The sequence below is a fragment of the Desulfosporosinus sp. BICA1-9 genome (assembly GCF_000802135.1).
This window is the reverse complement of record NZ_JUEE01000221.1, coordinates 1-57,671: the sequence shown is the minus strand read 5'-3', so window position 1 is coordinate 57,671 and position 57,671 is coordinate 1. Positions and strand designations below refer to the sequence as shown.

At 42.0% G+C, this 57,671-nt stretch carries 43 protein-coding genes and 2 pseudogenes (1 of these 45 running past the window's edge); 40 read left to right on the top strand and 5 right to left on the bottom strand.

Annotation, left to right across the window (positions count from 1 at the left end; all coding sequences use genetic code 11):
• The 7 genes from JL57_RS27445 to gabT form a co-directional block, all read left to right on the top strand.
• Positions 1–355: the 3' portion of a PadR family transcriptional regulator gene (locus JL57_RS27445; protein WP_034145071.1), read on the top strand. Its footprint begins 179 nt before the window's first position; only the last 355 of its 534 coding nucleotides appear in the window; its start codon lies off the left edge, out of view; it ends in the stop codon at positions 353–355.
• A gap of 298 nt (positions 356–653) precedes the next feature.
• Entirely contained in the window at positions 654–1,061 is a 408-nt protein-coding gene (locus tag JL57_RS27440) for a pyridoxamine 5'-phosphate oxidase family protein (protein WP_034145070.1), read from the top strand.
• Entirely contained in the window at positions 1,052–1,933 is an 882-nt protein-coding gene (locus tag JL57_RS27435) for a xanthine dehydrogenase family protein subunit M (RefSeq protein ID WP_034145069.1), read from the top strand. The genes JL57_RS27440 and JL57_RS27435 overlap by 10 nt, the downstream gene beginning before the upstream one ends.
• Before the next feature lie 3 nt (positions 1,934–1,936).
• The gene (locus JL57_RS27430; RefSeq protein WP_034145068.1) at positions 1,937–2,422 is read left to right on the top strand and encodes a (2Fe-2S)-binding protein; all 486 of its coding nucleotides are present in this window, start codon (positions 1,937–1,939) and stop codon (positions 2,420–2,422) included.
• On the top strand, positions 2,419–4,794 hold the full coding sequence (locus tag JL57_RS27425) for a xanthine dehydrogenase family protein molybdopterin-binding subunit (protein WP_291300658.1): 2,376 nt from the start codon (positions 2,419–2,421) through the stop codon (positions 4,792–4,794). Before JL57_RS27430 ends, JL57_RS27425 begins: the two co-directional genes overlap by 4 nt.
• 93 nt (positions 4,795–4,887) lie before the next feature.
• Positions 4,888–5,430 (top strand): gamma carbonic anhydrase family protein, encoded by a 543-nt coding sequence (locus JL57_RS27420; protein ID WP_045691406.1) that lies wholly within the window; start codon positions 4,888–4,890, stop codon positions 5,428–5,430.
• 390 nt (positions 5,431–5,820) lie between these two features.
• Complete coding sequence (gene gabT, locus JL57_RS27415; protein ID WP_366557118.1) at positions 5,821–7,155, top strand: 4-aminobutyrate--2-oxoglutarate transaminase; 1,335 nt, start codon at positions 5,821–5,823, stop codon at positions 7,153–7,155.
• A gap of 171 nt (positions 7,156–7,326) precedes the next feature.
• Here gabT and JL57_RS27410 read toward each other — a convergent pair whose 3' ends face one another.
• A complete protein-coding gene (locus JL57_RS27410; protein ID WP_034145066.1) occupies positions 7,327–9,435 on the bottom strand; it encodes a sigma-54-dependent Fis family transcriptional regulator in 2,109 nt (702 codons plus the stop codon).
• A 399-nt stretch (positions 9,436–9,834) separates the two neighbouring features.
• On the opposite strand from JL57_RS27410, the gene JL57_RS27405 reads away from it, so the two are divergent.
• The 6 genes from JL57_RS27405 (at position 9,835) to JL57_RS27380 (ending at position 16,845) form a co-directional block, all read left to right on the top strand.
• A complete protein-coding gene (locus JL57_RS27405) occupies positions 9,835–11,187 on the top strand; it encodes an APC family permease (RefSeq protein ID WP_034145065.1) in 1,353 nt (450 codons plus the stop codon).
• A gap of 77 nt (positions 11,188–11,264) precedes the next feature.
• Positions 11,265–12,662 carry a putrescine aminotransferase gene (locus JL57_RS27400; RefSeq protein WP_034145064.1) on the top strand — a complete coding sequence of 466 codons (1,398 nt, stop codon included), beginning with the start codon at positions 11,265–11,267 and terminating at the stop codon, positions 12,660–12,662.
• A gap of 158 nt (positions 12,663–12,820) precedes the next feature.
• The gene (locus JL57_RS27395) at positions 12,821–13,216 is read left to right on the top strand and encodes a 4Fe-4S binding protein (RefSeq protein ID WP_034145079.1); all 396 of its coding nucleotides are present in this window, start codon (positions 12,821–12,823) and stop codon (positions 13,214–13,216) included.
• A 1-nt stretch (position 13,217) separates the two neighbouring features.
• Positions 13,218–14,978: an aldehyde ferredoxin oxidoreductase family protein gene (locus JL57_RS27390; protein WP_034145063.1), complete on the top strand. Its 1,761-nt coding sequence runs from the start codon at positions 13,218–13,220 to the stop codon at positions 14,976–14,978.
• 39 nt (positions 14,979–15,017) lie between these two features.
• Positions 15,018–15,248, top strand: a complete 231-nt coding sequence (locus tag JL57_RS27385; protein WP_034145062.1) for a MoaD/ThiS family protein — start codon at positions 15,018–15,020, stop codon at positions 15,246–15,248.
• A gap of 334 nt (positions 15,249–15,582) precedes the next feature.
• Complete coding sequence (locus tag JL57_RS27380) at positions 15,583–16,845, top strand: Glu/Leu/Phe/Val dehydrogenase (RefSeq protein ID WP_034145061.1); 1,263 nt, start codon at positions 15,583–15,585, stop codon at positions 16,843–16,845.
• A gap of 456 nt (positions 16,846–17,301) precedes the next feature.
• On the opposite strand, the gene JL57_RS27375 is transcribed toward JL57_RS27380, so the two are convergent.
• Positions 17,302–21,462, bottom strand: a complete 4,161-nt coding sequence (locus tag JL57_RS27375) for a hydantoinase B/oxoprolinase family protein (RefSeq protein ID WP_034145060.1) — start codon at positions 21,460–21,462, stop codon at positions 17,302–17,304.
• A gap of 15 nt (positions 21,463–21,477) precedes the next feature.
• On the bottom strand, positions 21,478–23,283 hold the full coding sequence (locus JL57_RS27370; RefSeq protein WP_291300656.1) for a sigma 54-interacting transcriptional regulator: 1,806 nt from the start codon (positions 23,281–23,283) through the stop codon (positions 21,478–21,480).
• A 413-nt stretch (positions 23,284–23,696) separates the two neighbouring features.
• Here JL57_RS27370 and JL57_RS27365 point away from each other — a divergent pair, with 413 nt between their 5' ends.
• The 7 genes from JL57_RS27365 to JL57_RS27340 all read left to right on the top strand — a co-directional run bounded on the left by JL57_RS27365 (position 23,697) and on the right by JL57_RS27340 (position 32,252).
• Positions 23,697–25,751, top strand: a complete 2,055-nt coding sequence (locus JL57_RS27365; protein ID WP_034145059.1) for a hydantoinase/oxoprolinase family protein — start codon at positions 23,697–23,699, stop codon at positions 25,749–25,751.
• Positions 25,752–27,707 carry a hydantoinase B/oxoprolinase family protein gene (locus tag JL57_RS27360; protein ID WP_034145058.1) on the top strand — a complete coding sequence of 652 codons (1,956 nt, stop codon included), beginning with the start codon at positions 25,752–25,754 and terminating at the stop codon, positions 27,705–27,707. It begins immediately after the preceding gene.
• 416 nt (positions 27,708–28,123) lie between these two features.
• A complete protein-coding gene (locus JL57_RS27355) occupies positions 28,124–29,698 on the top strand; it encodes a cytosine permease (RefSeq protein WP_291300655.1) in 1,575 nt (524 codons plus the stop codon).
• Between the two features lie 164 nt (positions 29,699–29,862).
• Positions 29,863–30,477 (top strand): carboxyltransferase domain-containing protein, encoded by a 615-nt coding sequence (locus JL57_RS35740; protein WP_291300654.1) that lies wholly within the window; start codon positions 29,863–29,865, stop codon positions 30,475–30,477.
• Between the two features lie 28 nt (positions 30,478–30,505).
• The gene (locus JL57_RS35735) at positions 30,506–30,844 is read left to right on the top strand and encodes a hypothetical protein (RefSeq protein WP_291300653.1); all 339 of its coding nucleotides are present in this window, start codon (positions 30,506–30,508) and stop codon (positions 30,842–30,844) included.
• A gap of 576 nt (positions 30,845–31,420) precedes the next feature.
• Positions 31,421–31,762, top strand: a complete 342-nt coding sequence (locus tag JL57_RS27345; protein WP_034145057.1) for a PadR family transcriptional regulator — start codon at positions 31,421–31,423, stop codon at positions 31,760–31,762.
• A 10-nt stretch (positions 31,763–31,772) separates the two neighbouring features.
• Positions 31,773–32,252, top strand: a complete 480-nt coding sequence (locus tag JL57_RS27340) for a permease (RefSeq protein ID WP_034145056.1) — start codon at positions 31,773–31,775, stop codon at positions 32,250–32,252.
• A gap of 266 nt (positions 32,253–32,518) precedes the next feature.
• On the opposite strand, the gene JL57_RS27335 is transcribed toward JL57_RS27340, so the two are convergent.
• Positions 32,519–32,734 carry a hypothetical protein gene (locus tag JL57_RS27335; RefSeq protein ID WP_291300652.1) on the bottom strand — a complete coding sequence of 72 codons (216 nt, stop codon included), beginning with the start codon at positions 32,732–32,734 and terminating at the stop codon, positions 32,519–32,521.
• On the opposite strand from JL57_RS27335, the gene JL57_RS27330 reads away from it, so the two are divergent.
• Entirely contained in the window at positions 32,683–33,216 is a 534-nt protein-coding gene (locus JL57_RS27330; protein WP_366557120.1) for a tyrosine-type recombinase/integrase, read from the top strand. The two genes, JL57_RS27335 and JL57_RS27330, sit on opposite strands and share 52 nt — an antisense overlap.
• Before the next feature lie 220 nt (positions 33,217–33,436).
• Here the strand turns inward: JL57_RS27330 and JL57_RS27325 are convergent, their stop codons facing one another.
• A complete protein-coding gene (locus JL57_RS27325) occupies positions 33,437–34,819 on the bottom strand; it encodes an aspartate aminotransferase family protein (protein WP_291300651.1) in 1,383 nt (460 codons plus the stop codon).
• 644 nt (positions 34,820–35,463) lie between these two features.
• Here JL57_RS27325 and JL57_RS27320 point away from each other — a divergent pair.
• The 19 genes and pseudogenes from JL57_RS27320 to JL57_RS27225 all read left to right on the top strand — a co-directional run bounded on the left by JL57_RS27320 (position 35,464) and on the right by JL57_RS27225 (position 57,496).
• On the top strand, positions 35,464–37,191 hold the full coding sequence (locus JL57_RS27320) for a sigma 54-interacting transcriptional regulator (RefSeq protein WP_034145075.1): 1,728 nt from the start codon (positions 35,464–35,466) through the stop codon (positions 37,189–37,191).
• A gap of 207 nt (positions 37,192–37,398) precedes the next feature.
• Positions 37,399–38,682, top strand: a complete 1,284-nt coding sequence (locus JL57_RS27315) for an amino acid ABC transporter substrate-binding protein (protein WP_034145053.1) — start codon at positions 37,399–37,401, stop codon at positions 38,680–38,682.
• 73 nt (positions 38,683–38,755) lie between these two features.
• Complete coding sequence (locus JL57_RS27310) at positions 38,756–39,628, top strand: branched-chain amino acid ABC transporter permease (protein ID WP_034145052.1); 873 nt, start codon at positions 38,756–38,758, stop codon at positions 39,626–39,628.
• 15 nt (positions 39,629–39,643) lie between these two features.
• Positions 39,644–40,627 (top strand): branched-chain amino acid ABC transporter permease, encoded by a 984-nt coding sequence (locus JL57_RS27305; protein WP_291300650.1) that lies wholly within the window; start codon positions 39,644–39,646, stop codon positions 40,625–40,627.
• Positions 40,628–40,667: 40 nt separating this feature from the next.
• The gene (locus tag JL57_RS27300) at positions 40,668–41,408 is read left to right on the top strand and encodes an ABC transporter ATP-binding protein (protein ID WP_034145051.1); all 741 of its coding nucleotides are present in this window, start codon (positions 40,668–40,670) and stop codon (positions 41,406–41,408) included.
• Positions 41,408–42,124: an ABC transporter ATP-binding protein gene (locus JL57_RS27295; RefSeq protein WP_034145050.1), complete on the top strand. Its 717-nt coding sequence runs from the start codon at positions 41,408–41,410 to the stop codon at positions 42,122–42,124. The genes JL57_RS27300 and JL57_RS27295 overlap by 1 nt, the downstream gene beginning before the upstream one ends.
• 29 nt (positions 42,125–42,153) lie before the next feature.
• On the top strand, positions 42,154–42,432 hold the full coding sequence (locus JL57_RS27290; protein ID WP_034145049.1) for a TIGR04076 family protein: 279 nt from the start codon (positions 42,154–42,156) through the stop codon (positions 42,430–42,432).
• Positions 42,433–42,513: 81 nt separating this feature from the next.
• Positions 42,514–44,274 carry an aldehyde ferredoxin oxidoreductase family protein gene (locus JL57_RS27285; RefSeq protein WP_034145048.1) on the top strand — a complete coding sequence of 587 codons (1,761 nt, stop codon included), beginning with the start codon at positions 42,514–42,516 and terminating at the stop codon, positions 44,272–44,274.
• 283 nt (positions 44,275–44,557) lie between these two features.
• The gene (locus JL57_RS27280; protein ID WP_034145047.1) at positions 44,558–46,327 is read left to right on the top strand and encodes a sigma-54-dependent Fis family transcriptional regulator; all 1,770 of its coding nucleotides are present in this window, start codon (positions 44,558–44,560) and stop codon (positions 46,325–46,327) included.
• A 465-nt stretch (positions 46,328–46,792) separates the two neighbouring features.
• Positions 46,793–48,184 (top strand): annotated as a pseudogene (gene mtbB, locus JL57_RS27275) ([dimethylamine--corrinoid protein] Co-methyltransferase).
• A gap of 33 nt (positions 48,185–48,217) precedes the next feature.
• The gene (locus JL57_RS27265; protein WP_034145044.1) at positions 48,218–48,868 is read left to right on the top strand and encodes a B12-binding domain-containing protein; all 651 of its coding nucleotides are present in this window, start codon (positions 48,218–48,220) and stop codon (positions 48,866–48,868) included.
• A 25-nt stretch (positions 48,869–48,893) separates the two neighbouring features.
• A pseudogene (locus JL57_RS27260) lies at positions 48,894–50,384 on the top strand (trimethylamine methyltransferase family protein).
• Between the two features lie 81 nt (positions 50,385–50,465).
• A complete protein-coding gene (locus tag JL57_RS27250) occupies positions 50,466–51,110 on the top strand; it encodes a corrinoid protein (RefSeq protein WP_034145042.1) in 645 nt (214 codons plus the stop codon).
• A 20-nt stretch (positions 51,111–51,130) separates the two neighbouring features.
• Complete coding sequence (locus JL57_RS35730) at positions 51,131–51,682, top strand: trimethylamine methyltransferase family protein (RefSeq protein WP_291300649.1); 552 nt, start codon at positions 51,131–51,133, stop codon at positions 51,680–51,682.
• Positions 51,658–52,581 (top strand): trimethylamine methyltransferase family protein, encoded by a 924-nt coding sequence (locus JL57_RS35725; protein ID WP_366557119.1) that lies wholly within the window; start codon positions 51,658–51,660, stop codon positions 52,579–52,581. Before JL57_RS35730 ends, JL57_RS35725 begins: the two co-directional genes overlap by 25 nt.
• Before the next feature lie 23 nt (positions 52,582–52,604).
• Complete coding sequence (locus JL57_RS27240) at positions 52,605–54,044, top strand: trimethylamine--corrinoid methyltransferase (RefSeq protein WP_034145041.1); 1,440 nt, start codon at positions 52,605–52,607, stop codon at positions 54,042–54,044.
• Between the two features lie 27 nt (positions 54,045–54,071).
• Positions 54,072–54,704 (top strand): B12-binding domain-containing protein, encoded by a 633-nt coding sequence (locus tag JL57_RS27235; protein ID WP_034145040.1) that lies wholly within the window; start codon positions 54,072–54,074, stop codon positions 54,702–54,704.
• 23 nt (positions 54,705–54,727) lie between these two features.
• Positions 54,728–55,525: a methyltetrahydrofolate cobalamin methyltransferase gene (locus tag JL57_RS27230; RefSeq protein ID WP_034145039.1), complete on the top strand. Its 798-nt coding sequence runs from the start codon at positions 54,728–54,730 to the stop codon at positions 55,523–55,525.
• A 402-nt stretch (positions 55,526–55,927) separates the two neighbouring features.
• On the top strand, positions 55,928–57,496 hold the full coding sequence (locus JL57_RS27225; RefSeq protein WP_034145038.1) for a BCCT family transporter: 1,569 nt from the start codon (positions 55,928–55,930) through the stop codon (positions 57,494–57,496).
• The last annotated feature ends 175 nt before the right edge of the window (positions 57,497–57,671 follow it).

Genomic DNA, 57,671 nt, shown 5'->3' with positions numbered 1-57,671 from the left:
TGAGCGTGAAGGGAAGGCTCCCGAGCGAAAACGGTATTGTATTACTGAGAGCGGGCAAGAGATCTTAAAGTCCTCAATTAAGGATGCCTTAGGTAAACTAGAATGGTATTATTTGGACTTAAATCTAGCGATTGACGGCAGTGATATTCTCAGTTCCGAGGAAATAAGAGATTGTTTGAAACACAGACTAGACACTGTAAGGTACAGTTTAGAGAAACTTCGTCTGGACATTTCAGAACTTCCTCATAAGTCGAAAGAATCCATGATTAAGAGAAATGTTCTGGCTCTGCGATTGACCGAAGAAAAAATAGTAGAAAATTTGCTTGAGGAATTTGAAACTTATAGATCAGAGTGAACTCGTTTTAGTGACGATGGTGTCCCATAAAACCCCCACTAATCAAAGTAGGGGTTTAAAATTGTTTTTCGCAGGCCATTAAATTTTAATCGAAAACGCAAAATTTAATATTTTCAAATAATTTATAATATGATACTATGTATAATAATACTATATAGTGAAATAGGCCCTAAAAGTTGCTCGTTCTAATCCTCTCATAGAAAGGGAACAAGAAAGCCAGAACTGATTTCTGGCAACCAAACTCTATAAAACTAGGCTAGTGGTAGATATAACCATGATTAGTTATGGGGGAATAAGGATGAAAGCAATCATTGATTTTTTATACGCTAACCCAATTGGCTGCTTGGCATCTATTGATGAGGATGGCAGACCCCATGTAAGACCTTGGAGATTCTTGCTTGAACAAGATGGTAAGCTCTGGTTTTGTACATCGAATACGAAGGATGTTTTTTGTCAAATACAAGCTAACCCGGCGGTTGAATTTTGCTCAACCTCTCAAGATTTCGTCACTGTAAGAGTAAGTGGAGATGTAATTTTCGGAATAGACATGAATATTAAGAGAAAAATGCTCGCCATGAATGACTTAGTAAAATCCATTTATAAAACCCCTGATAACCCTGAGTTTGAAATATTTTACTTAAAGCATGGTCAAGCTGCAATGGTTGATTTTAAAAAAGAAGAGGAGGTTGCTTTAAGATGTTTTTGAATAACTTTGAGTATTTTGCACCAAAAACGCCAGCAGAAGCCTTGGAATTAGTGGCTCGCTTGGGGAGTAAGGCCAAAATACTCGCGGGCGGCACTGATTTATTGGTGGTAATGAAGGCAAAGGCAATTAGTCCTGATTATTTGATCGATATCAATGGGGTAGAGGAGTTTAAAGGTATCATTTGCGAGCCAGGAAAAGGAGCCGTGATCGGGACCAATACTAAATTGGCTGAGATTCAGTTTTCTGAAGAAATTCAGGCCAAATACCCAGCTCTTGCTTATGCAGCCAGTGAGGTAGGTTCATCTCAGGTAAGGCACATGGCTAGTCTGGGAGGTAATTCGTGCAATGCTTCTCCGGCGGCAGAGACACCGACCCCCCTGGTGGCAATGGGCGCCAAAGTTGTGCTTAGGAGCACTTCCGGGGAGAGAGAACTACCCCTCGAAGGATTTATCCTAGGCGTCCGGCAACTTGATCTTGTAGAGGGCGAAATGTTAACCAAATTTATAATACCTGAGCCTGCCCAGAAGTCAGCTTGTCGCTATGCTTATATGGGGCGCAGAGATGCTATGGAAATCGACTGTGTCAATATGGCAGTAAGTTTAGAATTGGAAAATGATGGCCAGACGATTAAAGAGGTCAGGCTAGTGATGGGATCCGTTTATCCTAGGCCTTTGGTATCTAAGGAAGTTCCGGCTCTCTTACAAGGACAAAAGCTTAGTGATCAACTCATCGAAAAGGCAGCTGAGGCAGCCCAAGGCGAGGCGAAGCCTATTGATGATATTCGGGCATCTGCTGAATACCGGCGTGAAATAGTCAAAGTCCTGGCACGCAGGTTGCTTAAAGAGGCTTATGCCACTGCGAAGGGGGTGTAGTTGATGAAAACACTGATAGAATTAGAGATCAATGACAGGATTTATGAAGTAGCCGTTGATGCTAGGGATTTACTGATTGATGTGATCAGGAAAAAAGTAGGCCTTACTGGCACCAAGAAAGGCTGTGGAGATGGCGACTGCGGAGCTTGCACCGTGATAATTGATGGTAACCCTGAGTTGTCCTGTATTAAGCTGGCTATTGCTTGTCAGGGCAAAAAGATCACTACAATTGAAGGGCTGGTACAAAAAGGTGGCGTGCTACATCCGCTTCAGCAGGCCTATGTGGATCATGGAGCAGTACAGTGCGGTTTTTGCACCCCGGGCATGATCATGTCCTCCAAAGCGTTGCTGGACAGGAATCCTGATCCCACTGAGCAGGATATCAAGCATGAGTTAAGTGGGAACATTTGTCGTTGCACTGGTTATAAAAGAATCATTGAGGCCGTGGAAGCAACTGCCAAGGTTTGGTCTAAAGAGGGGGTGAAATGATGGAAAAATCAAAATGGAACCTGACACCGGAAGGTTGGAATCTCGAAGGGGTACCCGCCTACCAGGATGAAAAACGATATACTCAGGTGGGAAGAAGTGTACCTCGGGTAGATGGCCCTGTTAAGGTTAAGGGTGAAGCGATTTATACAGGGGATATGACCTTACCCGGCATGGTTTATGGGAGAATAAAGCGTAGTACCTATGCCCACGCCATCATTAAAAAGATTGATTGCAGCAAAGCTCTGGAACTGCCGGGTGTTCTGGCAGTGCTTACTGGAGATGAAGCTACTAACAAATGGGGTATCGTTCCTCAGTCAGCCAACGAAACTGTCCTAGCCATCGGCAAAGTTCGTTTCTACGGTGAAGGCGTAGCAGCTGTGGCGGCCTTAGATGAAGAAACTGCCGAAGCCGCCCTAGAATTGATTGAAGTGGAATATGAACCTCTCCCGGTGTTGCTGGATCCGTTAGAATCCATGGAACGCGCCCAAGAAGTGCTAATACATGAAGATAGCAAGGGAAATATAATGCATGCAGGGGAACAGGTCTACGGCGACGTGGATAAGGCCTTTGTTCAGTGTGAATATGTTTTAGAACGAGAATTCCATACAAATTATCCTCAACACGGCTTTCTCGAGCCGCATTCTGCCCTAGCTAGTTATGATACCCAAAGCGGTCAACTCCATTTGTGGGCCAGCAGCCAAGTCCCCCACTACCTGCACCGTCAGATGTCCATCGTTTTAGAAATCCCGATGAACAAAATCCGCGTTACTCTTCCGACCATCGGCGGTGGATTTGGTGGAAAAGGCGAGGCATCACCCTCGGAATTTGTAGCCTGTTTGCTATCCAGGAAGGTCGGCAGACCTGTTCAAGTGGTCTTTGATCGCCAAGAAGTATTCTATACCAATAAAGGTCGGCATCCGTGCCATATGAAGGTGAAAATGGGCCTGGATAAGGATGGTTATCTCCAAGCAGTAGATTTTGACAACACCTTGGATAAAGGCGCCTACGCTGGCTGGGGTATTGTGGTGATGTTCTACACTGCCTCTATGTTACATCTGCCCTACAAGGTGCCTAACGTTCGGTTCCGGGGAAGAAGTGTTTATACTAACAAGCCTAGTACCGGGGCCATGCGCGGTCTCGGCGGAGTTCAGCCAAGATGGGCCTTGGAGTGCATGATGGATGAAATGTCCGAAATGATGGGAATTAGTCCGTACGAATTAAAGCTAAAAAACGCTATCGAATCAGGTCATACCTGTATCAATAATATGTTCGTACCGCATAGCGAGTTTAAGAAATGCCTGGATACAGCGGTCAAAAAATCAGGCTATCTGGAAAAGCATGGTAAGCTGCCTTTTGGCAAAGGGATCGGAATGGCCGGCGGTTATTATATATCCGGGACAGCCTATACTCTTTATCAGAACTACAAGCCACATACTACGGTGATGATCAGGGTAGATACAGAGGGCGGTGTTACGCTGCTTTGTGCAGCCGCTGAGATCGGTCAGGGCTGCAATACCATCATGGCCCAGATGGTTGCCGAGGAGTTGGGCATCCATTTTGAAGATGTGCACATTCAGTCGGGAGATACGGAAATAGGGGCCTTTGACTTGGGTAGTTTTGCCAGCCGTCTAACGTATGCTTCTGGGGCGGCTATTAAGATGGCCAGTGTGGAAATTAATCAAAGACTCAAAGAAACAGCTGCAGGTATGCTGGGAGTCAGGGCTGATCAGTTGGTCATTAAAAATCATGAGATCTATTCCATGTACGAAAGTAAAAAACGCATCTCGTGGGGAAAAGTCGTTGAAGCTTATACTAGTATCAATGGGACCTTGGTCGGGATGGGGAACTATTCTCCACCACGGCGCAAGGGGATTGATATTGTGAGCGGCAATAGGGTTCAGGGCGCAAATATCGGTCACTCCCCTACCTTTGGTTTTAGTGCACAAGTACACGAAGTAGAAGTGGATGTAGAAACTGGCCGGATCTATGTCAAGAAGGTAACCGAAGCCGGTGACTGTGGTACGCCTGTCAACCCCATGAGTGTTGATGGACAGGTAGAAGGCTCCATCTTGTTTAATATAGGGGCCTGCCTTTATGAAGATCAAAAGTTGGATGCCAACGGCAAACATTTAAATCCTAACTTCCACGATTACAAGACGCCGACGACTATGGAAATGCCGGAAATGGATACCAACATAGTTGAGAGTTATGACCATTCAGCTCCGTTTGGGGTTAAGGAAACAGGCGAAGGAGCCGTTCAGCCTACCTTCCCAGCGATCACCAACGCGATATACGATGCGATCGGGGTAAGATTTTATAACCTGCCCATTACTCCAGAAATGGTACTCAAGGCGTTAAGAGATAAAAAATAAAGAGAGCATAACACCTTTAGCGGCAACGGAAAACAAAACCGTTGCCGCTAAAACCGCTTTACACAGGTAGTTAAAGGGGGCGCTGAACGAATCATGATTTACGAATTTGAAGGTAAACGACCTAGAATCGGAAAAGGGACTTATGTCGCACCAGAAGCGACAATTATCGGTGATGTGACCATAGGTGAGGGCTGTTACATTGCTGCTGGAGCACGAATAAGAGGAGATTGGGGTAAGATTACGATTGGAGCAGGTTCCAATATCCAAGAGAACTGCATTATCCATGCTTATCCAGGGTGTGAAGCTGTTCTAGGGCCACGAAGTCACATTGGTCATGGAGCCATTCTGCATACCCCTAAGCTTGCTGAACATGTTTTGGTCGGCATGGGTGCGATCATCATGGATCATGCAAGTATAGGAGATGGATGTCTGATTGGAGCTGCTGCTTTAGTATTAGAAAATACAATAATTCCACCTTATAAACTTGTCGTCGGTTCGCCAGCTAAAATCGTTGCCGATCTTTCTGAAACTGCGCAAAAAAGTCTTAATGAAGCAACCAGTTACTACCTTGCCTTACCTGCCCGCTGTCATAAAGGAATTAGCCAAATTAGTTTAGAAGAGGTTATGGAATCATAGGGATGGGATTTCCTTATCCAAGTATTGAAAATAGACACATCACTTAAAAGATGACTTGCACAGTGTAAGCATCTTTTTTTTATTAAAACACTATTAAAAAGAAGTCCGCTATTCCAAGAGTGATGCAATCATACATCCATGAAATGATAAATCGCATCATCCTAAAAATGAGCAAGTTTATGAATTAGTTATGGTTTTAGAAATGAAATTAAAAAACTTTGCAATGTATAGATGCATCTGCTATTTAGAGATTAAGCGTGTAATTATTATTATAGGCTATGGAATAGATAGTGAATCTATGGCGAGAAAATTGCATATCAAAAAGAATAGTGATAGAACGAACTGAAACGAGATTGTTCTAAACTTTTGTATATCAGAAATACGAGGGGGATGTTGGCATTGAGTGAAAAAATGGTACTTCCGGGACCAAAATCCAGAGCATTAATTGATAGGAAAAATAAGTGTACAGCTAAAGGGATCTCGCAGGGAACTCCTTTGTTCATTGAGAAAGCTTCAGATGCTTTGATGACTGATGTTGATGGGAACGAATTTATTGATTTTTATGGTGGTATTGGTGTTTTGAATGCTGGTCATTGTCCCAGACCGGTTGTCGATGCAATAAAAGAACAAGCTGAAAAATTAGTCCATACTTGCTTTATGGTATCTATGTACGAAGGCTGGGTTGATTTGGCGGAGAAGTTGATACAAATCACACCGATTAAAGGAGATCTTAAAGTAACGTATGTTAACAGCGGTGCGGAGGCAGTTGAAAACGCCATCAAGATTGCTCGTTCCTATACGAAAAGAACGGGAGTCATTGCTTTTGAAATGGCTTTTCATGGAAGAACAAATTTAGCCATGGGCCTAACTAGTAAGGTAAGACCTTATAAATATGGTTTTGGACCGTTTACTCCTGAAATTTATAAGATGCCTTCTGCTTATTGCTATCGGTGCTATTATCGTTCTACCTATCCCGGCTGTGGTATGCACTGTTTAGAACAATTTGATCGTTTTTTCGCTGCTGAGGTTGAAGCAGAAGCTATAGCTGCCATGATCATCGAGCCGGTCCAAGGAGAAGGCGGGTTTATAGTTCCACCCAAGGAGTTCTTGCCGGGTTTAAAGACGATTGCTGAAAAACACGGCATAGTCTTAATTGCAGACGAGATTCAGACAGGTTTTGGAAGAACTGGAAAGATGTTTGCAGTTGAGAACTATGGTGTCGAGCCTGATCTTATGACGATGGCAAAGTCCATTGCCGCTGGTATGCCTTTAAGTGCAGTAGTGGGTAAAGCGGAAATTATGGATGCTCCTGGACCTGGTATGATCGGAGGCACCTTCGCGGGTAATCCACTGGCTTGTGCGGCTGGTATAGCGACGATCAATTATATTGAGCAAGAACAGCTTTCGGACAGAGCAGCAAAAATCGGAGCATCAGTTGTAGCTCGCTTGAAGGGTATGCAAGAGAAATTTCCATTGATTGGTGATATCCGAAGTCTGGGTGCAATGATTGGAATAGAGCTAGTTAAAGATAGGGAGACAAAGGAACCTGCCAAAGAAGAAACGGCTCAGATCACTCAAGAATGTTTGAGTCAAGGGCTTATTATCATTTCGGCAGGGGTATATGGAAACGTAATTCGGATGCTGATGCCGTTGGTGATCACAGATGAGCAACTTGAGAGAGCTCTGCACATTTTAGAGGGAGCATTTGCCAAGGTTCAGAAGTAATCGAGATCTTTGTGAAAACTCATTCTCCATAATTCTAAATCTTTACAACAATCAAACAGCGTCCTCATTTCATTATCAAAGTGGAGTGAGGACGCTTGTGTTTTGATGATATAGATGCAAAAGCGGGGATGTGAAAACAACGCAAACAAGTTTTAGCACAGCCCCGTTTTATCAAAGTTGTTGCTTTCCGGTTTTATTGACTATTTGTCTATATTTACGACTAATCGTGGATTGGCTAACTCCTAGCGCCTTAGCTGCTTTTGTAGTGGAATGGTACTGTTTCATGGCCATGGTAATTAGTTCTTTTTCAACCTGGCTAAAAGCTTGTTCCAATGGAATTACTTGATTAAACCGTCCCGTTTGTCTGGGCGCTATAGGGTCGAGTTTCATTAAGATGCGTTCAACGTTCGTGGCATCAATCTCATCTCCATCGTTTTTAATTGCTATTCTTTGGATTAAATTCTGTAGCTCGCGAACGTTCCCCGGGAACGGATACGCTTCCAGTAGGTCAAATGCGGAACTTGAGAAGCGTAGATTGCATTGATAGAGTTGATTAAATTGTAGTAAGAAAAAGTTAGCCAACAGGGCAATATCTTCTTTGCGCTCGCGAAGAGCTGGAATTTCGATAGGAAAAACATTAATCCGATAAAATAAGTCTTCACGGAATTTGCCCTGAGCTACAAGTTCAGCCAAAGGACGGTTCGTGGATACAATGATTTGAATATCGAATTTAAGTGGTTGGGTGGCTCCAACCGGATAGACCTCCCGTTCCTGAATGGCCCGTAATAGTTTACCCTGGATGACAAGCGGCATCTCGGAAATTTCGTCAAGGAAAAGGCAACCTTTATGTGCTTTGATAATTAAGCCAGTTTTACCTTGTTGGTTGGCGCCTGAAAATGCACCTCGTTCGTAACCGAACAATTCGCTTTCGAGTAAAGATTCTGGAATGGCAGCACAGTTAATTTTAATCAGTGGTTCTTTTCGTCGCTCACTCAGGGAGTGGATGGCATTAGCAATAATTTCTTTGCCAACCCCAGATTCGCCGCTCAGTAGAACGGTAGCAGAGAATTGGGCCACCCGTTCGACCTCTTGCATCACCTCATGCATTTGAGGACTAGCATAGATTGGCAGTATTCCTTGAGCTTGGGTAACGCGTTGGCGCATTCGTTCTAATTCTTCTCGGTAGTTCTCGCTTTGTTTGCGCGTTTGTTCCAGTTCTGTCTGGAGACGGGATACTTCCGTAAGATCACGTGAAGCAATCACGATACGCTCTATTTCACCTGACTTATGAAAGATCGGATTTCCTATAGAGAGTCGGTGAGATTCACTGTCGTTTTGCATTAAAGAAACTTTTCCTTTTTTCTTTTGTACTTCCCGAATTACTTTATGGAGTAATTCATCCGCTTTTTTTAATTTTAAAAGTTGGTGTCCAATTAAGGTGTTAGGCGGGCGATTCCATTGTGAGGATATGTAGTGATCACTGGCACGTAAGAGTTTGCCACGCGCATCAACGACGATGATTTCATCGTAGATGGTTGATAGAATTGCTTCAAGGTCGTTATTTAATAGCTTTACTGAATCCAATTCCATGGCTATACCTTCAACTGAAGGGAGATCCTGCAAAACTAAAGCAAATCCGGTGACCACTTGATACATAACCAGCGGCACAAAATCCACTAAAATAGCGGCTTGACTTGAGGGAGTCGTGATAAATTGATTCAGCAAAGAAGTTTGGGTGTTGTACACGTATTGAAAATTGTTCAAGCCCAGTATGTCCTGCATACGCAGGGTGGATAGATCAGCCTCCGAAATACGTAACATGCGGTGTGCCTCTGCATTGCTATTCACTACTGCATAGTTGATATCGACTACCATCAGACCGCGCGGAATCGACGAAAAGAGGCTGCGTAACCAGGCAATTTCACTGTTCGCACCGGTGGACATCATTGTCAATAAAAAATCTTCTCTTAGGATGTACTTTAAGCTATCCTCATATCTGACCAGTGTCACCAATTCAGCGAGTACGTCAAGGACATGAACCGTTAAATCAGCATACGAGATTATCTTGAGTGGCGGTTCACTCACTAAGTGTTTGATTGTTCTCTCATACGGCTCTTGTCTCTCGATAAGGAAATTAAAACTTTTCAACGGAAATATGTTTCCATCTTTCTTAAGGAAAACATAAGGATGCTCTTCTTTATTTAGGCGTTTCGAGATTTCAGTTAGACTTGTCGTCTCATCCACAAATATGGGATCACGTAAAAATGTTCGCAAATCCATCGAAAAGAGCTCCTTTTATACTGAAATAACTAGATTATGCAGGGGTGAATAACTTTTTTATAAATATACCATAAAATTCAAATAAATAAAACAATTCATATACTAAAATTTATGGAATGCCCTTTTATTTATTTGAATATGAGGGCGGAGAAGGTTTATACCTCCCTGTGAACCAACATAATCATGAAAGTTTATCGAACATTTTGCATAAATATAAGCAAAATGTATACCCATAAATTATTAATGATTTATTGGCATACATTTTGCTTATTGTTTAAATAAGGCGGAAAAAGCTTTGTAAATATTAAAGAAAGGGGGAGCACAAAATTTTTTACCCTAAATAGTCAAAATATTTCATGAATTGCATAAATAATACATAATACACTAGGAGGATGATAAATGGAAAATGTAGGAAAATTGAGACGTACGTTAAGATTGTGGCAAGTTGTTCTGATCGGTGTAGCCTATATGACTCCAATGGTTGTATTCGATACCTTCGGGATCGTATCAGAAGTAACCAGCGGGCATGTTCCCACAAGTTATGCCTTAGCCTTAATTGCAATGCTGTTTACGGCTGCAAGCTATGGAAAAATGGTCAAAGCATTTCCACAAGCCGGGTCTGCTTATACCTATACCCAAAAGACAATCAGTAAACATTTAGGATTTCTGGTTGGTTGGTCTGTATTACTCGATTATCTCTTCTTACCCATGGTAAATTCCTTGTTAGCAGGTATATACCTCTCGGCATTATTTCCTGATGTCCCAACCTGGGTCTGGGTTCTTTTATTTACTTTAGTAATGACCGGAATTAACTTATTTACTGTAAATTTCATTGCAAACTTTAGCACAATATTGGTTGGGTGTCAGATCTTGATTATGTGTATATTTACGTATTTAGATATCCAGGGACTAATGGCAGGGGAAGGATATGGCCAGGTATTTACTCTTCAACCCTTTATATCACCTGATATGGATGTGAGCATATTACTGGCCGGAGCCACAATTCTATGTTTCTCATTCTTAGGCTTTGATGCGGTTACTACCCTTTCGGAAGAAACTCCTGAACCGACTAAGACAATTCCCCGGGCGATTTTCCTTGTGGCTTTAATTGGTGGAATTTTATTCATTACACAGTCCTACTTCATTCAAGCTTTCTTTCCAGATATATCAAGATTTCAAGACTTTGAGGCTGCATCACCTGAAATTGCCATGATGGTAGGGGGAAGAATATTCCAAATATTTTTCTTGGCCGCTACACTAACTGGCGTTCTTGCCTCAGGTGTAACCTCTCATGCGAGTGTAGCTCGTCTTCTATATGTAATGGGCAGAGATAACGTCTTCCCCAAAAAGTTTTTTGGCTATGTTAATATTCGTTGGGGAACCCCTTCCTTAAATGTACTTTTAGTAGGTGGTATTGCCTTACTGGCCATTTTTCTTGATTTGGCAATTGTTGTAGCGCTTATTAACTTTGGAGCCTTAACCGCCTTTACCTTTGTCAATCTATCGGTTATTGCTCATTATGCCGTCCGGAAAAAAATGCATAAAACCTTTACAGGGTTCTTTAGTTACCTGCTATTTCCCATCATCGGAGCGATCTTCGTAGGAATTCTATGGTGGAATCTGGAGACAAGTTCACTGACACTTGGTCTAGTTTGGTTAGCAATAGGAGTTCTCTATCTAGCCTACTTAACAAATCTATTCCGTAGCAAACCTCCGGAATTTGACTTTAATGAATCCAATATATCGAGTTGAGGATCCTCAGCCTCCTTATATTGGCATAACATTTGCAACTAGATGTATCAATCTTAACGAATCTAGGAGGAACTATCATGACAGTTAATACAACGCAAAACAAAGAAGACTTAAAAGAGAAGTACGCCAATGTCTATGAGTATTCTAACAAAGTCCTTGATTTAATTAGCAAACAAGACATTACAAAGGATGAAGCAGAATGGGTCACACGCCAAACCGTTGAAGGTTTTCGGGATCATGTCAACCCTGGTTTTTTAGAATATCGCAAGAGCGTCACTAAGGATAAACAGTTTGCCGCCGTAGAATGGAAAGATTCGGGGCTAAACTGCTTTATGGATGTGAATGGAAAAGAGTATATCGATTGCTTGGGCGGTTTTGGAATTTATAATGTGGGACATCGTCATCCTAAGGTGATGGCAGCTGTAACGAATCAATTAAACCGTCAGGCCTTGCATAGTCAAGATTTATTAGATCCCTTACGGGCCATGTTAGCCAAGATCGTGGCAGATATCACACCAGGCGATTTAAAATACTGCTTCTTCACGAATAGCGGAACTGAAACGGTGGAGTGTTCCCTTAAACTTGCTAAAATGTACAGCGATCGAAGGACCTTTATTTCCACAACTCGCGCTTTTCACGGTAAAAGTTTAGGCTCTCTGTCTGCAACGGCTAAGGGCGTTTTCCGTAAACCCTTCCTACCTATGATACCCGGCTTTCGTCACGTTCCCTTTGGTGATATTGAGATGATGAGAAAGACGATGGAGTGTTGTGCCCTCGTAGGTGAAGATGTCGCTGCAGTAATTCTTGAACCGATTCAAGGGGAAGGCGGGGTTATTTTACCGCCGGAGGGTTATTTGAAACAAGTTCGTGAACTTTGTGATCAATTTGGAGCACTGCTTATCTTTGATGAAGTCCAGACCGGAATGGGTCGCACTGGGAAAATGTTCTGTTGTGAACATTATGATGTTGTGCCGGATATACTGTGTCTTGCCAAAGCATTTGGCGGCGGGATTATGCCGGCCGGAGCCGTCGTAGCGACAGAGGAAGTCTTCAAAACCCTGTTTCCGAATCCGTTCATGCATACAACGACGTTTGGCGGTAATCCACTAGCCTGTGCTGCCGCGATCGCAGCGTTTAATGTCCTAATTGAGGAAAATTTGCCAGCCAGATCTGCTGAACTTGGAGACTATATCCTCGGAAAGCTTCGTAATGCTGCCGCTGAGTTCCCAGAGCTGGTTATGGAAATTCGAGGGAAAGGTCTTTTGATCGGGATTGAATTTCAATCGGATGAAATTGGGTATGAGGTATCTAAGGCGATGTTTGATAGCGGGGTGCTTGTAGCTGGTACGCTGATTAACGCTAAAACCATTAGAATAGAACCCCCATTGACGATCACCTATAAAGAAGCGGATCGTGTCATTGTCGCATTTAAAAATGCACTTGTGCAGGTTCGTGGGTTAGCTGTATTCAACTGATCTCTAGGATAACCATATTAAACTCAGCCTGCTTTGCTGTCGCGGTGGAACTGTTCATAGTTTGCTGCTGCGATAGCAAGGCTTATAGTAAACCATGTGAAAAAACTCGTTAAAACGAGGTGCTAATCCCGTCAGTTATAGTGAACGGAGGAAAACCGATGGTTTTAAAATTAATAGAGGAGCTCTGTATTGGGTGCCGCTTATGCCAATTGGCTTGCTCTGTCGCAAAAGAAGAGGTCTTTAACCCTGAATTAGCAAGGCTCAAGATTATTTCCATTTACTCTAAAACGGGTTTGAATTACAAAACTTCCCTTTGTAATATGTGTCTGACCTGTGTCAGTATTTGTCCCACCGAAGCGATTACTCACCAGGCCGGGTACTTGATTTATGATCAGGATAAATGTACAAACTGTGGAATTTGTATTACAGCATGCCCTGAAAACGTTATAGCTTCCAGAGCAGAAGGTATAGCTCTTTGTGATCTCTGCGGAGGGTCGCCGGCTTGTGTCGAGTGGTGCCCCCATCAAGCCTTGATGAACCAGGAGGGGAACTAAGATGAGCTACACTGGAAAAATATTGAGGGTTAACTTAACAACGGGTCATAGTCAGGTTGAAGAGTTGAACAAACAATGGGCAGTCGATTATATAGGGGGTAAAGGCCTCGGCATAAAATACCTTTATGAAGAGCTTGCTCCAGGGGTGGATCCTCTGTCACCGGATAATAAGCTAATTTTAATGACAGGTGTTTTCACGGGAACCATCATACCTCTCTCTGGGAAACTAGCAATAATTACAAAATCCCCAGCAACAGGGACCATCCTTGATTGTTCCATCGGTGGCCATTTCGCGGCGGAATTAAAGTATGCAGGATATGATGCTGTAATTTTAGAAGGAAAGGCCACAAAGCCATCCTACCTCTATATTGAGGATAAGATCGTGGAAATTCGGGACGCGTCTGAACTCTGGGGACAGGGGGCGCAGGAAACTGAACTGATCTTAAGAGAAAAAATCAATGAAGAAATTAAGGCACTAGCCATCGGACCTGCGGGGGAAAATCTAGTGACAATGTCCTGTATCACCTCAGAGTTTTACCGACAGGCTGGCAGAGGTGGAGTGGGCGCGGTCATGGGAAGCAAAAATCTCAAGGCTATCGCAGTGCGGGGAAGTGGCAGTATCTCCGTGCCTAATATTAAGCAATTCGCTTCAAGTATGAAAGAGTTTATGCAGACAGACATCTTGACGGATACCAATCTCTGGGCCAATACAGACGGCACAGCTTTACTCGTGGATTTCAACCAAGATACAGGTATTTTGCCCACAAGGAATTTCCAGCAGGGAACCTTTGACGATTACCAAGCAATAAATTCCGATGCCCTGAAAGCAGTTCGTTCAGGTAAAAAGGGGTGCTTCAGTTGTGCATTGGGGTGTGGCAATTATTCGAGGGCTGGCGGGTCGACGGTGGAAGGCCCAGAGTATGAAACCTTGGCCATCGGTGGCTCCAACTGTGGGATCGGTGACCTGGAGGCCATCATTGAGTTCAATGACTTGTGTGACAATCTTGGCATGGACACAATATCTGTGGGGAATGTTATCGCCTTCGCCATGGAATTAACGGAAAAGGGAATTAAAGATTTTAGCTTGCGGTTTGGTGACGTAGACGCCTATTTAAAGGTCCCGGGGTTGATTGCCGCCCAGGAGGGTATTGGCGTAGATTTAGGCTTAGGAGTTAAGAAACTTTCCGAAAAATATGGCGGCAGTGACTTTGCTATGCAAGTCAAGGGCTTAGAATTTCCAGGCTATGAACCACGTGGGTCTTGGGGAATGGGACTAGCCTATGCCACGTCTGACCGGGGAGCTTGTCATATGAGGGCCTGGCCAGTAGCGCAAGAGGCTTATGGAGATTTAGATGCCTTTACGGTCGAAGGCAAAGCCCAGCTTGTCATAGAGCTGCAACATTATAATGCCGTGAAATTCTCCTTGATTTTATGTGACTTTTGGGCGCTATCTCTGGAAACTATGGGTACAATCGTTTCAAACTTATTAGAGCGGACTGTATCTGAACAGGACCTTTTATTGGTCGGGGAACGGGTCGTAAACTTGGCTAGGCAATTTAATGTCAGGGAAGGGTTCAGTAAAGATAATGATACTTTACCCGCAAGAATTTTTAAAGAAACCCTAAAGACAGGAGCTACCAAAGGTCAAGTTATACCCCTCGTGGAATTTGAAAGGATGCTTGCGGAATATTATAGTTTGCGGAGTTGGGATCGTGATGGGAGACCAACTGAAGCGAAATTGCAAGAACTCGGGATAAACTAAATCTTAGGGATGGAGTGACATGGCCAAGGAGGATAAGATTTGCAGATAACTATCAGACTATATGGACCACTGGGGAAATATTCTAGTCAGCTCGGTCTATATCAGAGGGAGATTAAGCCGGATCTTACCCTTGCTCGGTTAGTGGAGCAGCTTGGGGTTCCTTACTCATCGGTGGGCTTCATCGTTGTCAATAGTGTCAAGCGAGATCTAGATTACAGACTCGAGGAAAATGATGACGTTAAGTTCTTTCCTTTTATCGCTGGGGGTTAAATGTCTCCAAAAAATCAGGAGTTATAAAGAAGGCTTGGCGCTCTAGCCAAGTTTTCTTTAGTTTATATAAAGTTTAACGGGAAAGGTAGTAGGCGCATGCAGATTGCAGAAGGACTCAAATCATGCCAAAATTGGTTACTTCATCAAGGAAATGACTAACCTATGCATTGGTGAATAAGTTAAGTTCCAAGTAATTCGCGGAAGACTTACTATTCAAATTATTATGCCAATTACAGATTGGCACGAATCTTGCTTAATAATATATCCTAGCCGAAGAGTTGACTGTTTTAGGGAGAACTAAGAGGGACTATGAGCGAGAGTGGAGGAAGAATAAATGAGCAAGGCATACAATCCTTATGACAACATGCTGAAGGTACTGGAGCAAGCGGCGGTGCTATTGGATCTTAAAGAAAATGACTATGAGGTTTTCAAGTACCCGGAAAGAGAATTGAAAGTGGCTATACCCGTAGAGATGGACAATGGGTTGATGAGGGTCTTTGAAGGTTACCGGGTGCAACATTCAAGTTTGAGAGGCCCATGTAAGGGTGGACTAAGGTATCACCAAAAGGTTGATATCGATGAAGTAAAGGCTCTGGCGGCATGGATGTCTTTCAAGTGCAGTGTTGTAAATATCCCTTATGGCGGAAGTAAGGGTGCTGTCAAAGTTAATCCAAAGGAACTGAGCAAAACCGAACTTAAAAACCTCACACGAAGATATACGGCCATGATATTGCCGCTGATCGGTCCCGAACGAGATATTCCCGCACCTGACGTGAACACTGATGCAGAGGTTATGGGCTGGATCATGGACACTTACAGTATGTTTAAGGGTTATCCAGTTCCCGGAGTTGTAACCGGTAAACCGGTGGAAATTGGCGGTTCCCTTGGTAGAAAAGAAGCTACTGGACGTGGAGTTATGTTAATCACGAGGGAGACACTCCATCGTTTGGGAATACCCTTAATTGGCACTAAGGTAGCTATCCAGGGTATGGGGAACGTTGGTGGAGTAGCAGCCAAATTATTGCATAATGAAGGGTGTTTAATAGTGGCTGTAAGCGATGTCAGTGGAGGCGTTTACTGCAATACCGGGTTGAATGTGGATGAGATTCTAAGCTTTCTTACTAGTAACGGGGGGCAAGTTCTCCAGGATTACAATGTCCCCGGAGTGACTAAGATTACCAATGATCAGCTACTGACTATAGAATGTGATGTTCTTATCCCCGCTGCCTTAGAAAACCAGATAACGGAGCTCAATGCCCCAGATATTAAAGCAACGGTAATCGTCGAAGGTTCGAATGGTCCGACATCGGTAGAAGCTGATATAATTCTCGAAAAAAAGAACAAAACGGTTGTTCCAGATATTCTAGCCAACGCGGGTGGTGTTGTTGTATCTTACTTCGAATGGGTGCAAAACATACAGTCCTTGATGTGGGACGAAGAAGCGGTGAATCGTGCCCTGGAAAAAATTATGATTAGGTCGTTCAATGAAGTATGGGACAAGAAAAAGGACAATAATACGACTATGAGAATGGGTGCCTATATGGTAGCCGTTAATAGGTTGGTCCAAGCAAAAAAAATTAGGGGCATATTTCCGTGAGTTAACTGGAATTAAACTGGTAACACCTAAGTTGACCTAATACAATAATTTTGAGTTAGAACCTTGCAACTAGAAAAGCGCCATTTGTTTACTTGGAAATTCCAAGCATTTCAAATGGCGCTTTTTATAGCTCAACGGTGGGAACAATTGTAACCATCGTCAAAATGCTCATCAGTGGATATAGTCTTATAATTATACAAGACACTTAGTTCAAACTGCATTGGGGTTATTTGTGATGCCCGTGTTTATAACCACTTTAACCTTGTGAACGAAAATTAATGGATCTTTTGTATAAAATCTTCATTGCCCTCCTAGTGCTCTCAAAGATCTACAAAATTTGGCCAGATTAAATTCGATTATGCATCTTCTTAATGCAAACTAAATTGTATTTTCTAATTTAAAAAAACGGACCCCTTTAGGAAATTAAATTCGATCTGATAAAATCACAAATCTAATTCAAATTTGAATTCTAAAAAAGCATTTTTTCCGCGACCATCTTTGTATGGCATCAATACTCCAAAACTGCAACACTTCATCGTTATACATTGGGCAAGTTTTGGAATTTGCCTTATAGGAGCATACGTTTGTACAAAAGCTCTTGTCCAAGTGTTCTTTCGCTAGGGTGAGTCTTTCGGAGACCTTATCCTTCTCCCTCGTAATTTCTTCATGGTGTTCCAACCTTAACTTAAATGACAATTCATCAACGGTGATAACATTCGCTATCACATAGTTAATAGGCTCCCTTCTCATTTTAATTCGTCTTTCGGTGGTAGCTTTCCAATCTAGTTCCCAAATTTCAGACAAGTAATTTAGGATCACTCCATACTCTTGTTCCGCTCGTTCTGGGGATATCACTTCTTCTTCCACATCGGTCAAGACTAAGCGGGGGTCTCTATCAAGAGGATTACCGTACGCACCCCCACCCGACATTACGATAGAGAAACGATTCCCTTTATGCAGGCGAATATTAGCAAATTTGGAGGGTGAAATTAGTCCGAAAACCTGGGCGAAATTTCCCGATGTCTGACCTTGCTGAACTAAGAAGGCATTGTTTTGGGCAGGTTTTCCTCCATATAGACCGTAGGGCTTTAATTTATGGCGTTCGCCGAGTGCGTTTATTTCAATTTGGTCAGTTAACACTTGGAGAGTCCTAATAGTACCAAAACCACCCCGGAACTTACCGGCACCAGCCGAGTCGGGATTTAATTCAGCCTGTTCATAGAGGAAAGGATAATTGCTCTCGACGATTTCCACTGGTACATCTTTGCAGTTGCCAATAGGGTTGAATGTCGAGGTTAAACCGTCGCGGTTATAGCGAGCGCCCCACCCACCTTCGTAGAAGAAATAGAAAACGAAAGGCTGACCCCTTATAGGGTCATATCCCCCACCGGTAAAGTTGTTACAGGTGCCATAAGTGGCTGCCATCACTTTCTTAGGTAATACTCCTGCGAAAGCGCCGATGACTACTTCTACGATGCGTAGGTTAGTTTCAGTGTTAGCCCCAAAAGTAGCTGCAGGGAAGTAAGGATTTATTATAGTACCACGGGGAGCAATAATTTTCACGGGTCGAAAAAGACCCCGATTGATCGGAATCGAAGGGTCTGTAATTTGTAAAAGGGCATTAAAGGTTGAAGAAGCTGTAACACCGTAGACCGCATTTAATGGCCCAGTCGCTTGTTGGCTTGTCCCAGAAAAGTCTACTATCATGTCGTCGCCATCAACTTTAATAGTTACTTGGATTTTCCTAGCCTCTGTGGTTATACCGTCATCCTCAATATAATCAGCATATGAATAAGTTCCGTCGGGAATAGCTAGGATTTCTTTGCGCATCCATGCTTCTGAATAGTCTTTTAAACGTTTAATATTATCTTTAAAGGCTAACGGCCCATAATTCCGGCAGAGTTGCAAAATTCGTTGTTCCGACGTTAGTACAGAGGCTAATTGCGCGCGGAAATCACCGATTTGGATCCAAGGAAGACGGACATTAGCCAAAAGGGTATCAAAAATATCGGTGTTTTCAACTCCGCCTCTAAACCATTTCACAGGGGGAAGACGGATACCCTCCTGAAAAATTTCCGTAGCGTCACCCGGAAAACCGCCTGCTGCCTTACCACCGATATCTAAATGATGTGCTCGGTTAGTTGCCATAGCTACGATCTCTCCATCGTAAAAGATTGGCTTAATAATTGTAAAATCTGTAATATGCGTGCCCCCACGGTAAGGATCGTTTGTTAAAATTACATCTCCAGGTTGTAAATCATTAAGCCCGATTTCTAAGAGGATCCATTCAGGAGCCAAGGACATGGAAGCTAAATGGACTGGACAGTAATTCACAGCCGCTACCAATTCACCCTCGTCATCAAGAATACCACAGGAAAAATCCATGCCATCAGCAAAGATGGGTGAGTATGCCGTGTGTAGCATAGTTGTTCCCATTTCCCGGCAAATTGACTCCAAGGAGCTGCCAATAACCTCTTTCGCGACCGGTTGGATATAGGAAGCCTTCTCCATTTGGTAGAGACGCATGGTTATTGGATCTTGAACAGTGTTTGTTTCTTGGTCCGCTAACAATAAACGCCGATTAACTATAATTCTTAAATTCCCAAATTCATCAATAGTACATTTGTGTTGAGGAGGTATGACAACGGTTGTTCCACCGTCCTCAATGACTGCGGGGCCTGTTAAAATAACGTTTTGGCTGAGGCGTCTCCAGTCATACACCGGTGTAGAAACGAACTCAAAAGTACTACGGAAATAAATCGGTCGGTGTTCTTTGTAGGCCGATTCAACGCTCACTAACTTTGGGAAGCGGCTAAAAATAGGTTTAGGTTGGGGAACCGAAACACTTAAACGCACGTTGACCAATTCAAGGGGCTCATCCGACCTGTTAAAACCATAAAGTCTTTTGTGTTGTGTGTGAAACGTATCCACAGCTTCTTCAAGGGTGCGAGTAGTAAGCAGGTTCTGAAATTTTATCGGTACTGTTATTTCAAAAGCTTCTCCCACATATCGGAGGTCGAGTGAATAAGAAAAGCGGACTTCGGCACTAGAATAATGGTTTTGGATATCAACGATACCATTTTGGTACAACTGAGTAATAATACTGTTAATCCGGTCAAAATTCAGTTTAGCGAGCGGTACATAATAAGTTTGTAGATAATCCAGAATTACATCGGCACACAAGCAACCAAAGGCCGAAAAAACTCCGGCATTGATCGGAATATAGACTTCAGGAATACCCAGCTCTTCTGCTAGATCTGCGGCATACATAGCAGAAGCCCCGCCATAGCATACTAAGACAAAATCTTTGGGCTCCTTTCCTTGATTGATCGTCATTTCCCGAATCATTTGGACCATATCGCTTATAGATATTTGGTATATTTTGTAGGCCATTTCTTCATCGCTAAAACCTTGTATAGAACCCAACTTGTCTAAGGCGTGGATGGCAGATTCCGAATTTAGGGGCATATCCCCGTTTAAAAAATTGGTGGGATTAATTCTCCCAAGGTATAACTGAGCGTCAGTTATTGTAGCGTCCAAGCCTCCCATTTTGTAGCAGGCTGGTCCTGGTAAGGCACCAGCACTTTGGGGTCCAACTTTAAGACTATTTCCTCTGTCATACCAAGCTATGGAACCACCTCCAGCACCGATGGAGCGAACATCGAGCATGGAACCCCGTATTGGGATATTCCATGCGATATCTTTTTCCATAGTAAAGAGCGGCTGGTAATCCTGAATCACACTGATATCGGTGGTTGTGCCGCCCATGTCTAGGGTAATCATATTAGGTAATTGCATATGAAGTCCGAAATGCAAAGCCCCTCTCACTCCACCGGCTGGACCGGAAGCGAATGCTTCTACTGGTTTTTGTAAGATGGATTTGGCGTCTACAACACCACCGTTAACTTTTAATATACGCAAGGGAGAAAAAATCCCCATCCCTACCAAACATTCCTGTAAATTATTAATATAGTTTAGCATTATAGGTTTAAGTATTGCATTAAGTACTGTGGTACTGGTCCGTTCATATTCGCGGATTTCTGGCAATACTTCGCAGGAGAGGGAAATAAAAGCCTCTGGGTGTTGATCCAAAATTAGTTCTTTAACCCGACGTTCATGACTTGGGTTAAGAAAGGAAAAGAGAAAGCATACCGCATAAGAGATCACACCTTGAGCCTTTAGAATCCTAATAGCATCAATAACTTCCTGCTCGTTTAGTGGCGTTAGAATATTGCCCTGCCAATCTACTCTTTCCATGACTCCTCGTCTTAATTTTCTGGGAATCAGGGAGGCTGGTCTTTCCCAGGCTGCGTCAAATAGATTTTTTCGCCATACTCTTCTGATTTCCAAAGTATCCCTAAAACCTTTAGTGCAGATCAAGCCAACCGTAGCTTGCTTATGTTCAACTAGGCTATTTAGTCCTAATGTGCTGCCATGAACGAAGTAAGATATTTCATTAGGGTCAATACCGGATTTCTTGAGAGCTTCCATTACACCCAATGCCGGATTCTGTGGGGTGGAGGGGGTCTTAACTGACACAAGTTTCCCAGTGTCTTCGTTTATGCCTACTAAATCGGTAAAGGTTCCACCGATATCTATGCCCACTTTGATTCCCAAGATATTCACTCCATTTCAGTCTTCGGTCTCTTCGCGCCAGTACCGTTCATTTATCTGGTTATATTTTTTGGTCTTCCTAGAAATGGTAGACTGACTTACCCCAAGCACTCTTGCGGCACGGTATGTACTACCGTAAATTTGCAGGGCCTTGGCAATCATTTCCTTTTCGACTGAATCAATTACTTCTTGTAATGTTCTCATTTCCCCGCTCTGCTCAGCAATAACCTTATTTTCATTGACCAACATGGTTAACCCGGATTCTGTAGTCGGTTTTCCCGCCTGATATATCTGCATTGGTAAGTGAAGTGGCAAAATGACGTGCTCGTCAGTGGTAAGTACCAGTCGTTCCACCAAATTTTCCAATTCCCGGACATTGCCTGGCCAATTATACCTACATAATAAAGTCAAGCTATCCCCGGAAAACATTTTACCAGTCCCGTATTTTTGAGAATATTTCCCCAAAAATGCAGTTAATAATGCCGGGATATCTTCTGGGCGGGATCGCAAAGGTGGAATTAGGATGGGTAAAACATTAAGCCTATAAAATAAATCTTCTCGGAAGGTTTTGTCAATGATCATCTTAGGTAAATCCCTATTGGTAGCAGTAATAATTCTAACATCTATTTTTTGAGGTTTGGTATCGCCCAATTTGACTAACTCGTGTTCTTGAATAACACGTAAAAGTTTTACCTGTAAATCTAGTGGGAGTTCGCCGATTTCATCCAAAAAAAGAGTCCCATGATCAGCCGATTCAAAATACCCTAGCTTTCCTTCTTTATTAGCACCAGTAAAAGCTCCCGGTTTATAACCGAAAAATTCCGATTCGAGTAATTCGCGTGGAATTGCTCCACAGTTTACTTTGATGAAGTGACCCCTTTTTCCACGTCCGCTTGTGGAATGAATCAGTTTTGCTATTAGTTCTTTACCTACACCTGATTCTCCCAAAATTAAAACAGCTGCATCAGAACTGGACACTTTTATGGCCAAATCAATTATTTCCAACATTAGTGGGCTTTTCGAAATAAGACCGTTTTTGTGCATTATTAGATTGCGTAACTCCACATGATCCGAAGAAAACTCTGCAACTTCGGCTCTGGTGTTTGCCAAGGTCTTGTGTGGTGCAACTAAATCTGTAATATCCTTAAGTGTAGTCACTATTCGGTAGAGTCTACCGTCTTGGTTGAAGATGGGAGTTGCTGTTGAAATATATTTTTTTCCTAGAGCGTTGGTTTGCTTGATCGTTGCCGGTTTCTTTGTTGACATGACCTCCTCTGTGGCAGAATGAATATTTATTCCTAAGTTAACAAGTTCACACACATTTTTATTAACCAATTCTTGGAATGTGCAACCTATAATCCGTTCAGTGGCCCGATTTACCCGTAAGATAATTCCTTCCCCATCACAAATAGCAATTCCGTCATAAGATGATTGAATGATTGTGTTGAATTCTTCATTGTTAATTATATTTATAGAAGCAATTTTATGAATCCATAGAATACCAGATATTAGACCTTCTGTGTTCACGACTGGAATCATCGGGCCTTGAGTTAAGGAAATATCACTTATTTTCTGTTCCTCTCGGGCAACCGAAATTCCAATTTTCATAAACTCAGAGACTAAAGGTGAGTTATTTCTATGCCGACTATTTAGCAAATTCTGTACTACTTGTTGATCTAACACAAAACTACCAATATATCGCTCCTCATTTACTACTGGAGCAGCAGGCACTCTCCAGTCAACTAATATATTTAGAGCTACTTGTATTGTTTGTTGCGGGGTCAAAAGGGGGAACTCAGTGTCCATTAAATCTTTGACTATCAAAATAAATGTTCCTCCCCACGCCTAATAAAACTTTACATTGTAGTTCGACGTATATGTTACTTATCCCTGTAGCAATTGGTTCAAATATTTGAATATTTAATTAAAATACATGGTTTTTTTTGATTAAGCGTTATTACCAAATCAAAACTGAATCAGTCATAAAAAGGTTAATGAGTCAGGAATGACGCCTTAAGAAAATTTTTAAGGTAATAGATTATAAAAAAACGGCATGTTTGGCTTGCAGATATATTCTGAAAATTTTAAATAGTATGCTATTCGTAGGGAGTATAAGTACTATTGATCAGGTAATTCTTCATATAAGCCTTTGAAGAAAATAGGTTGGTATACTATTTGCAATAGTTTGTTTTTATAGCAGGTGAACATATTTTCGCACATCCCAGGGGAATAAAGAAATGGAGGGTAAAAAATTGGGCAAGTACCGTGTTGCAGTTGATGTTGGAGGAACGAATACAGATGTCTTTATCTTTGACGAGCTTTCTGGTGTTATTCAAGTTGCAAAAGTACCGTCGGTACCAACTAATCCGGCATTGGCAATCATTAACGGCATAGAAAAGGCTGGAATTCCCTTGTCAGAGGTTGTTTTATTTTCACATGGTACTACAGTTGGTACGAATGCATTGATTACTCGGAATCTACCGCTTACGGGGATGGTTAATACTAAAGGCTTCCGCGATGTTATTGAAATTCGCCGTTCTATCAAAGAGGACCTGTGGGATGTTTACAAAGATGGCCCTCTCCCGCATGTGCGTCGCCGGGACAGATTGGAAGTTGAAGAAAGGATTGACGCAGAAGGTAAAGTTTTTAAGCCACTAAATGAAGAGGAAGCTAGAAATGTTGCTCGGCTGTTAAAAAAGAAAGAAGTAAAGGCTGTAGCAGTCTGTTTTATAAATTCTTATATCAATGGAGCTCACGAAGCGCGTATGAAAGAAATTCTTGAGGAAGAACTACCGGAAGCTTTTATTTGCACGTCAAGTGAAGTTCTTCCTGAGATTTTCGAACACGAAAGATTCAGTACCACTGTAGCAAACGCGGTTTTGGGACCCGTGGTAAGGAAGTATCTTAAAGAACTTGTGACGCGCCTATCAGATAAGGGGTATGAAGGAGAAGTCTTAGTCTTGCATTCTGGCGGGGGTGTAATGACTGCAGAAACTATCGTTGATTTTGCAGCACGGGTTGCCAGTTCTGGGATTGCTGCGGGGGCCATCGCAAGTTCTTATATAGCTAAACTATGCGGATACCAAAACGCCATCGGCCTAGACATGGGAGGAACCAGTACGGATATTTCCCTCATGTACGAGGGTCATGTGCGGGTAACTAAGGAATGGCAAATTGAATTTGGTTATCCGATTGTTTTCCCCAGTATCGAGGTTATGACCATTGGTGCAGGGGGCGGTAGTATTGCTTGGGTAGACGAAGGTGGATCTTTGCGCAATGGACCACAGAGTGCTGGAGCAGATCCGGGGCCAGCTTGCTATATGAAGGGTGGAACAGAGCCTACCAATACCGATGCAAACCTCGTAATGGGGCGTTTGAGTACTGAATTATTAGCAGGTGCAATGACCATAAGTAAAGATGCAGCAGAGAAAGCCGTCTCAAAAATAGCTAATCGTTTTAACTTTTCCATTATTAAAGCAGCTAGTGCCATTGCTCAGGTAGCTAATGCTAATATGTGTGATGCAGTAAGACTTGTTTCCGTCCGTCGTGGTTATGATCCTCGCGAATTCGTTTTGGTTGCTTTTGGTGGAGGAGGTTCGGTTCATGCAGCTTATTTGGCACAAGACTTGGAAATTCCGACTGTAATAGTGCCACGTTATCCTGGAGTAACTTCGGCGATGGGTTGCCTACTCGTTGATGTACGCCATGATATCATTAAAACTTATCACATGGATGTCACCAAAGCTAGTGCAGAAGAATTAGAAAAAGAATACATTATTCTGGAAAAAGAAGGAAGAAAACTATTAGAAAATAATAGTGTACCTCCAGAGGATATGGAGTTCTTGCGTTTCGTCGACATGCGTTATGTAGGGCAATGGCGTTCATTAACAGTTCCAGTGAATAGGCCGGTTGAGTCATTGAAAGATACTATGCATACTTTCCATACTGAGCACCAGAGAGAATATGCTTGGTCCAGTAAAGAACAAGGTGTGCAAATTTATGTTTTGCAAGTAACAGCTGTAGGTCGAGTACCAAAACCTGATTTGCCCAAATATCCCAAAGGTGGAAATGCAGAGCAGGCTTTGATAGGAACAAGACAGGTTTACTTTGGAGAAACCGGTTTTGTTGAAACAAAAGTTTATCAACGTGAAAACTTACCAGCAGGCGCAACCCTTAAGGGCCCGGCAATTATAGAACAACTTGATACCACGGTCCTTGTCCCGCCTGGCGTAAGAGCTGAAATAGATGAATACCTCAACATAATTATGCAAATCGGAAAGGGGGAGAAATAAATGTCCGATAGAAGCCATTTAGACCCGGTAACCTTTGAAGTTTTAAAGAACAACTTCATTAACTTGGTTGATCAAATGTCTGAACAGATTCTCAGGACTTGCTATTCCTTCGTTATCTACTGCCGTGATTTTAGTTCCGGATTGTGCGATGTTAATGGTGATACGGTAATGCAGGGTAGTCAGGATGTGGCCGTTCATGTTGGGACATTACATTTAACGGCTAAAGCAATCATAGATACGTTTGGCGACGATATACATGAGGGCGATGTATTTATCATGAACGATCCGTATGTGGGTGGAACCCATTTTAACGATGTTAGGATTGTCCGACCAGTCTTTTATGACGGAGAAATAGTTTCCTATATGCTCTGTAATGGACACTGGGCTGATGTGGGTGGTACCGTACCTGGTTCCTTTGATATTACTGCTACGGAACATTACGGTGAAGGCATGAGGATACCGCCAACTAGAATATGGGATAAAGGACGTTATATTTCAGATGTAGCTAACTTGTTAGTGGCGAATATGCGCGTTTATGAAGACAGATTGGGAGATCTCCGAGCTCAGTCTGAGGCTACTCGGGTGGGAGAACAACTTCTTCATGGTCTTATGGATAAATACGGGAAGAGTACGATCCTAAAAGCGTTCAAAGAGTGTCAAGATTATGTCGAAAGAGTTGCAAGCACCAAAATAAGCGCTCTGCCCGACGGATCCTGGGAAGCGGTAGACTATCTTGATATGGATCCGGCTAAAGAGGAAGGATTAATTCCTATCCGGGTTAAGATGACTATTAAAGGAGATAAAGTAGCATACGATTTTACTGGCAGTAATCCTATTATTAGCTGTTTTCTTAATTCAGCATATCCTGCTGCGTTTTCAGCGGTTATAGCTGGTACTAAAACATTTTTTCCGGAAATCCCTTTAAACTCAGGCTTCTATCGAGTGATATCAGCCTACCTACCTGAAGGGTCTGTCGTCAATGCTCCTTGGCCGACGGCGGTCACAGGATATTGTTCTGGTAGCTACGAAAAGATTATGAACGCAATTTTTAGCATATGGTCTCAAATCATATCGGATAGGGCAATAGCTTGTTCCTTTAATCTTGAATACCTTTTAATCGGGGGCTGGGATCAACGGGATGAAAAAAACAACTTTTTTATGTGGTATGACTGGATGGCAGGAGGGCATGGTGGCAGAAGTACAAAAGACGGGTCCAATGCAACTGCACCTCTCTTCGGATTAGGTTTAAGTGTGCAACCTTGTGAAGGACAAGAACGTCTTACTCCGGTATTGACGGATCATCATACCATCGTGAGGGATTCCGGCGGTCCAGGTAAATTTCGGGGTGGTTGCGGTGTAGAAAAAGGTGGTACCCTTTTAAATTTAAATCGTACGGTTATGTCCTACTGTTGTGACCGCTCTCGTTCAATTACTTGGGGGATTAATGGTGGCCTACCTTCTAACCCACATGGAGTTCGTCTGAATCCGGGTAAAGAAAATGAACGTTATCTGGGAACCATGTTTTCAAATGTTCATGTTAAAGCGGGTGACTCCTTTACTAGACCTTCAGCAGGTGGTGGCGGTTTAGGTGACCCTCTTGAGAGAGATCCTAAACTAGTTTTGGAGGACGTAATTGATGATTATGTTTCAGTGGCGAGGGCCATCAAGGATTATGGAGTAGTAATTAAAACTATTGATGAAGAGCTGGGTGAGTATGAAGTCGATTGGGAGGCCACCAGGAAGGAACGGGTTTTTATTCAAAAAAACCGTAAAACATGGATGACAGAAGATCCCTATGTGGTACGCGAAAGATACATCTCCAAGGAAATAGAACAACTTGATGTTATCCGTCGTTACGGTGTAATTTTAGACTGGCAAACCAATGAAGTCTTAACTGAAACGACTAGAGAATACAGAGCAATGTTAGGTAACAGAACAATTGCTTATTGGAAATAAAAAATTTATTAGCCAGAAACAAATTTTAACTGTTTAGTGCTTTAAATAATGAGCTGAATTCATCTCGGATGAGCGTTAAAAGAGAATCCTTATATTAACTGATGTTCAAAAAACCTGCTAAAATACTGAATACTCCCTAAAGACGGTCAAAAAGGTAGACACACAGAAAGTTAATCAACATATGCCTCTAGCGTCTGTGCCACTGGGGCTAGAGGTACTTTCCTGTGCCTCAGACAATTTGACTTTTGGTGTAAAACCCGCATAGTTGTAGAGATTTTACTCAGGTTCATATGCCTAAATGTTATTTGACCTCGCACCTGAGTTCATCAAATCTAAAAAAGGGGGTTAAGTTATGAGTTAAATAAATTGAATATTCAATTATCTGCTTATTTAAAAATATTAAGGAGGTCGTATTTATGGCGAGCGGGAGTCTAAAAACAGATGATAAGGAAGAAATGAAAGAAGATTATGCTTTACGCAGAGTGCCACAACATTGGCGCTTACCTTGGTATTCGATAATGAACGTTGCCTTAGGGGTAGCAACTGCAATGGTGTTTATGCAGATGGGCAGTCTTATGGCAATTGCTTACGGAAGTATAAATGCAATATTGGCAGAAATTTATGCAACGGTGGTCGGTGGGATTCTGGCCATGGCGATAGCTTATTCAGCAGCTAAGAGCGGTCTAAATGTTAATTTAATGTCACGTGGAGCCGGACTAGGATTTACTGGTTCTTCGATAACTTCTTTTATATATGCATTAAACTTTATTATGTACGCTGCTATTGAGGGCAGTATCATGGCTTATGCTATTAATGCTTATATCCCGACAATTCCGGTTTGGCTTCTGATGATTACTGTTGGTTTGGTAATTATTCCTCTCAACTGGTACGGTATGACACAACTCGATAAATTTCAAAAGTATTCTATTCCCATCTATGTGATCTTACTGATAGTAGGAATCATTGCCGCAGCTAGAATGGATTTGCCACATTCATCTGATTGGTTAACATTTTTACCAGCTGGTGGTGCAGTTGGAGGAGTTGGTCTTTTAGCTGCAATTGGAGTTATGAATGGGCTAGTCGGAATTATGGCTTTATTAGTTTCGGATTACGCTAGGTTTATTAAACCAGAAGAGCGGAAAATGGGCGTTTTTGCAGTAGGATTTATTCCCCAATTCGTAGCCTTCTTTCTTAGCGGTTTAATTGGGGTTTGGTTCGGTGTGCGATTTGGTGAAGAGAACCCGGGCAAGTATTTCGTATACGCCATGGGTTTTTGGGGTGCAATCTATACAATACTTACACAACTAAGAATTAATGTTACAAATCTTTACAGTGGCTCGATGTCCCTAGCTAATTTTTTTGCGCGTATTTTCCACTTTACCCCAGGTAGGGTATTTTGGGTTGTGGTTACATCGATAACAGCAATTGTAGCAATGTTGGCAGGTGCCTTAGAGCATCTAGGACCTATGCTGACCTTCCAAGGTGTATTCCTGTTCGCCTGGGTAGCCTTGTTAACCGCTGATCTCGTAGTTGTCAAAGGTTTATTAAAACTAGGACCCATACGTCTCGAACACAGGCGTGGACACTTACATGAATGGAATCCTGTAGGTGTCGTTTCTCTGGTTGTATCAAGTGTAATAGGGTGCCTGATGGCTTTTAACATGTTTGGCGCTTTCTGGGCTTCGATTTCTGCTTTCGCCGCGGCAGTTATAGCTTTTGTGCTTCACATAATAATGGCAGTGGCTACGCAGGGTAAATATTACGAAGCACGTTCAGTAGAAGAAACATTTAGTTCCAATGTTATTGAAACGAATCAATTCGGCGAAAAATTGGTTAAGTGTGATAAATGTGGTCATCCTTTTATTGCAGAAGATATGCTGAATTGTACTTATTACAATCAGCATTATTGTTCCCAGTGCTGTGCTGAAGCTAGTTGTTCAACCGCTTGTCAATCTGGGGCAAACTTAAAAACTGCTTCTTTCAAAGCTTAAAAATTAATTTAAAGTTTATAGATTAATTTTAAGACTATCCTAAGATACCTAATTAGTCGTGTTATAAAGAGACGATTTACGGATGAGTTCTTGGGGTGGTCTTTCTTTTATGAAAATAATACTATTACCAGTTCATCACATTTGTTGAGAAGGAGGGCTAGAAAATGAAGCAAACACAATATGATGTGATCCTTGACAGGTTACCAGAAGCAGGCTCGAGACCGGGAGTGCTTTTTAGGCAAGCTGGCGACGGTTTCCTTCAGATCGAGTACGAATTAACGCCTCGGTTTAACTTAGTTGATTCCTTTAGAGTCTTAACTATTAACAATGTTGTTAAGAATAAGAATATCAAAGGGCTTTTTGAATCAGTCCCAGGTATTAGGACTAATTTGTATCATTTTGATCCAGAGATTCTTCCCGTAAATAAACTCATTTACGAGATTAAAGAAATCGAAGAATCTGTGGCAGACGTTAAAGATATTGAGTTTGAGTCAAGACTCATAAAACTACCAATTGCGTTTGAGGACAGCGAAACCAAAAAATGTGTAGAGAAATATGTTAAAGAAGTAAGGCCAAACGCGCCAAATGTCATAAATAATTATAACATTGAATATATGGCCATGTGCAATGGTGTTTCTGTCACAGAGATTAAGAGAATGGTATGTGGAACTGAATGGTATAACAGTGGCAACGGTTTTTGGCCGGGGGGCGGATTTTTTTGGCCATTAGACCCAAGGTGCGCCATAGTAGTACCCAAGTATAACCCTCCCAGAACATAGACTCCGGAAGGCACTGTGGGAATGGCCCTTGTCTCTATGTTTATCCTACGGCTACGGGCGGTGGGTACCAGGCATTTGGGGAACGATTCCAATCTTTCAATTCAAACAGAAGCATCCTATGTTTAAAGTAAGTCCTACTTTTTTGAAGGCTGTAGATCGTATTAAGTTTTTCGAAGTTCCAGTAGAAGAAATCTTGAGAATTTATTCTCATGTACATGAGGAAATAGATTACGAGTATGATATCAAAGTTAGCAGCTTCAAAGTACAGGATTGGTTAGATTTTTACGATTCTGCCGAAGTACAACGAAAGGTTAACGAACTACTAAGACCTAACGCTAAACGCAAAATGACCAATGCATTGGATTGAGAAGCTTCAAATACCCGGTGAAGAAGATTTGATTCTGATCGTACAGCCTTCGATATATTTAAATTTTTTACCGCTACTTGTTTACTCATTTGAAATGTCCTTTCTGTTTTAAAGTATAGTAGGTGGCGCCAACCTCACTTTCATAGATTAAGACGGAATTATATCAAGGAGGATAGCGATAAATGATAAAATTCTTTATTGGTTTATTTATCCCTATTTAACCACCCTCCGGATGCGTCCCTTTTTTGCTTTGCCAGGCTACCTCATTTCCCCTATTGAGACAGAAACCCCGGAATGCCTGCTTCTGACTTCCAGGGTTTCTTTGCATCTATGGCAATTCCATAACTACTGATTTAAAGATTCACATTCTGTGACACTTCTGAACTAATAAAAAAAATAAGTTTGACACTATATATGTTATTGACACCAACGTGTTATTAACACCAACGTGTTATTGACACCAACGTGTTATTAACACCAACGTGTTATTGACACCAACGTGTTATTAACACCAACGTGTTATTAACACTATAATGTTAATAACATGTTGGTGTCAATACGATAGAGGTGATATTATTGAGTAGATTAAATTATGGCCGTCATTTACCGGCATTTATATTGTTGTTTTTAGCCAAGAAGTGTGCGCACGGTTCTAAGCTTCTTAATAAGATGAAGGAATCAATGCCATATATTAAAGCAGATGGACCTGCTATTTACCGAGCACTTCATGAATTAGAAAAATCAGAGATGATTGAAGCCTGCTGGGATACAACAAATCCTGGTGCTGCAAGAAAATGCTATACAATAACTAATAAGGGACTTGAGCAATTGAAAGAATTTAAAAATGATATTGAAGAAAGAAAAAGAAATTTTGAACACTTTCTTTCAGAATTCGATAGATTAGATTTAAAAGAATAGGAGGTGCAACGTGATTTCAAGCGTTATATATTCAGTGGCAGGAGTTTTACTTCTGATTTCGTTTGTTAAAGATAAGGAAAAGACAAGAAAAAGCATCAAAACCGCATGGAAGTCATTTGAAAAGCTACTTCCAACTGTGGTCGCCATGATGCTTTTTGTTGGAATAACTTTAACAGTTCTTGATAAAAATGTCATTACAAGCTTGATTGGAACAGAGTCTGGTAGAATGGGTGCAATAATTGCATTAATACTTGGGTCCATTGTAACAATTCCAAGCTTCGTAGCATTTCCTCTTGGTGGGGCTTTACTTAAAACTGGGGCAGGTTATATGCAGGTTGCCGTACTAGTTTCAACAATTATGGCAGTTGGGATTGTAACGCTTCCTGCAGAGATAAAATATTTCAATAAAGATATCGCTGTCAAAAGAATTTTGTTATCTTTTATTACTTGTGTAATATTTACTGCTGTAATAGGAATGGTGATGTACTAATAATACCCATTTAACCGTGGCAAAAGGCCCTTACAAACCATGGGGCTTGATTGGATTCGCTCACTTCAAAGGGTACCATTTTGGTACCCTTTGAAGTGAGCGAATCCACCTGTCGACGGACTAAAACAAATCAATCAACATTGTAAAAAAAGCAGTCGAGAATAAGGCTTTTGAAAACGGTACCAGTGACGGATATATGGTGCCTCGACTAATAATATAAAAGTCCTAAATATTGGGTATACACCATAACACCTCGCTTTCATCACCTAATTCGGCGTATGCGTCAATTCGAAAAGCACCATGATCTTGCGATCCAAGAAATCATTTTCTCTTTCGAGCATCTCTATTACAGCTTTCCCGCTTCCGTTTTGAATTTTACCAGGGAATGCAAACATCTCCATGGCGCTTACTGAACCATCCGAGCTAGCAACTGCGGCCTGAGTCATTTCTTTCTCAAAAAATCCTTCTGCATTGTCATTCACTTCTCCCAATTTCATGTGGAAAAGGAAGAAAGGTTCGCCAGGTTCCAATTATGAGCAACACAAAATCCCTGCTTGATTCTTATATGAATACCAGGAAAATCTGCACAGGGATGGCAGATGCCGAAAGTCTCTTGTTTGTAAACCAGAAACGTCAGAAATTGTCCCGTTGGGGAATTTCTTACATTATTAATAAATATGTTGAACAAGCAAAAACGGAGACAGCTTTTACTGTCCGTTTTCCAATCACACCCCATATATTTTGCCACAGCAAAAGCATGCATTTGCTACAGTCCGGTGTCAACCTAATATATATCCGAGACTTTCTGGGGCACAGTGATTGTTCCACAACCGAGGTCTACGCCAGGGCCCACAGTGAGATGAAACGGAAAGCTATTGAAAATGCATATCCAGATTTAGTACCTGAGGGGCTTCCGAAATGGGAAGAAGACGGTGATTTAATGATGGCTGAATTCTTTATGTGACTAAAAAATATTATGGGGAGTGTTTTCATGACAAAGGCCCTAGAAATAACATTTTCGGGTAACACTCCCCATAACCTGAGACTCTACATAATGGCGAAGTGAGTGCAGCCCTGTACGTAGAAGTTGAAACTTGGCAGGACAAAGGCACCCTTTGAGTAACTTGGAACTAGTCCAAACATCTCAAAGGGTGCTTTTGTCGATCTTAGGTTAGTCACTGAGACTAAAGTGGGTTTCCCAAGAATTCGCGATGAGCTTGGTCAATGGATTTACCTAATTTATCTACAAGGTCAATAATGTCCGCTTCGGTAATGATCAACGGAGGGGACAATTGCAATCCGTCATCAATTAACGGTCGCAATGCCAAGCCGTTTTCCCAAGCAATAGCAGACACACGCTTGGCAAATCCTAGGGCAGAGTTAAATTTGGTCCTGTTTTCAGCATTTTGAACGAGCTGGACGGCATTCATCAGTCCTAGGCCCCTAACTTCACCAATACAGGGTAACCTCAAGTCACGGATGAGTGAACGTAATAGTTCGCCTTTCTCGTGGGCATTGGCTACGAGGTTTTCTTGTTCAATGATTTCGATATTCTTTAAGGCAACTGCACAGGCTACTGGATGACCACTGTAGGTATACCCATGCATAAAGATGCCGTGGTTTCTGATCGGTGTATAGACTCTCTCTGAGATCCCGACAGCTCCCATAGGAATGTATCCGCTGGTAATTCCTTTCGCCATCATCATAATATCGGGTTTTACTCCCCAATGCAGCATGCCAAACATCTTACCTGTCCGACCAAAGCCCGTAATCACCTCATCCGCGATAAATAAGACGTCATATTTATCGCAAATTTCCCGTACTCGTTGATAATAGCCGTCTGGCGGAACGATTGCACCTCCGGTTCCGATGACCGGTTCGGCCGTAAAGGCCGCAACATTGTCCTGGCCGAGTTCGAGTATTTTTTCCTCAAGCGCTCCTGCGCATTCAAGATCACAAAGACCGTGTTCTTTTCCCCAGGGACAGAAGTAACAATGAGGATGCTCAATGTGATGGAATGATGGGACTAAGGGTCTGAATCCATCCCAAAAACCAGGTAAACTTGTCGCGCTTACTGCCCCATAAGAAACCCCGTGATAGGCTTTAGTCCTTGCAATGATGTGATTCTTGTTAGGCTTCCCTTGCAAGTACCAAAAGATCCGGGCCAGTTTGTAGGCCGTATCATTAGACTCTGAACCCCCACTAGTAAAAAAGATCCTGGGATTATCCATGGGGATCATTGTAGCTACTTTTTTTGCCACCTCAATGGCTGATGGATGAGAATAGCCATTGAAGGTTTGAAAGAAAGACAACGTTTCCATTTGGTTTTTGGCAACCTCGGCCAATACCGTTCGGCCATATCCTACATTGTTTAACCACAGACCCGCTCCACAGTCTATATAGGTCTTACCCTCAACACTTTTAACCCGAATTCCATCGCCTTCAGCAATAATCTTAGGTCCACCCCATGATTCCATGTCGGCTATCGAACTTGTTGGATGCAAAAAGTATCTCATGTCATCTTTTTTCATTTGTGCTATTTGATCTTCGGTGTAAACAGTCACCATTACCATCCTCTTTCCTTTTCATTACGTAAATGTTTAACATTGCAAAGTCCGTGCCACTCTTGCACTTTATACAGATTTTCAAGATAAAACTAATATTAAAGCAACACACTCTGCAGATTTGCATGTGTATTATGTATTCAATTATCTAGTAAACGCTATAGCTATAATCGCTAAGCAATATCCTAATTGCATTATAAAAATGCAATCAGGAATTCTATTAGGGTATGCAAAAGCTATAATACAGTATAATGGGTAAAATAAAGATAAATTAATCCATATAAGACAACATTTGCTGTAAATTCGACAATTTAATTTATTGCTAAAAAACGAACTATAGATTAGCCTATAATTAATTAAATTTACTTTAAGGAAATTCTTTTAATTTCTTCTCAGAATAATGCGCATAGGCATTAATACAATGTGATTATGCATTTGATTCAATTCCTCATTAATTCCTCACTAATTTAACAACTATGCAATAATGATCCCTGAATTACATTAAATATTAATGCAAGAATGCATTTTGTTTATTTTTAAAAAACTGAATTTTCCCATAAAACAGACAAATAGTAGCTATATTGCAATCTTGTAAATTTGGCACACAAGTTGCAAGTGTTATATAACGGACCGGAGGTGTTGAATTGGTGCAGTTTGAAGCAGGATTTCAAGAGATATATCATGGAGTGCTGATGGTCGATTCTAATGGATACATAGTAGGATGCAACAAGGCCGCTAAAGAGTTGCTGGGGATTAATGGCGATGTTGTAGGGGAAATGGCCAGAGAAGTGCTTCCGGATTCTGCCATGTATGAGGTGTTGGAAACGGGAATTCCTGTTGTCAATAATAAAGTTGACATTGGAGGAAGAGTTATACTTTCTAACCATAAACCGATTTTCGAAGGAACTAGAATTACCGGAGTCGTCACATCCTTTCAAGACATCACCGATCTTGATGCTGTAGTCCAAGAATTAGAAGTTACTAAAGAACTTAATAAGGAATTGGAGGCCATTTTTAATTCTTCTTATGACGAAATTTTCGTTACGGACGGAGAGGGCGTCACCCTGAGGGTAAATAAAGCGGGTGAACGTTTTTACGGAATGAAAGCGGAAGAAATTATCGGCAAACATGTAACCAAATTGGAAGAATTAGGACTGTTTTCGCCCAGTATTACCCCTCAAGTTCTGAGAACAAAAAAACGATCTACGTTGATACAATCAACCAAGAGTGGGAAAAAAATCATCGTAACTGCCAATCCTGTTTTTGATGAAAAAGGCCAGATCATTCGAGTAGTTACGAATTCTAGAGACATAACCGAATTAAGTAACTTACGCCAGCGCTTGGAAGATACTGAAAAGTTGATGGATAACTATCGAACTGAAATTGTGAAGTTGCAAAAAGAGCGTTTAGATGCATCAGAAATTATCAGCAAAAGCGCAATAATGCAGCAGATCTTAATACTAGCCGGCAAGGTGGCAGGTGTAGATTCTACGGTGCTGATCGAAGGAGAGTCCGGTGTAGGTAAAGGTGTTGTTGCGTTAAAGATTCATCAATTAAGTAAGCGAAGTGAATATCCGTTCATAACCATTAACTGCGGCGCAATCCCTGAGAACTTAATGGAGTCAGAATTATTTGGGTATGAAGGGGGGTCCTTTACAGGGGCCAAAAAAGAAGGGAAGAAAGGACTCTTTGAAATGGCCGGTACTGGAACGATATTCTTGGATGAAATCAGCGAATTACCACTTAATCTTCAAGTGAAGTTATTGCAGGTTATCCAAGAAAAAAGGTTAAGGCGAGTAGGAGGAAATGACTACATTGATATTAATGCCAGGATTCTGGCTGCGACAAATCGCAACATACCTCGACTGGTTAAAGAACGAAAGTTTAGAGAAGATCTCTATTACCGATTAAATGTCGTACCCCTAGTTGTACCACCTTTGCGGCACAGAAAAGAGGATATCCCAGTCCTGGTTGAGCATTTTTTAGAAGGGCTTCGAGAAAAATATGAGATTTATAAAAAAATGGCTCCGGAGACGATGGAGCTCTTGATAAATTACAATTGGCCCGGTAACGTACGAGAATTAGAGAATTTAGTCGAGAGAGTTGTAGTGACCGTTGATGCTTTGGAAGTTTTACCGATGCATTTGCCGGATTATATATTACATGGGGATGGTACTTCAGCAAAAGTTTTCGTATTGGACATTTGTCCTTTGAAAAGTGCCACTGACGAATTAGAACGGCAATTACTAAATAAAGCATTAATCAAATTCCAAAATACTTATAAAATGGCAGATGCTTTAGAAGTTAATCAATCGACGATTGTTCGGAAAATGCACAGGTACGGTATTTTCAAAGAGAATGTTCATTTGCAATAAGATGAACTTAGATATTTAAACTAATAATCGACCATTCTTCTAGCTAACTAAGGCAGTTTTTAAGCCTTTTAATAAAATTACCTTGGTTTATATATAAGTAGTTTTGGAAAACAGGAAAGGGGTGATGTAGTAATCCATATAGGGAGGATTTAAAGCGTAATCACGCTGAGTTGCTACTATTATAGATAATAGAGGAGGAAAAAATCTATGTTCAAAAAGGTCACAATTAAGCGTGTCTTGGGATTGGCGATGATTTCTAGTTTATTGGTATCTTTGGCCGGTTGTGGTAGTACTGGTACAGCAGGTACCAGTGCGAGTACTGAGGCAAGAGACTATTACAAAGTCGGTGTCATTACATCTTTGTCGGGTGCTGAGGTCATCGGTGGAAATATCACTAAATATGGTTACGATCTTTGGGAAGATACTGTGAACAAAAAAGGTGGTATTAAGGTCGGAGATAAAAGTTATCAGGTTAAGCTTGTCTACGCGGATGACCAAAGCGATCCTGCTGCAGGAGCCAACGCTGTGGAACGAATGATTACTTCCGAAAAGGTTGATTTCATTCTCGGACCGTATACCAGTGGTGTAACCAAAGCTGTAGCCCCAATTCTCGATAAATACAAAGTCCCTATGATCACTGGGTCTGCCGAATCCCCATCTATTTGGACACAGAAATTTGCCTATACCTTTGGTTCTGTTCCGGCTGCTGACTTGACGGCAAGTTCTCCTTTGGAGACATTATCTAAATTAGCAGATCCGCCCAAAACAATCGCTATCATCGGCGTAAATGATGCCTTCTCCAAAGCAGTTGCTGAATCATTTAAAGCTGCTGCCGAGAAAAATGGTATGAAAGTTCTTAAGTATGATGTTGTGCCTGCCGGAACGGACTTTACTCCGTTAATCAGCGCAATCAAACAACTGAACCCAGACGTGCTGGCAGTAGGTGGCCATGAAGCAGAACATATGGAAATTATCAAAGGATCCAAATCTCTAGGGTTTATGCCGAAGGCATTTGTCATGCATTATGGGATTACAAACCCAGACTTCACCAAGAACCTTGGCAAAGATGCGGACTATGTATATGGCGCGGCAGTATGGACGCCTGATCTACAATTAAAAGACGACCTATACGGAACTGCTCAGGAATATGTGAAACTCTACCAAGCAAAATATAATGCCATTCCGGACTATACTGCAGCAGCATGTTCAGCGACGGGTCAATCTTTTTCAGCTGCCTTGGCTAAGATCGGAGCAAAACCACCACTTTCTGATCAGCAAAGGGAAGAGTTAACCAAAGCCCTTGAACAAGTAGAAGTTAATACCTTCTATGGGCCGATTAAATTCGCAACAGAGGGCAACTGGTTCCATAATAATATTGGCTTAAAAGCCTTAACGATCCAAATGGTTAAAGGGGAGCAAATCATAGTCGGTCCTGCAGATATGAAGGCAAAAGATGCTATCTACCCTGTTCCTGCTTTGAGCGGTCGCTAAATAAGTACAAAACTTCTAGTTTGAGGAGCCGGGATGTCCCGGCTTCCTCAAACTATAGGAGAGGAGATGTTTTATGGGATTATTTACGCAAACGTTGATCAACGGAATTCTAATCGGTGGGATTTTCATAACCATCGCTGTTGGCTTCTCAATTTCTTATGGAGTTATGCACATAGTTGACTTTGCCGTGGGCGAATGGATTATGTTAGGAGCCTTCACTGCTTTTTGGCTTAATATGTACACAAAGATCGACCCATTACTACTAATACCGTTTATTGCCCTTTTTTTCGCTTTGATTGGTTACCTATTTCAGCCAATTATTCAGAAAGTCGTCAATATTAAGCACAGAAGTGCTGCCATGATGGCCTTAGCCTTTACGTTTGGCCTTTCGACGTTATTAAGAGGATCAGCTCTGACACTATGGGGTTTTAACAACCGTAATCTAGTTTCAGTGTTATCCGAAATGAATATTAACCTGTTTGGCATTACGGTTCCCGCTATTAGAGGGGCGGCTACAGTGTTTTCAATTATTGTGACGGCGGCGTTTGCCTATTTCCTTTATCGTACTAAGACTGGGATTACCATACGGGCTGCCGCAGAGGATAAGACGGTAGCGGGTTTAATGGGAATTGACGGTCATCGCATATCCCGCTTAGTTTATGCTATTTATGTTGGCTTAACTGCTATGTCAGGTGTCTTTATCGGCTGTATTTTCTCCGTATTCCCAGATATGGGTTTGCGCTATACCGCCTTCGCCTTCTTTGTTGTGGTCGCGGGAGGAATGGGTTCTTTTTCAGGCGCAATCGTAGCGGGCTTGATGCTAGGGTTAATATCCAGTTTTGTTTCGGTCTACGTGGGGGGAGCCTACGTATTCTTGATCTTATTTTTCATCCTCTACTTAATCCTTGTATTCCTTCCTAAAGGTATTCTTGGAAAAGGCTGGTAGAAAGGAGAGGTTAACTTGTCGATATCAAAGTCTTTTAGCCCAGTTAAAGTAATCCTGCTGCTCCTTTCTATGGTCCTTTTATGCATTTTGCCATTCTTAGTTTCTTCCTTCATTTTGCGAATTGCAACCGGTATCATGATGTGGATTGGCTTAGCTTTAAGCTGGAATATGCTGGGTGGTTATATGGGTTATATAAGCTTCGGTCATGGCGCTTCCTTTGGGGTTGGCGCTTACATTGCAGGCATGTTAATGACCCAGTTGCATTTGCCTTTTTTTATAGCGTTAATCATCGCTGGAATTCTAACCTATCTTTTCGCAGCCATCGTGGGATACCCAACCTTACGTCTGAGTGGTTCATATTTTGCCATTGGCACCTGGGCCTTCGCGGAAATGATGCGTCAATTGGTTTTAGTCTTAGAGATAACAGGTGGGCCAGAGGGCTTGCGTTTGCCACCGATGCTTAATGACAATTTCTTTTATTACGTGATGTTCGGCTTAGCGTTACTTGTTTTCCTTGCAGCGTATTTCTTTTTCGAACACAGTGATTTTGGTTTAAAAGTAAAAGCAGTCCGGGAAGAAGAAACGGCAGCCCGCACTTTAGGGCTCAACACTACATGGGTTAAAAATCAGGTGTTTGCCATCAGCTCAATGTTTGCTGGAATCATTGGTGGTGCCTTTGCTTACTGGATTACCTTTATCCACCCAGACAGTGTTTTAGGACCGCTGATTGCGGATCAAATGGTTATTATGGTTCTCTTAGGGGGTATTGGTACCTTATTCGGACCAGTCATTGGCGCAATTGTACTCTATGTAGGAAACCAATATATGTTGGTTATGTGGGGGCAAAGTTCAGCCTATCTAATCATCCTTGGGGTAGCGATTTGTTTAGTTATTCTGTTCTTGCCAGAAGGACTTATGAGCTTACCCAGAATTCTCAGAGGGAATCGAAAGGGTATATTCGCACGCTTTTTTTCAAAGTCGAAACAATCAAATACCTAAGTGTTATGTAGATAAGCACTGAACAGAAGGGGGCCTGACCATGGAGTTGCTGGAAATCAAAGAGCTGAACCATATGTTTGGTGGTTTGAAAGCTATTGCCAATCTTAATATTAATGTTAAAGCGAAGATGACCTATGGAGTAATTGGAGCGAACGGAGCCGGTAAAACGACGTTGTTCAATCTAATCACTGGAATTTACCATCCTACGGCCGGTCAGATCCTCCTCGATGGATTAAGCTTGGTTGGTAAACAGTCTTTCGAAATCTCTCGCCTTGGAGTGGCTAGGACCTTTCAAAACTTACGCTTGTTCAATGACCTGACGGTTGTAGAGAACATTCATGTTGGACAAATCTACCGCAGGGGGCTAGGGAAGCTTAAAACTAAAGATTTATCTGCAAAAATTGATAGTTTGTTAAACCTCTTTGGACTTGATGTTCGCGCGGAGGAAAAGGCTGGGAATTTGCCGTATGGTATGCAGAGAAAGTTAGAAATCGCCAGGGCACTGGCTACGGAACCAAAGCTATTGTTGTTGGACGAACCTGCTGCAGGTATGAATCCGCAAGAGGTACAAGGTTTAGTGGGCCTTATTAAGGAAGTCAAGAGACAATACAGCGATATAACCATCGTCTTGATTGAGCATCAGATGAAATTAGTGGAAGGTCTCTGTGATTATGCTACAGTCATGAATTTTGGCCAGGTTATTGCTAACGGGACTGTTCAGGAAATCCAAAATAACCCGGTTGTGATTAAGGCATACTTGGGTGAAGCGGAGGTGGGTTAATGGCCAGAATTATGGAAGTCGAAAACCTGGAAGTTGTTTATGGCGTGATTAAAGCGCTGCAAGGGATTTCTTTTTATATCGATGAAGGTGAAATTGTAACTATCATTGGAGCAAACGGCGCCGGAAAATCGAGTACCTTACGGGCGGTTTCAGGGATGGTGCGCCCAAGTTCTGGCAAGGTAATGTTTAAAAATAAGGACATCACAAATTCTCCCTCTCATTTAATAGCCCGTCAAGGATTATCTCATGTTCCAGAAGGGCGAGGCATGCTAACAAAATTAACGGTTGAAGAAAATTTGATCTTAGCTACCTATAACAGAAAAGATAACGCCAAAGTTAAAGAGGATATGGCAGATGTCTATCGACAGTTTCCCCGTTTGTCCGAACGAAAGAAGCAAGCCTCAGGCAATCTGTCTGGCGGAGAACAGCAGATGTTGGCCATCGGACGAGCTTTGATGACCGGAGCGGACACCTTACTATTAGATGAACCATCCATGGGCCTCGCCCCATTAATTGTTAAAGAGATCTTCGCTGTGATCAAACGCATTAATCAGGCTGGAAAAACAATTTTACTTGTCGAACAAAATGCCATTACCGCTCTCCATACTGCTCACCGTGCTTATATACTAGAAAATGGTGCAGTCCTTAAGAGTGGTAAAGCTAGTGAATTAATAGATGATCCCCAAGTAAAAGCTGCCTATTTGGGAGGGCACTAATGATTCAATAATGAAAGAGTGGTCATAAAATGAGTAATTTTACTGAAGACAAAATAAAAATTGAAGTCTTAAACTCCCAATGTAAATTGTACCAAGCAGGGGATCAGATTATTATAGACGGGCCTTTAATCGATTTTGATAAGTCAAGTAAGGTATGTGTCACGGCACTTAATGCTATGTACCCTTTTGTATTTGCTCTCCGCAAGAAGGTCACCCCACAGGCGCTAGGGTTCGATGGTGAGGTAACTGTTCAGTGCCCCGACTTTTGTGCTCCTGTAGTGTTTAAATTAATTCCCTTTACGGACTAATCATCTCGGTTGCGATCAAACAATTCAAACACTCATGCGGAATAGTTATAGTCTGAGTTTAAAGTATATGGGGGAAAGGCAATGAAAGGTTTTTTCGGGAAGCTATTGAGGATTAATCTTACGACTAGGACTTACGTTGTTGAGGAGATTTCGGAAGATATATTGAAAACTTACCTTGGGGGAAGGGGCCTAGCTTCCTACTTACTTTTAGAGAATCTCAAGACCGGAATTGATCCGCTCTCAAGGGATAACAAGTTGATTTTTGTTACCGGTCCCGCTACAGGTACTGGAATGTGGGGTTCTAGCCGATACGGCGTCTTTAGTAAATCCCCTCAAACAGGATTATATGGGGAAGCAACTTCAGGGGGCAAGGTCGCGCCTCAGATGCGAAAAACTGGCTACGATGCGATTATTTTGGAGGGAGTTGCAGATATGCCGCTTTCTCTAGAAATATCCGATCAACAGGTTGTGTTCCGAAATGCCAGCGATCTCTGGGGTAAAGATACCTATGAGACAGAAGATAAAATTTTGGCGGAGGTTGGAGTGCCTGAAGCCCAGGCTATAGTTATTGGTCCGGCAGGGGAAAATTTAGTACGGTTCGCTTGTATCGAAAATAACTATTGGCGTTCGGCTGGTCGCACGGGTATGGGCGCAGTAATGGGCTCGAAAAAAGTCAAAGCTATTGTTTTCCACGGTCAGGCCCAAGCCGAGATCTCTGATCCGGAACTGCTCAAGGATTTAATTAAAGCCTTGACGGCCAAGGCTAAAGGAAATGTTGGTGTTAAAGCGTATCAAACTTACGGCACCACCCAGATGGTTAAAACCATGAATTGCGCAGAAACTTTCCCGACTAAATATTGGTCCGAAGGGATTTATGAGAATTGGAGAGACCTTAGTGGAGACACCTTACTCGCTGAAAATGAGGTCAAACCGAATGCCTGTCCCTCTTGTTTCCTAGCCTGTGGTAAGCTGACAACGGTCACTAAAGGCAAGTATAACGGGCTAAAAGTAGAAGGCCCTGAGTATGAGACTATATACGCTTTTGGGGGACTTTGTGGTATCGGCGATTTAGCCGAGATCCTCTATTTAAACGATCTATGTGATCGGTTAGGGATGGATACGATCACCGCAGGGAATTTAGTAGCCTTTACTCAGGAAGCTGTTCGACATGGTAAAGTCGAAGCCAACTTGAATTATGGTGACGCAAAGGGTGTAGCGGACTTACTTGAGGATATCGCCTATGCAAGAGGCCTGGGAGGGATCTTGTCCCAAGGGATTAAACATGCCGCTATAGTTTGGGATCTTGAGGATATTGCCATCCATGTCAAAGGTTTGGAACCTCCCGGCTATGACCCCCGGGTGCTTAAAGGGATGGGACTTGCTTACTCCACTTCGGCTAGGGGGGCCTGTCATCTAAGGGCAACCTTTTATAAGGCAGAGTTAAGTGGGATGATCGATCCTGCAATCACCCAAGGTAAAGCCGAAATGTTCATCGATTTTGAAAATAGGTTGACGCTTTTGAATACCCAGATACTATGTGTCTTTTATAGGGACATGATGCTCTGGCCAGAGCTTAGACAATTAGTTAAAGCGATTACCGGTTGGGATTATACCCAGTGTGAACTCGAAGAGATAGCCAACAGGATTGTCACGTTAACTAAGGTTTTTAATCTCCGCGAGGGTGCTAACAGGGAGCAGGATACTCTCCCGAAGCGGATGTTTAAGGAACCGCTGAACGAGGGCAGGGATGTTATCACAGGGGAAGAACTAGACTTGATGCTCGACGACTATTACAGATTAAGAGGGTGGGATAATCAAGGACGACCATCTGCGGAACTATAACTTCATCAATCATTAGCATTGAATTTGCTTAATGATTAAGGTATGATTTAAATAGATGTTAAACACACGGGGGGTAGATCGGATTGATCGCGTGGACTCTAAATTCATGCAGGCGGGTGAAACTCCCGTACTCCTCGCCAATAGATTCGCTCTCAAGGCAAAAATCCTTCCCTCGCTCGGGTCTGGATTAGAAGATTTTAAAAAGGTTCGGTGATATTACACCGAGCCTTTTCTTGCTATAAGCTAAAAAGTATAGCCGCTATAGTTAGTGGGAGGAAAATTTATGCTTAAGCTTCTTGATTTAGCTTCTCAAGATTTTATTGTAAGTCCAACTTCAAATAATTTATGGTCGCTTATTGATAGTATTACAACACAAAATAAAAAGTTCGTTATTACTTTTAACGATAAATGTGTTGTAGGTATATTAACGGCGAATAGTTTTTTGCGCGAAATTCTTGTAGCTAAAGAGACAAATGGATTAGATGAGAGAACTACAATAGCTGAGCTAGAGTACACTTTAACATTTAATGTAGTCACAGAAGATTTCCCAGTTGCTAAGCTGATTAATTTTAATACTGATGTTGTCGTAATAATAAATAAAGAATCTTATCCTATTGGAATCATTAATAGAATTGGCATAATAAAAAAAATGTTAGTGGATTATTGCGGCTGTCCCCCTGATATTCAACAAACCATGCAAGAATACAAAAAAATATTTGAAGATATTGAAGATGAGATATTCGTCACAGATCAATTTGGCTATGTTTTACGTCTTAATCCAGCTGCAGAAAGAGTAATTGGAGTAATAGCTGGTGATGTAGTTGGCAGACATGTCAAGGAGTTAGAAAAGGAAGGGGTTTTTTCCACAAGTATTACCATGCATGTCCTCCATCAAAAGAAAAAGATTAATATGATTCAGCTTTTGAAATCGGGTAAGACTGTCATTAGTACTGCCTTTCCCATTTTTGATGAAGAAGGAGAAATTGCTAGAGTTGTTAGTACTTCTAAAGATTACCAAGAAATCACAAAATTAAAATCTGAACTAGAAAAAAAGGAAACGGAACTTGAAAGGAAAAATCAAGAAATAAACACTTTGCGTGAGGAGATCTTTTCCAATGTTAACTTAATATATAATAGTAAAGAAATGGCCAAAGTAAGGGACACAGTTTATAAAATAGCTCCCATTGATTTAACAGTATTAATCCAAGGAGAGTCTGGCGTTGGAAAAGAAGTTATCACGAAAGCTATCCATTATGCAAGTCTAAGAAGTGATCAACCTTTTATAAAGATTAATTGTAGCGTTATCCCTGAAACCTTAATTGAATCTGAACTTTTTGGCTATGAAAGTGGGGCTTTTACTGGCGCGACTAAGGGCGGTAAAATCGGTAAAATAGAATTGGCGAATAATGGAACATTATTTTTAGACGAGATTGGTGAACTACCACTTTTGATCCAGGTAAAATTACTTGAGTTTTTGCAAGACAGGGAAATATGCAAGGTCGGTGGTACAAACAAGATTAAAATAGATACTAGGATCATTACAGCAACTAACCGCAACTTGCAAAATATGGTCAATGAGGGCCTTTTTCGCAAAGACTTATTTTACAGACTTAATGTCGTCCCAATTAACATACCGCCCCTGAGAGAGCGTAAGGAAGATATTCCTGCCTTAGTAAAGTATTTTCTAGAGATATTTAATAGCAGATATGGAATGAATAAAACTATTGCCCCAGAGGTAATGCAGGCTCTTTATACTTACAGTTGGCCAGGCAATGTAAGGGAATTAGAACATGTACTTGAAAGGGCAGTAATTATAAGTGATATGGAGGTAATTACACTAGCAGCAATGCAGAACTTTCTTGAATTAAAGACGAATAATAAAAAGGTTACATGCACGGAAATAATGCCCTTAAAACTTGCTAAAAGAGAATTGGAAGAACAATTAGTAAAAAATGCTTATGATATTTATAAATCAACGTATAAAGCTGCTAAAGCATTGGAAATTAATCAGTCAACTGTTGTTAAAATTTTAAAAAAATATCGTTTAAATTAGCGGGTTTATATGATAGCCATCCATAAGATAAGCTTTTAGGAGATAACTTTATTGGCCTAAATGCTGTTTATAGACTTATAAGCAGATAATATTGATGATAATGAAGTGGTTCGGTGATTTTGACACCGGGCCTTTTTTATTTTCTAAGCTAAAGGCTAACCTGTTTGAGAAAGATGCTTGGGGATGAATAATTTCATTATTAGCCAATGAAATTATTCATCAGCTAATAAAATAGTCTATTTGCTAAAAAATTCAGAATTTTAAAACGTTGTCATATAGAATGATGCCAAATTTCATTAATACACTGTGTTAATAGAAATGAAAAGAGTTGTGGTTCGGGTAAAACCGACAATTTATCCATTGGCATAACTTTTGCATCGCATTATAAATGTTAGTTTCTGCTAAATAAGTTTACCAAACGTTCTATTATCAAAATCATGAATAATCAACAAGGAGGAAACATGAATGAGTGAATTTTTCACACGGTATGGTGATGGTTCTCCGACGAAAGTAAGTGCAGATGAGATGCGGCGCGATCTTGAAGTGGGAACTAATGATGCGGCTGATCGTGGCAAAATCCCTGCGCTTAGTCAAAGCGAGCTAGATCATCTTTTCGATATTTGCACGAGGCCGGACAAGACCGTGAGTGTACAGCGAGGAGACGAAGTGGTTGTAACCTTTGATGCAGGAACGTTAAAGCTACCGGTTCGGGCAGGCGTTCCGATGGATCGATCTACTGCAATCCTTACCCATGAAAGGGCGTTTTGTTCCGATAGTATGGAGTTAGCTCATGTTGATTACAGTTACAAACAACTGAAAGCCATTATTCACGAAGAGACAGCGGCCATGGAACACGTTCAACTTAATACCATTATACCAATCTTTTACGGAGCTATGCCAAACCTTGGCCTCTATACAAAGCCGGATGGTCCCATTGAAAATTGGTCTGAACTGCTTCCACTAGCTAAAATTTCTGAAGCAAAAGCAGCCCAAGAAGAAGCGGTGGAACATGCGATTAAGGATATGGTTTATGTGGCTAGTCGTATGTATGAAGCTGGGGCAGACGGAATTAACTTTGACACAGTAGGGGCCTCGGGAGATGCTGATGTTCTAGCTTCTTTGAAAGCTGTCGAAATTCTTAAGAAAAAATATCCCGACATTGCCATTGAGTTCGGAATGGCGGGTGAGTTTATTCTCGGTATGCATGGAGATTTGTACTTTGACGGAAAGCGTTTAGCAGGACTCTACCCGCATCAACAAGTAAAAGTGGCGGAAAAAGCTGGCGCCACAATCTTCGGGGCAGTCATCAATACGAATAGTAGCAAGACATTTGCCTGGAATCTCGCGCGGACCGTTACCTTTGTCAAGGCTTGCACGGAAGCAGCAAACATACCTGTACATGTTAATGTTGGTATGGGAGTAGGCGCTATTCCTAATTCTAACACTCCTGCAGTCGATGCTGTTTCGAGGGCGGATAAGGCCTTAGTCGAGATTGGCAAGGCAGACGGTTTATAGATAGGTCATGGGGATCCTTATGGTATGGCAATAACTCATGAGACGTCTGCAGGCATGGGCGGAATACGTACTGCTGGAGATCTGGTAGCACGTATGCAAATGGCTAAAGGCATGAAAATTAAAGAAGCAAAAGAATATGTAGCTGGTAAACTAGGAATCTCGACCTTCGAACTATGTGACGAGGCCGTCATGCAGGAGATCAGAGAAGACCTGGATATCGGTCACGTTCAAGCTCGTGATGGGGCTTCAATCGGGATTCAAGCTAAATGTAACATCGCCAAATTATTGGGAATAGAAATTCGGTCGGTAGAAAACTTTAAACGAATGACTGGCTTAAGATAATCAGTTAATCAGATTATTGGGGAGGGTTAGCAGTTGAGTATTGAAGATATTATTTTAGAGGCTAGGGAGACCATCTTGCAGTGTGATCAAGCGAGAGCTGTAGGATTGGCAGAGCGTACTCTTGCAGAAGGGTATGATCCTGTTGAAGTTATTAGTGCGGGATTTAGCTATGGGATAAGAGAAATGGGAGAACTCTTTGGCAGAGGAGAAGTTTTCCTTCCTCAATTAATTATGTCTTCTGAAGTCATGAAGGCGGCAGTGAAAATTTTAGATGCGGCTATTGTTCAGAGTGGAGTAGCCCAATATAAAGGAATATTTGTTATAGCTACGGTTGAAGGGGATGTACACGATATAGGCAAGGGGATTGTCATATCTCTCCTAAAAACTCAAGGTATACAAGTACACGATATGGGTCGAGATGTTTCCGTTGTCAAAATAATCGAGAAAGCACTTGAAGTTAAAGCGGACATTATTGGTACCAGCGCTTTACTTACCACAACGTTAATGAGTCAGAAAAAGCTTGAGGACGAGCTTCGTAAAAACGGCTTGCGTGAGCAATTTAAGACAATGGTCGGTGGAGCCCCAGCTACCCAACGTTGGGCCGACCGCATTGGTGCGGACGCTTATGCTGAGGATGCAGCGGAAGCAGTAACCAAGGCACTTTTGCTCTTGAAAAGAACCTAATAGGTCAAGAAAATTAACGGAGTTTGTGGAGGTGAGTGGATTGAAAAGGAACTTATTTGCGGGAGCAAGTCGCCAAGAGGGAGTAGGGCTTAACCTGTTTACCGAAGACGAACTATATGCTATCCACTGTTCTACTTTAGATGTCCTGAAAAATACAGGGATTAAGGTTGAAAGTCAAGAAGCAAGGGAGATCTTCGCCAGCGGAGGAGCAATAGTTGACCACACATCACATATGGTTAAGTTTCCTGCGTATTTGGTGGAAGACGCTATCCGTTCTGCTCCAAGTTCAATTTTCCTGGCAGGTAGAAATCCTAAAAATGACATGATTTTAGAGGCCAACCGAGTAGGATTTACAAATTTCGGTGAGGGCATTCGAGTGATTGATCCATATACAAAGGAGTACAGACAAACAACCAAACAAGACGTTGCAAATACAGCGCTGGTGTGTGACGCAATGAGCGAAATCGATGTTTATGAAAGAGCGGTTGCAGCTCAAGATGAAAATGCCCTAGTTGGGTCACTTCATGAAGCTGAAGCTTACTTTACGAATACCTCTAAACATTGCTTTTCTGGCGCCAGTAATGGCAAAAACTTTAAGAAAATAGTAGAGATGGCGGCGGCTATTGTTGGAGGTATAGATAAGCTCAGAGAACGACCAATTTATAGTACGATCGTTTGTCCTACTAGTCCTTTGCAGTTGGTTACGGATTGTACAGAAGTAATTATCGAGGCTGCAAAAGCGGGTATCGCTGTCAATATTCTGTCTATGGCAATGGCGGGCGCATCATCACCTGTCACCCTGGCAGGGACACTGGTGACCCATAATGCTGAAGTCTTGAGCGGTATTGTCTTAAGCCAGCTAACGGTTAAAGGGGCTTCGGTAATTTATGGAAGCTCGACAACGATTATGGACTTGAAATATACGACAGCCCCTGTCGGATCACCGGAATGTGGAATGATTAATGCCGGTGTCGCCAAATTAGCTCAGTACTACTTATTGCCGAGCTGGGTTGCCGGTGGATAGGCAGATAGTAAAGTACCCGATGCTCAAGCCGCCCACGAAAAAACCATAACAGGATTATTGGCTGCTCTAGGCGGAGCAAACCTAATCTATGGTTTGGGTATGCTTGAACTCGGCATTACTTTCGATTTTGCGCAATTAGTCATGGACAACGAAATGGCTAAAATGATAAAAAAATCTGTCTCAGGGATTGCGGTGAACGAAGAGACTTTGGCTGTGGATGTCATCAAGCAGGTAGGAGCCGGCGGTGAATTCGTAACCAATGAGCATACGTTCCGTCATTTTAAGACAGCTCACTCTCAGACAAAATTAATCGACAGAAGAATGAGGGATACTTGGTTGGACATGGGGGGCAAGGATTTCACGGAAAGAGCCTATGAAGCAGCAATCTCTATCCTGGAAAACCATAAACCAGACCCGTTGCCAGCAGGTGTCGCAGAAAAGCTCCGCAAGATTGTGGAAGATGCAGAAATAGAATATGGAATAGTAAAATAACCGTCTCTAATGGGAACTAAGTAATGGACACGGAATTAATCAAGTTAATAGAATTGGACCCAGATTTAGGAGGTGTTAGGGATGGCAAATGAACTACTCGATAATCTCATCGAAGCAGTGGTCGAGGGGGACCCAGAACTGGTGGTTGAATTGACCGAGGAAGCGATCAGTCAAGGGATCGAGCCGTTAATTATTCTTAATGAAGCATTGACCAAAGGTATTACGATTGTTGGAGACCATTTTAGTACTGGACATTACTATTTGCCGGATCTTCTTTTAGGTGCGAAAGCTATGGATGCGGGCGTAAAAAAACTTGAGCCTTTGCTCGTGGGAACGGCCCGTGAGTTTTATGGCAAGGTATTAATGGGGACGGTTCAAGGTGACTTGCATGAGATTGGGAAAAACATTGTCGGGATGATGCTTAAAACCTCAGGCTTTGAAGTGATAGACCTGGGAATCGACGTGCCAGCCAATAAGTTTATTGAAAAGGCTAAGGAGCTTAAACCTGATATCATAGGCATTTCAGCATTGCTAACTACAACCATCGGCAGGCAAAAAGAGATTATCGAGCTTTTAATTGAAGAAGGTTTAAGGGACCAAGTTAAAGTGATGATTGGTGGGGCTCCGATCAATGGAGCTTGGGCAGAAAAGATCGGGGCTGACGGTTATGCTGAAGATGCTTTAAGCTCAGTCGTAATTGCAAAAAAACTTATAGGCAGGGCTTAAAGCGATTGGAGGAAAGACGGATGAAGTTCGAGCTTTTAGCGGACGAGGAAGTATCTCAAATTCATGAAGCGAGCTTGGAAGTCCTTGAGACAATAGGAATTCATACAACATCTGAACGCTTTAAGAAGTTACTGTTGGATAACGGGTGCAAAGAAGAAAAGGGTCGAATTCTTTTTACTCGGGAAGTGATCGACAAAGCTCTGAAAACAGTGCCCCAAGAATTCAAACTCTATGGCAGAAATAACTCACCTGTTTTGGAAATCGGACAAAAGAAGGCTTATTGTCAAACTTGTGTCGGTACTCCGTCGATGATGGATTTAGAAACAGGTGAAAAACGGGATGTTACGGTAAAAGATCTTGAAGAGTATACAAGGTTGGCAGATTCGTTGGAATTCGTAAATATTATTTCTCCCATTTTCCCGAGAGATGTCCCTCAAGAAATAATATTAACTTATGAAACGGCAACCCTGTTGCGCAACACTTCGAAGCCCTTAAGTATTTGTATAGAATCGGCACGTGAACTGCCCTATATCATTGGGCACGTGAACTGCCCTATATCATTGAACTATTAGCACTAGCAGCAGGGGGAAGAGATGCTTTAACGGAGAAACCAATCGCTATGATTCCTATATCTCCGTTAAGTCCACTCGATTATGGCTTTGACCCAGCCGAGGCCCTAATAGACGTTGTTGAAGCAGGATTACCGCTAGGCGTTGAACCTTGTCCAATGATGGGTTCAACGGCCCCAATGACGATAGCGGGTATTGCTGTTCAACATAATGCCGAGATTCTAGCGGGGGTTATTGCCAGTCAACTGATCAGAGCTGGAGCACCGGTGACGATGTCCTCCAGGGCAACCTTCATGGATATGCGTTCTGGAGTGGGTCTATGGGCTATGCCAGAAATGGGTTTGGCAGGAGCGGTAATGAATCAACTCGCCAAGCTGTATAATATTCCCTGTGCACCGGGCGGTTTCTGTGGTGCTTCGAAAATTGCCGATGCTCAGAGCGGATACGAACATTTATATAATGCTTTAATGGAAGCTTTAGTAGGAAGTGACATCATTGGCTCAGCTGGTTCTCTAGACAATGCCTTAACTTCGTGCTATGCAATGCTAGTTATTGATAACGAATTGTCATCCGTCATTCAAAGGACGATTAAGGGTGTTGAAGTCTCGGAGGAAAAGTTGGCAGTAAAGGTTATAGCCGAAGTCATCGGAACTCAGAGTAATTTTCTGGAACAGAAACATACTCGGAAACATCTTAGAGCCGGTGAGCTATGGCTTCCACCCCTCGGAGATAGGCAAACCTATGAAAAGTGGGCAGACAAAGGAGAAAAGATCGAAGATAAAGCACGCGAAATCGCCAAGGCTTTGATTTTGGCTCATCCAGGTTTAAGAATCAGCTCTGAGATTAATGCTCAATTTGGACTAGTACTGGAACGAGCCCGCAAAACGGAAATCGGAAGCTAAGGACAAAGAGGGGGTGAAGGCTAGTGAAGTTTGACTTATTTTCAGATGATCAACTCCAGCAGGTTCATGAAGCAAGCATGGATATTTTGAAGTCAATTGGCATTCATACCAAGTCAAAGAGACTCAAGGATTTACTGCTGGAGCATGGCTGTCAGGAAAAAGACGGAAGAATTGTGTTTAGTCAGGATATCCTTGACAAGGCACTGAAAACTGCGCCTTCCGAATTTAAACTATACGGACGAAATAATGACCATGTAGTGGAGATGGGAGCGAAAAAAGCCTACTCCCAAACCTGTGTGGGGACTCCTTCAGTGATTGATATTGACACCGGTAAAAAAAGGGACGTAAAACTTGTGGACCTTGAAGATTTCGTCAGATTGACGGACGCTTTGGAGTATATCAATATTATTTCGCCCATTTTCCCGAGGGATGTTCCCCAGGAGATCATTGTTTCGGTAGAGACGGCAACGATGTTGCGCAATACTACGAAACCCGTGCGAATCACAGCAGAATCTTCTCATGAAATGAAATATATTCTTGAATTATTAAGGGTAGTCGCCGGCGGGGAAGAGATGTTGAGAAAAAGGCCACTTGCCTATATTGAGGTATCTCCAATTAGCCCGTTAGAGTATGGCTTTGATCCTGCCGAAGCAATGTTGGATATAGTAGAAGCCGGGTTACCCTTAGGAGTTATACCTTGTCCCATGATGGGTTCGACAGGGCCAATGACCTTAGTGGGTACGGTAGCTCAACATAATGCGGAGATCTTAGCAGGGGTTGTTGCCAGTCAACTTTTAAAACCAGGTAGCCCAGTCATTATGTCCCCTCGAGTCACCTTCATGGATATGCGTTCTGGTGTCGGGCTATGGGCTATGCCGGAGATGGGTCTAGCCGCTGCCGCTTCAGTTCAACTGGCCCGTTTTTACGGGATACCTTCTACTGCAACGGGTTACTCTTGTGCTTCTAAAATAGCCGATGCTCAGAGTGGTTATGAACATTTGTATAATGCCCTGATGCCCGCTCTGATCGGAACGGACATTATAGCAGCTGCTGGTTCTCTGGAAAACGCTCTCACGTCATGTTTTGCCATGTTGGTGATTGATAATGAACTATCTTCAGTGATTCAGAGGACGGTCAGAGGAATTGAGGTTTCTGAAGACAAGCTGGCAGTGAATGTGATTGCTGAAGTGATCCAATCCAAGAGTAATTTTCTGGAACAAAAGCATACCAGAAAACATCTTAGGGCTGGTGAGCTTTGGAAACCCAACCTTAGCGACCGGCAAACCTATGAGAAATGGTCCATAAATAAAGATAAGGTCGAAGAAAGTGCTAGATTAAGAGCTAAAGAATTACTGGCAACCCACCGGGTTGAACCTCTCAGCGTGGAGGTCAATGCTGAAATTGATAAGATCTTGAAAAGAGCCCAAGACGATTATTTGCAGCGGACGAGCAATATGAAATAAAGAAGCATATAAGAGGGGGATTTCCAAGTGAGTAGTTTTAACGAACTAGCGGATGCGGTTCTTAACGGTAATTTCCAAAAAGTTAAAGAAATCACTTTAGAAATGATTGATAGCAAGGTCGATCCCTTACGCATTATCAACGAGGGTCTTATTGCCGGAATGAATATAGTCGGCGTCAGGTTTAAGGCAGAGGATATGTATGTTCCGGAAGTGATGATGTCAGCAAAATCCATGGCCTCTGGAATGGAGTTGATTAAGCCTCTCATCGCAGAATCAGATATGCCCACTGCAGGGACAATCGTCTTTGGGACTGTTAAAGGTGATCTTCACGACATTGGCAAGAGTCTAGTTTGTATGATCCTGGAAAGTGGTGGATTTAAAGTCATTAATCTTGGCACAGATGTTTCACCTGAAATGTTTGTGCAAGCGGTTAAAGAGCATAAACCTCAAATCGTCGGATTGTCGGCTCTTTTGACAACAACCATGCTAAATATGAAAACTACCATTGAACTATTAATAGAAGAAGGTTTACGCGACGGAATAAAGGTGATTATCGGTGGAGCACCCGTTTCCCAGAGTTTCGCGGACGATATTGGAGCGGATGGTTATGGAGCAGATGCCATGGCAGCCAAGGAGTTATGTTTGCAACTAGTTGGGTAAAAATAGTTAGAGGAGGAATGAAAGTGTTAATAATCGGCGAGTTAATCAATACAAGTAGAAAGTTGATCGGCGAAGCAGTTGAGAAAAGAGATGCCGACTATATTAGAAAAATAGCTGCGGATCAAGTTGCTGCCGGGGCGAATTATGTTGATATTAATTGCGGCACGATGATCTTTGATGAGGTAGAGACCATGGAATGGTTAGTCAATACTGTTCAGGAAGTTGTTCAAGTGCCTTTATGCATAGACAGCCCCAATCCTAAAGCAATTGAGGCCGGGTTAAAGCTCGCTCGTAACGGCCAATCTCTGATAAACTCTATTACCGGTGAAAAAGAACGTTACGCTGAGATCCTTCCTTTAGTTCTTAACTATAAGACGAAGGTTGTAGCTCTTTGTATGGATGATAACGGAATGCCCGAGACGGCCGAGGACAGGATGGCTGTAGCCCAAAACCTTTATCAAAATTTAACAGAAGCAGGAGTCTCTGAAGATGATATTTACTTTGATCCCCTTGTCAAACCGGTAAGTACGGGGGATAAAGCAGGGCAGGAAGTCCTTGATACCATAAAGTTGATAAAGCAGAAATATCCAAAGGTTCACATGGTTTGTGGCTTAAGTAACGTTTCCTTCGGTCTTCCGAATCGAAAAATGCTTAATCAATTCTTTATGATTCAGACGATGACGATGGGAATGGATAGTTATATTTTAAACCCACTTGATAAAAGTATGATGGGTGCTGTTCAAGGTTCACAGACTCTGTTGGGAAATGATTCGTATTGTACTGGTTATCTAAATGCCCATCGCAATAAGCTTTACGAATAAAGTTCGTTCCAAGAAGATAAATCTTATGCCCTTGTGCCGTTTCGGCTTTAATGATTGTTTCCCCATTAACTAGGGGAAATAATCATGGGGAAAAGAAGTCTTCTAGCAATAATTATCTAAAAATTATGAATTGATGTGTAATTGCTCAAATGGTCAATGTTTAAGGGGAAAGGCAGTCAAAATCGTCTAGTTCAAGCTGTTGTACATGCCTTAACGTACTGCTTCCCCCTTAATCATACCGGTGGTTTTAACGAGGGTCAGCAAAATGTAAAATCGCTCCTCGCTAACGGGTAACCATCGGAAATACATCTCAGCAATGAGAGGAAAGTGAGGTATAATTAACAAGTACAACTACTATCAATAATTGGCTAAACCTGAAAATTTGTTTGGGGAGGGAAATTAATGGCAAAACCACAACTCGACCACAAAGTGTTTTGGCCCGCTTTTATAGTAATTTTCGGTCTTTCTTTAGCCCTGGTTTTAAATCGCGAGGCTGGTTCAAAAGTTGCCGATGCTGCTTTAGCTTGGTCGACTTATAAACTGGACTGGCTCTTCCAAATAGGTACTTTTATGGCGTTTGCTTTCTTAATCTGGATAGCTTTCGGTCGATATGGCAACGTCAAACTAGGCGGACCTGACGATAAACCAGAATTCTCCACATTAAGCTGGATCGCGATGTTATTTTGTGCTGGGATTGGCTCCAGTTTGATTTATTGGTCCGTGGCTGAGCCTATCTACTACCTACAAGGACCACCGTTTGGCATAGAAAAAGGTGCTGCCGAAGCAGCCCAATGGGCACTGACCTATGGCATGTTCCACTGGGGGTTTAGTGCCTGGGCCCTGTATTGTATCCCCACTTTGCCGATTGCCTATGCTTATTACGTCCGTAAGGATACTAAACTGAGGGCTAGTACAGCCTGTCGTCCTCTCCTTGGAAATAAAGTTGATGGCTGGATAGGGAAGGTTATCGATATTTTAGTAATGTTTGGTATCGTTGGTGGCTTTGGTACTTCCCTAGGCCTTGGGGTTCCCTTATTGGCGGCAGCAGCTTCAAGTTTGTTTGGAATAGAACAGTCCATGGGCTTAAATATGGCAATACTCGCGATCTGGACACTGATCTTTGGTTTCAGTGTTTATACAGGCCTTTATAAAGGAATTAAGATCTTAAGTGATATTAATGTTTATCTTGCTTTTGCTTTGTTAGCAGTAATTCTAATATCTGGACCAACCTTTTTTATCTTGTCAGTATTCACTGACAGTGTAGGAATGTTGTTAAATAACTTTTTACGTATGAGCTTTTATACCGATCCCATCGTGAAGAGTGGGTTCCCTCAGTCATGGACAGTATTTTATTGGGCGTGGTGGATTGCCCTGGCACCTTTTATGGGTTTATTCGTCGCTAGGATTTCCAAGGGACGTACTTTAAAGCAACTTATCATGGCTGAGTTGTTTTGGGGAACTTTAGGTTGCTGGGCTGTCTTTGGAGTCTTAGGTGGTTATACTTTGCACCTGGAATTTGACAAAATTCTGTCAGTCGGCAAGATCATGTCAGAGAGCGGAGGTCCAGCCGCCATTATAGCGGTCATAAATACATTGCCGATGCCTCAGGTTGTTTTAGTTTTATTCCTGCTCTTAGAATTTGTCTTCCTGGCCACCTGTCTTGATTCCTCGGCCTATGTATGTGCCACTATGGCGACCAAGGAACTGGCAGAAGATGAACAACCGGCTCGTTGGAACAGAGTTGTCTGGGCTTTAGCTTTAGCGGCTATAGGTGTTGCGGTTCTATCGTTAGGTGGTATGAATGCAATACAAACATCCTCTGTAGTCGCGGCGGTTCCCCTAGTGTTTGTCCTAATTGTCTTAACCTTGTCTTTTATGAAAATGCTTAGAGAAGATCATGGTGTAGAATGTAGCCCGAAAGAAATAACGATCCAATCTCATAAAAATAATAATAATCTATCGGCTAAATAGTAATAACGAATCTATTGCTATAATCAAGGTGCGAAAACAAATTTAGATAAAATCCTTTAAACAGAAAGGCGAAATGCATGTAAGCATTTCGCCTTTACTGTTTAAAAGATTTTCCAGAAGGAAGACTTTCAATAAAAAAAGTGTTTGACAAGAATATTCAGAATAAAGTAAAATT

Bases quoted from the DNA above. Each gene is read 5' to 3' on its own strand.
- JL57_RS27440 (WP_034145070.1), top strand. From the start codon at position 654: ATGAAAGCAATCATTGATTTTTTATACGCTAACCCAATTGGCTGCTTG.
- JL57_RS27435 (WP_034145069.1), top strand. From the start codon at position 1,052: ATGTTTTTGAATAACTTTGAGTATTTTGCACCAAAAACGCCAGCAGAA.
- JL57_RS27430 (WP_034145068.1), top strand. From the start codon at position 1,937: ATGAAAACACTGATAGAATTAGAGATCAATGACAGGATTTATGAAGTA.
- JL57_RS27425 (WP_291300658.1), top strand. From the start codon at position 2,419: ATGATGGAAAAATCAAAATGGAACCTGACACCGGAAGGTTGGAATCTC.
- JL57_RS27420 (WP_045691406.1), top strand. From the start codon at position 4,888: ATGATTTACGAATTTGAAGGTAAACGACCTAGAATCGGAAAAGGGACT.
- gabT (WP_366557118.1), top strand. From the start codon at position 5,821: ATGTTGGCATTGAGTGAAAAAATGGTACTTCCGGGACCAAAATCCAGA.
- JL57_RS27410 (WP_034145066.1), bottom strand. From the start codon at position 9,435: ATGGATTTGCGAACATTTTTACGTGATCCCATATTTGTGGATGAGACG.
- JL57_RS27405 (WP_034145065.1), top strand. From the start codon at position 9,835: ATGGAAAATGTAGGAAAATTGAGACGTACGTTAAGATTGTGGCAAGTT.
- JL57_RS27400 (WP_034145064.1), top strand. From the start codon at position 11,265: ATGACAGTTAATACAACGCAAAACAAAGAAGACTTAAAAGAGAAGTAC.
- JL57_RS27395 (WP_034145079.1), top strand. From the start codon at position 12,821: ATGGTTTTAAAATTAATAGAGGAGCTCTGTATTGGGTGCCGCTTATGC.
- JL57_RS27390 (WP_034145063.1), top strand. From the start codon at position 13,218: ATGAGCTACACTGGAAAAATATTGAGGGTTAACTTAACAACGGGTCAT.
- JL57_RS27380 (WP_034145061.1), top strand. From the start codon at position 15,583: ATGAGCAAGGCATACAATCCTTATGACAACATGCTGAAGGTACTGGAG.
- JL57_RS27365 (WP_034145059.1), top strand. From the start codon at position 23,697: ATGGAGGGTAAAAAATTGGGCAAGTACCGTGTTGCAGTTGATGTTGGA.
- JL57_RS27360 (WP_034145058.1), top strand. From the start codon at position 25,752: ATGTCCGATAGAAGCCATTTAGACCCGGTAACCTTTGAAGTTTTAAAG.
- JL57_RS27355 (WP_291300655.1), top strand. From the start codon at position 28,124: ATGGCGAGCGGGAGTCTAAAAACAGATGATAAGGAAGAAATGAAAGAA.
- JL57_RS35740 (WP_291300654.1), top strand. From the start codon at position 29,863: ATGAAGCAAACACAATATGATGTGATCCTTGACAGGTTACCAGAAGCA.
- JL57_RS27325 (WP_291300651.1), bottom strand. From the start codon at position 34,819: ATGGTGACTGTTTACACCGAAGATCAAATAGCACAAATGAAAAAAGAT.
- JL57_RS27315 (WP_034145053.1), top strand. From the start codon at position 37,399: ATGTTCAAAAAGGTCACAATTAAGCGTGTCTTGGGATTGGCGATGATT.
- JL57_RS27310 (WP_034145052.1), top strand. From the start codon at position 38,756: ATGGGATTATTTACGCAAACGTTGATCAACGGAATTCTAATCGGTGGG.
- JL57_RS27300 (WP_034145051.1), top strand. From the start codon at position 40,668: ATGGAGTTGCTGGAAATCAAAGAGCTGAACCATATGTTTGGTGGTTTG.
- JL57_RS27295 (WP_034145050.1), top strand. From the start codon at position 41,408: ATGGCCAGAATTATGGAAGTCGAAAACCTGGAAGTTGTTTATGGCGTG.
- JL57_RS27290 (WP_034145049.1), top strand. From the start codon at position 42,154: ATGAGTAATTTTACTGAAGACAAAATAAAAATTGAAGTCTTAAACTCC.
- JL57_RS27285 (WP_034145048.1), top strand. From the start codon at position 42,514: ATGAAAGGTTTTTTCGGGAAGCTATTGAGGATTAATCTTACGACTAGG.
- JL57_RS27280 (WP_034145047.1), top strand. From the start codon at position 44,558: ATGCTTAAGCTTCTTGATTTAGCTTCTCAAGATTTTATTGTAAGTCCA.
- JL57_RS27250 (WP_034145042.1), top strand. From the start codon at position 50,466: ATGGCAAATGAACTACTCGATAATCTCATCGAAGCAGTGGTCGAGGGG.
- JL57_RS35730 (WP_291300649.1), top strand. From the start codon at position 51,131: ATGAAGTTCGAGCTTTTAGCGGACGAGGAAGTATCTCAAATTCATGAA.
- JL57_RS27225 (WP_034145038.1), top strand. From the start codon at position 55,928: ATGGCAAAACCACAACTCGACCACAAAGTGTTTTGGCCCGCTTTTATA.